The 55198-nt window shown below is 65.0% G+C and carries 58 protein-coding genes, 1 pseudogene and 2 riboswitches (2 of these 61 cut by a window edge); of the genes and pseudogenes, 26 read left to right on the top strand and 33 right to left on the bottom strand.

The window, feature by feature from the left end; genetic code table 11:
- The 8 genes in view from FBY03_RS10845 to FBY03_RS10810 are tightly spaced (at most 41 nt apart) and all read right to left on the bottom strand, a layout consistent with a single transcriptional unit that may run on beyond the window.
- Nucleotides 1–173 carry the beginning of a septal ring lytic transglycosylase RlpA family protein gene (locus FBY03_RS10845; RefSeq protein ID WP_147172291.1) on the bottom strand. The gene continues 832 nt to the left of window position 1, outside the view, so the window shows 173 of its 1005 coding nt (coding positions 1–173); it begins with the start codon at nt 171–173; the stop codon falls past the left edge of the window.
- Entirely contained in the window at nt 173–1183 is a 1011-nt protein-coding gene (mltB, locus tag FBY03_RS10840; protein ID WP_147172289.1) for a lytic murein transglycosylase B, read from the bottom strand. The genes FBY03_RS10845 and mltB overlap by 1 nt, the downstream gene beginning before the upstream one ends.
- 17 nt (nt 1184–1200) lie before the next feature.
- Complete coding sequence (gene rodA / locus FBY03_RS10835) at nt 1201–2304, bottom strand: rod shape-determining protein RodA (RefSeq protein WP_178090630.1); 1104 nt, start codon at nt 2302–2304, stop codon at nt 1201–1203.
- A 41-nt stretch (nt 2305–2345) separates the two neighbouring features.
- Nucleotides 2346–4235: a penicillin-binding protein 2 gene (gene mrdA, locus FBY03_RS10830; protein ID WP_147172285.1), complete on the bottom strand. Its 1890-nt coding sequence runs from the start codon at nt 4233–4235 to the stop codon at nt 2346–2348.
- A gap of 13 nt (nt 4236–4248) precedes the next feature.
- The gene (gene rlmH / locus FBY03_RS10825) at nt 4249–4716 is read right to left on the bottom strand and encodes a 23S rRNA (pseudouridine(1915)-N(3))-methyltransferase RlmH (protein WP_147172283.1); all 468 of its coding nucleotides are present in this window, start codon (nt 4714–4716) and stop codon (nt 4249–4251) included.
- 12 nt (nt 4717–4728) lie between these two features.
- Nucleotides 4729–5100, bottom strand: coding sequence for a ribosome silencing factor (gene rsfS, locus FBY03_RS10820; RefSeq protein WP_147172377.1), 372 nt, complete (start codon nt 5098–5100; stop codon nt 4729–4731).
- A 37-nt stretch (nt 5101–5137) separates the two neighbouring features.
- Complete coding sequence (gene nadD / locus FBY03_RS10815; RefSeq protein ID WP_147172281.1) at nt 5138–5782, bottom strand: nicotinate-nucleotide adenylyltransferase; 645 nt, start codon at nt 5780–5782, stop codon at nt 5138–5140.
- Complete coding sequence (locus FBY03_RS10810; protein WP_147172279.1) at nt 5775–7043, bottom strand: glutamate-5-semialdehyde dehydrogenase; 1269 nt, start codon at nt 7041–7043, stop codon at nt 5775–5777. The genes nadD and FBY03_RS10810 overlap by 8 nt, the downstream gene beginning before the upstream one ends.
- Before the next feature lie 260 nt (nt 7044–7303).
- Between FBY03_RS10810 and FBY03_RS10805 the strand changes: the two genes are divergently transcribed.
- The gene (locus FBY03_RS10805; protein WP_147172277.1) at nt 7304–8020 is read left to right on the top strand and encodes a DNA-3-methyladenine glycosylase; all 717 of its coding nucleotides are present in this window, start codon (nt 7304–7306) and stop codon (nt 8018–8020) included.
- Nucleotides 8017–9333, top strand: coding sequence for a bifunctional DedA family/phosphatase PAP2 family protein (locus tag FBY03_RS10800; RefSeq protein WP_147172275.1), 1317 nt, complete (start codon nt 8017–8019; stop codon nt 9331–9333). Before FBY03_RS10805 ends, FBY03_RS10800 begins: the two co-directional genes overlap by 4 nt.
- A 15-nt stretch (nt 9334–9348) precedes the next feature.
- Here the strand turns inward: FBY03_RS10800 and FBY03_RS10795 are convergent, their stop codons facing one another.
- From FBY03_RS10795 to FBY03_RS10785, 3 genes are read right to left on the bottom strand one after another with little or no spacing between them, the layout of a single operon-like run.
- Nucleotides 9349–9939, bottom strand: coding sequence for an LON peptidase substrate-binding domain-containing protein (locus FBY03_RS10795; RefSeq protein WP_147172273.1), 591 nt, complete (start codon nt 9937–9939; stop codon nt 9349–9351).
- Between the two features lie 10 nt (nt 9940–9949).
- Nucleotides 9950–10666, bottom strand: a complete 717-nt coding sequence (locus tag FBY03_RS10790) for an LrgB family protein (protein WP_147172271.1) — start codon at nt 10664–10666, stop codon at nt 9950–9952.
- Nucleotides 10663–11025, bottom strand: coding sequence for a CidA/LrgA family protein (locus FBY03_RS10785; RefSeq protein ID WP_147172269.1), 363 nt, complete (start codon nt 11023–11025; stop codon nt 10663–10665). Before FBY03_RS10785 ends, FBY03_RS10790 begins: the two co-directional genes overlap by 4 nt.
- A gap of 297 nt (nt 11026–11322) precedes the next feature.
- Between FBY03_RS10785 and FBY03_RS10780 the strand changes: the two genes are divergently transcribed.
- The 7 genes from FBY03_RS10780 (at nt 11323) to FBY03_RS10750 (ending at nt 18774) form a co-directional block, all read left to right on the top strand.
- A complete protein-coding gene (locus tag FBY03_RS10780) occupies nt 11323–11778 on the top strand; it encodes a MaoC family dehydratase (RefSeq protein WP_147172267.1) in 456 nt (151 codons plus the stop codon).
- Nucleotides 11779–11910: 132 nt separating this feature from the next.
- Complete coding sequence (locus FBY03_RS10775) at nt 11911–13638, top strand: C13 family peptidase (RefSeq protein ID WP_147172265.1); 1728 nt, start codon at nt 11911–11913, stop codon at nt 13636–13638.
- 31 nt (nt 13639–13669) lie between these two features.
- Entirely contained in the window at nt 13670–14311 is a 642-nt protein-coding gene (locus tag FBY03_RS10770; RefSeq protein WP_147172263.1) for an oxidoreductase, read from the top strand.
- A 22-nt stretch (nt 14312–14333) separates the two neighbouring features.
- Nucleotides 14334–14687 carry a DUF5629 family protein gene (locus tag FBY03_RS10765; RefSeq protein ID WP_147172262.1) on the top strand — a complete coding sequence of 118 codons (354 nt, stop codon included), beginning with the start codon at nt 14334–14336 and terminating at the stop codon, nt 14685–14687.
- Between the two features lie 20 nt (nt 14688–14707).
- Complete coding sequence (locus tag FBY03_RS10760; protein WP_147172260.1) at nt 14708–15319, top strand: class I SAM-dependent methyltransferase; 612 nt, start codon at nt 14708–14710, stop codon at nt 15317–15319.
- A gap of 348 nt (nt 15320–15667) precedes the next feature.
- Nucleotides 15668–18295 (top strand): EAL domain-containing protein, encoded by a 2628-nt coding sequence (locus FBY03_RS10755; RefSeq protein WP_147172258.1) that lies wholly within the window; start codon nt 15668–15670, stop codon nt 18293–18295.
- 107 nt (nt 18296–18402) lie between these two features.
- Nucleotides 18403–18774 (top strand): DUF393 domain-containing protein, encoded by a 372-nt coding sequence (locus FBY03_RS10750; protein ID WP_147172256.1) that lies wholly within the window; start codon nt 18403–18405, stop codon nt 18772–18774.
- Nucleotides 18775–18791: 17 nt separating this feature from the next.
- Here the strand turns inward: FBY03_RS10750 and FBY03_RS10745 are convergent, their stop codons facing one another.
- From FBY03_RS10745 to mpl, 3 genes and pseudogenes are all read right to left on the bottom strand, one after another.
- Nucleotides 18792–19109, bottom strand: a complete 318-nt coding sequence (locus FBY03_RS10745; RefSeq protein ID WP_147172254.1) for a YceK/YidQ family lipoprotein — start codon at nt 19107–19109, stop codon at nt 18792–18794.
- Nucleotides 19102–19734, bottom strand: a complete 633-nt coding sequence (ubiX, locus tag FBY03_RS10740) for a flavin prenyltransferase UbiX (protein WP_147172252.1) — start codon at nt 19732–19734, stop codon at nt 19102–19104. The genes FBY03_RS10745 and ubiX overlap by 8 nt, the downstream gene beginning before the upstream one ends.
- Nucleotides 19735–19830: 96 nt before the next feature.
- A pseudogene (gene mpl, locus FBY03_RS10735) lies at nt 19831–21174 on the bottom strand (UDP-N-acetylmuramate:L-alanyl-gamma-D-glutamyl-meso-diaminopimelate ligase); the annotation flags it as partial.
- Between the two features lie 357 nt (nt 21175–21531).
- Here mpl and FBY03_RS10730 point away from each other — a divergent pair.
- Nucleotides 21532–21987, top strand: a complete 456-nt coding sequence (locus FBY03_RS10730; protein ID WP_147172248.1) for a GNAT family N-acetyltransferase — start codon at nt 21532–21534, stop codon at nt 21985–21987.
- 67 nt (nt 21988–22054) lie between these two features.
- Here the strand turns inward: FBY03_RS10730 and FBY03_RS10725 are convergent, their stop codons facing one another.
- On the bottom strand, nt 22055–23653 hold the full coding sequence (locus FBY03_RS10725) for a protein kinase (RefSeq protein ID WP_147172246.1): 1599 nt from the start codon (nt 23651–23653) through the stop codon (nt 22055–22057).
- A 132-nt stretch (nt 23654–23785) separates the two neighbouring features.
- Between FBY03_RS10725 and FBY03_RS10720 the strand changes: the two genes are divergently transcribed.
- From FBY03_RS10720 to FBY03_RS10685, 8 genes are all read left to right on the top strand, one after another.
- On the top strand, nt 23786–24625 hold the full coding sequence (locus tag FBY03_RS10720; RefSeq protein WP_147172244.1) for a zinc-dependent peptidase: 840 nt from the start codon (nt 23786–23788) through the stop codon (nt 24623–24625).
- A gap of 77 nt (nt 24626–24702) precedes the next feature.
- A complete protein-coding gene (gene ppa, locus FBY03_RS10715) occupies nt 24703–25230 on the top strand; it encodes an inorganic diphosphatase (RefSeq protein WP_147172242.1) in 528 nt (175 codons plus the stop codon).
- 154 nt (nt 25231–25384) lie between these two features.
- The gene (locus tag FBY03_RS10710) at nt 25385–26155 is read left to right on the top strand and encodes a sulfite exporter TauE/SafE family protein (protein WP_147172240.1); all 771 of its coding nucleotides are present in this window, start codon (nt 25385–25387) and stop codon (nt 26153–26155) included.
- Nucleotides 26156–26285: 130 nt separating this feature from the next.
- Nucleotides 26286–26528 carry an exodeoxyribonuclease VII small subunit gene (locus FBY03_RS10705; RefSeq protein ID WP_147172238.1) on the top strand — a complete coding sequence of 81 codons (243 nt, stop codon included), beginning with the start codon at nt 26286–26288 and terminating at the stop codon, nt 26526–26528.
- Nucleotides 26525–27412, top strand: a complete 888-nt coding sequence (ispA, locus tag FBY03_RS10700) for a (2E,6E)-farnesyl diphosphate synthase (RefSeq protein ID WP_147172236.1) — start codon at nt 26525–26527, stop codon at nt 27410–27412. Before FBY03_RS10705 ends, ispA begins: the two co-directional genes overlap by 4 nt.
- A gap of 168 nt (nt 27413–27580) precedes the next feature.
- Nucleotides 27581–30871, top strand: a complete 3291-nt coding sequence (locus tag FBY03_RS10695) for a carboxyl transferase domain-containing protein (protein WP_147172375.1) — start codon at nt 27581–27583, stop codon at nt 30869–30871.
- Between the two features lie 113 nt (nt 30872–30984).
- On the top strand, nt 30985–32883 hold the full coding sequence (gene dxs, locus FBY03_RS10690; RefSeq protein ID WP_147172234.1) for a 1-deoxy-D-xylulose-5-phosphate synthase: 1899 nt from the start codon (nt 30985–30987) through the stop codon (nt 32881–32883).
- Between the two features lie 62 nt (nt 32884–32945).
- Nucleotides 32946–33180, top strand: a riboswitch (cobalamin riboswitch).
- Between the two features lie 99 nt (nt 33181–33279).
- The gene (locus FBY03_RS10685; protein WP_147172232.1) at nt 33280–35205 is read left to right on the top strand and encodes a TonB-dependent receptor; all 1926 of its coding nucleotides are present in this window, start codon (nt 33280–33282) and stop codon (nt 35203–35205) included.
- A gap of 134 nt (nt 35206–35339) precedes the next feature.
- On the opposite strand, the gene FBY03_RS10680 is transcribed toward FBY03_RS10685, so the two are convergent.
- The 13 genes from FBY03_RS10680 to nrdR all read right to left on the bottom strand — a co-directional run bounded on the left by FBY03_RS10680 (nt 35340) and on the right by nrdR (nt 45175).
- Nucleotides 35340–36137, bottom strand: coding sequence for a cobalamin-binding protein (locus FBY03_RS10680; protein ID WP_147172230.1), 798 nt, complete (start codon nt 36135–36137; stop codon nt 35340–35342).
- Nucleotides 36137–36553 carry an MFS transporter gene (locus tag FBY03_RS10675; RefSeq protein WP_147172228.1) on the bottom strand — a complete coding sequence of 139 codons (417 nt, stop codon included), beginning with the start codon at nt 36551–36553 and terminating at the stop codon, nt 36137–36139. The genes FBY03_RS10680 and FBY03_RS10675 overlap by 1 nt, the downstream gene beginning before the upstream one ends.
- Nucleotides 36550–37170: a GTP cyclohydrolase II gene (gene ribA / locus FBY03_RS10670; RefSeq protein ID WP_147172226.1), complete on the bottom strand. Its 621-nt coding sequence runs from the start codon at nt 37168–37170 to the stop codon at nt 36550–36552. Before ribA ends, FBY03_RS10675 begins: the two co-directional genes overlap by 4 nt.
- 125 nt (nt 37171–37295) lie before the next feature.
- Nucleotides 37296–37943 carry a TIGR02281 family clan AA aspartic protease gene (locus FBY03_RS10665; RefSeq protein WP_147172224.1) on the bottom strand — a complete coding sequence of 216 codons (648 nt, stop codon included), beginning with the start codon at nt 37941–37943 and terminating at the stop codon, nt 37296–37298.
- A gap of 17 nt (nt 37944–37960) precedes the next feature.
- The gene (locus FBY03_RS10660) at nt 37961–38686 is read right to left on the bottom strand and encodes a transporter substrate-binding domain-containing protein (RefSeq protein WP_147172221.1); all 726 of its coding nucleotides are present in this window, start codon (nt 38684–38686) and stop codon (nt 37961–37963) included.
- Between the two features lie 17 nt (nt 38687–38703).
- Nucleotides 38704–39234 carry a phosphatidylglycerophosphatase A gene (locus FBY03_RS10655; protein WP_147172220.1) on the bottom strand — a complete coding sequence of 177 codons (531 nt, stop codon included), beginning with the start codon at nt 39232–39234 and terminating at the stop codon, nt 38704–38706.
- On the bottom strand, nt 39227–40195 hold the full coding sequence (gene thiL / locus FBY03_RS10650) for a thiamine-phosphate kinase (protein ID WP_147172218.1): 969 nt from the start codon (nt 40193–40195) through the stop codon (nt 39227–39229). The genes FBY03_RS10655 and thiL overlap by 8 nt, the downstream gene beginning before the upstream one ends.
- 161 nt (nt 40196–40356) lie before the next feature.
- Entirely contained in the window at nt 40357–40848 is a 492-nt protein-coding gene (gene nusB / locus FBY03_RS10645) for a transcription antitermination factor NusB (RefSeq protein WP_147172216.1), read from the bottom strand.
- Entirely contained in the window at nt 40845–41321 is a 477-nt protein-coding gene (ribE, locus tag FBY03_RS10640) for a 6,7-dimethyl-8-ribityllumazine synthase (protein ID WP_025167671.1), read from the bottom strand. Before ribE ends, nusB begins: the two co-directional genes overlap by 4 nt.
- Nucleotides 41322–41372: 51 nt before the next feature.
- Nucleotides 41373–42467 (bottom strand): bifunctional 3,4-dihydroxy-2-butanone-4-phosphate synthase/GTP cyclohydrolase II, encoded by a 1095-nt coding sequence (gene ribBA, locus FBY03_RS10635; protein ID WP_147172214.1) that lies wholly within the window; start codon nt 42465–42467, stop codon nt 41373–41375.
- A gap of 12 nt (nt 42468–42479) precedes the next feature.
- The gene (locus tag FBY03_RS10630; RefSeq protein WP_147172211.1) at nt 42480–43142 is read right to left on the bottom strand and encodes a riboflavin synthase; all 663 of its coding nucleotides are present in this window, start codon (nt 43140–43142) and stop codon (nt 42480–42482) included.
- Nucleotides 43143–43308: 166 nt separating this feature from the next.
- Nucleotides 43309–43473: riboswitch (FMN riboswitch) on the bottom strand.
- Between the two features lie 128 nt (nt 43474–43601).
- Entirely contained in the window at nt 43602–44711 is a 1110-nt protein-coding gene (ribD, locus tag FBY03_RS10625; RefSeq protein ID WP_147172209.1) for a bifunctional diaminohydroxyphosphoribosylaminopyrimidine deaminase/5-amino-6-(5-phosphoribosylamino)uracil reductase RibD, read from the bottom strand.
- A complete protein-coding gene (gene nrdR, locus FBY03_RS10620; protein WP_147172207.1) occupies nt 44711–45175 on the bottom strand; it encodes a transcriptional regulator NrdR in 465 nt (154 codons plus the stop codon). The genes ribD and nrdR overlap by 1 nt, the downstream gene beginning before the upstream one ends.
- Before the next feature lie 145 nt (nt 45176–45320).
- Here nrdR and FBY03_RS10615 point away from each other — a divergent pair, with 145 nt between their 5' ends.
- The 3 genes from FBY03_RS10615 (at nt 45321) to trxA (ending at nt 47420) form a co-directional block, all read left to right on the top strand.
- Entirely contained in the window at nt 45321–45767 is a 447-nt protein-coding gene (locus FBY03_RS10615) for a YbaY family lipoprotein (protein ID WP_147172205.1), read from the top strand.
- Nucleotides 45764–46423: a methyltransferase gene (locus FBY03_RS10610; RefSeq protein WP_147172203.1), complete on the top strand. Its 660-nt coding sequence runs from the start codon at nt 45764–45766 to the stop codon at nt 46421–46423. Before FBY03_RS10615 ends, FBY03_RS10610 begins: the two co-directional genes overlap by 4 nt.
- Before the next feature lie 127 nt (nt 46424–46550).
- Nucleotides 46551–47420 (top strand): thioredoxin, encoded by an 870-nt coding sequence (gene trxA / locus FBY03_RS10605; protein ID WP_147172201.1) that lies wholly within the window; start codon nt 46551–46553, stop codon nt 47418–47420.
- A 176-nt stretch (nt 47421–47596) separates the two neighbouring features.
- Here the strand turns inward: trxA and FBY03_RS10600 are convergent, their stop codons facing one another.
- Nucleotides 47597–47941 carry a hypothetical protein gene (locus FBY03_RS10600; protein ID WP_147172199.1) on the bottom strand — a complete coding sequence of 115 codons (345 nt, stop codon included), beginning with the start codon at nt 47939–47941 and terminating at the stop codon, nt 47597–47599.
- A gap of 127 nt (nt 47942–48068) precedes the next feature.
- On the opposite strand from FBY03_RS10600, the gene FBY03_RS10595 reads away from it, so the two are divergent.
- The 5 genes from FBY03_RS10595 (at nt 48069) to FBY03_RS10575 (ending at nt 52734) form a co-directional block, all read left to right on the top strand.
- Nucleotides 48069–48629: a DUF2796 domain-containing protein gene (locus FBY03_RS10595; protein ID WP_147172197.1), complete on the top strand. Its 561-nt coding sequence runs from the start codon at nt 48069–48071 to the stop codon at nt 48627–48629.
- 101 nt (nt 48630–48730) lie between these two features.
- The gene (locus tag FBY03_RS10590) at nt 48731–49438 is read left to right on the top strand and encodes an ABC transporter ATP-binding protein (protein WP_147172195.1); all 708 of its coding nucleotides are present in this window, start codon (nt 48731–48733) and stop codon (nt 49436–49438) included.
- Between the two features lies 1 nt (nt 49439).
- Nucleotides 49440–50705, top strand: coding sequence for an ABC transporter permease (locus tag FBY03_RS10585; protein WP_147172193.1), 1266 nt, complete (start codon nt 49440–49442; stop codon nt 50703–50705).
- Nucleotides 50706–50716: 11 nt separating this feature from the next.
- Nucleotides 50717–51241, top strand: coding sequence for a DUF3299 domain-containing protein (locus FBY03_RS10580; RefSeq protein WP_147172191.1), 525 nt, complete (start codon nt 50717–50719; stop codon nt 51239–51241).
- A gap of 161 nt (nt 51242–51402) precedes the next feature.
- Nucleotides 51403–52734, top strand: coding sequence for an IS4 family transposase (locus tag FBY03_RS10575; protein WP_147172189.1), 1332 nt, complete (start codon nt 51403–51405; stop codon nt 52732–52734).
- Nucleotides 52735–52783: 49 nt separating this feature from the next.
- Here FBY03_RS10575 and FBY03_RS10570 read toward each other — a convergent pair whose 3' ends face one another.
- The 4 genes in view from FBY03_RS10570 to FBY03_RS10555 are tightly spaced (at most 11 nt apart) and all read right to left on the bottom strand, a layout consistent with a single transcriptional unit that may run on beyond the window.
- On the bottom strand, nt 52784–53881 hold the full coding sequence (locus FBY03_RS10570) for a tetratricopeptide repeat protein (RefSeq protein ID WP_147172187.1): 1098 nt from the start codon (nt 53879–53881) through the stop codon (nt 52784–52786).
- Nucleotide 53882: 1 nt separating this feature from the next.
- Nucleotides 53883–54575 (bottom strand): energy transducer TonB, encoded by a 693-nt coding sequence (locus FBY03_RS10565; RefSeq protein WP_147172185.1) that lies wholly within the window; start codon nt 54573–54575, stop codon nt 53883–53885.
- Nucleotides 54575–54985: a biopolymer transporter ExbD gene (locus FBY03_RS10560; RefSeq protein WP_147172183.1), complete on the bottom strand. Its 411-nt coding sequence runs from the start codon at nt 54983–54985 to the stop codon at nt 54575–54577. The genes FBY03_RS10565 and FBY03_RS10560 overlap by 1 nt, the downstream gene beginning before the upstream one ends.
- Nucleotides 54986–54996: 11 nt before the next feature.
- Nucleotides 54997–55198, bottom strand: partial view of a MotA/TolQ/ExbB proton channel family protein gene (locus FBY03_RS10555; RefSeq protein ID WP_256677913.1) — the final stretch only. It continues 347 nt past the right edge of the window; the window shows 202 of its 549 coding nt (coding positions 348–549); the start codon falls outside the window, past its right edge; its stop codon occupies nt 54997–54999.

Below are 55198 nucleotides of genomic sequence, written 5' to 3'. Positions count from 1 at the left end.
ACATCCCACCAGGGCGCGCCATCCTTGTGCGGGCGGTTGTAATCGCCCGGACCGGAAATCCCCCCGCCCGCCTGTGTCGGCGCAACAGGCTGCGGCGCCCGGCTGGAGGAGCAGCTGGCCAACAGCAGCGCGAGTGCGCCACAGGCGGCGAGCTTAAGCGGCATGCTGGCCATCAGTGAGCACCTCGCGCGTCGACCAGCAACTCGGCCAATTGATTCACCGCCATGGCGTACATCACGCTACGGTTATAGCGGGTAATCACGAAGAAATTCGGCAGCCCCAACCAGTATTCGTCGCCTTCGGCGCCTTCCAGACGGAAGGCGGTGACGGGCAGTTCGTCGGTCAGAGGAGCAGCGCTGGCCCAGCCTAGCTGGCGCAGTTCGCCGACCGTCTTCACCGGATCGAGTCCCTGAGTCAGGCCTTGTTCGGCCTGCTCGCCCTGGATGCTGGCGGCGCTGACCACCGGCTCACCCGGCTGCCAGCCGTGCCGTTTGAAATAGCTGGCGACGCTGCCGATGGCATCGTCCGGGTTGGTCCAGATGTTGATATGGCCGTCGCCATCGAAGTCCACCGCATAGGCGCGGAAGCTGCTCGGCATGAACTGCGGCAGGCCCATGGCGCCGGCATAGGAACCTTTCAGGCTGAGCGGATCGACCTGTTCCTCGCGGGCCAGCATGAGAAACTCACGCAGCTCCTTGCGAAAGAACGGCGCCCGCGGCGGATAATCGAACGCCAGGGTCGACAACGCATCGACCACCCGGTAGTTGCCGGTATTGCCACCGTAAAAGGTTTCCACGCCGATGATCGCCACGATCACCTGAGCCGGTACGCCGTACTCCTGCTCCGCGCGCGCCAGGACCTGCTCGTGTTCGCGCCAGAAATCCACGCCACGGGCGATACGCGAGTCGGTGATAAAGATCGGCCGGTAATCTTTCCAGGGCTTGACCTTCTCCGCCGGGCGCGAGATGGCATCCAGAATCGACTGCTTGCGCTCGGCTTCGGCAAACAGGCTGAGCAGTTGCTCGCTGGCGAAGCCGTAATCCCGGGTCATCTCGGCGACAAACTCGGCGACCTGCGGTGAGTGCTCGTACTCGGCGGCGGCAGCCTGCTGAGTCAGGCCGAACAGACCCGCCAGGCCAAGCCAAGGTGCATGCCGAGTAGCCCAGCGACGCAGTATTTGCATTGAATTCATAAGCCCAATTAAACCTGAGTAATCCATTTACGGTGGGTGTGGATCGACATCAAAATCCCGAACCCCGAGAGCAGGGTAATCAGTGAGGTTCCGCCGTAACTAATGAACGGCAGCGGCACGCCCACCACCGGCAACAGTCCACTGACCATGCCGATATTGACGAAGACATAGACGAAGAACGTCATGGTCAAGGCTCCGGCAAGGAGCTTACCGAACAGCGTCTGCGCTTGCACGGTAATCACCAATCCGCGAGAGATCAGCAGTACGTACATCAACAGCAACAGACACACGCCGACCAGGCCGAACTCCTCGGCGAGCACGGCAATGATAAAGTCCGTGTGGCTTTCCGGCAAAAAATCCAGGTGCGACTGGGTACCCAGTAACCAGCCCTTGCCCAACACCCCGCCCGAGCCAATCGCCGCCTTCGACTGGATGATGTTCCAGCCACTGCCCAGGGGGTCGCTCTCTGGATTGAGAAAGGTCAGCACCCGCTGCTTCTGGTATTCGCGCAAGACGAAGAACCACATGCCCACCGCGAGCGGCACCACGGCCGTCAGCGCGCCGAGGATCCAGCGCCATTGCAGGCCGGCCATAAACAACACGAAGGCCCCGGAAGCGATCACCAACAGCGAGGTGCCCAGATCCGGCTGCAGCAGAATCAGCACGAAGGGCACGATAATCAGCGCCAGGCTGATACAGATGTGCTTCAAGCGCGGCGGCAGACTGCGACCCGACAAATACCAGGCGATGGTCGCCGGCATGATGATTTTCATGAATTCGGAAGGCTGGAAACGGATCACCCCGGGGATGTTGATCCAGCGGGTGGCACCCATGGCGTTATGCCCCATGACATCCACCGCGACCAGCAGGCCGACCCCCGCCACATAGGCCAGCGGCACCCAGCGCGCCATGAACCGCGGTTCGAACTGGGCGATGATGAACATGCCCACCAGGCCGATGCCAAATGAACTGGCCTGTTTGATCAGCAGCGCGACGCTCTTGCCGCTGGCCGAATAGAGGATAAACAGGCTGCCGGCCGCCAGTATCAATAACAGCAGCAACAAGATGCCATCGATGTGCAGACGCTGCAGCAGGCTGGCGCGCCGGCGCAATACGTCGTCTTCGCTGGACAGGGTGCGATCGAAGTTACTGTTCATCGGTGGCTAATCTCCGCGCTCAAGGGTGGCGCGTACTCGGCCTTCAATTGACCGCTGTCATCCAGCAACCAGGCGTCCATCACCTGCTTGACCACCGGCGCCGCCACGCCCGAGCCCGACTCGCCATTCTCCACCATTACGGCCACAACGATCTGCGGGTTCTCCACCGGCGCGAAGGCGACGAACAGGGCATGGTCGCGATGGCGCTCCTGGACCTTGCTGCGGTCGTATTTCTCACCTTGCTTGATCGCCACCACCTGCGCCGTACCGCTCTTGCCGGCGATGCGGTACACCGCAGTGTCGCCGACCTTACGCGCGGTGCCGCGCGGACCGTGCATGACCTGTTCCATGCCGAAGCGGGCGTAATCCCAGTACTTGGCATCGTGCAGCTGGATGTCCGGCAGCGGCTCAGAATCAACTGGCGGCCGGCCTTCGATGCTCTTGGCCAGGTGCGGACGAATCCACTTGCCGCGACTGGCCATCAGCGTCGCGGCCTGCGCCAACTGCAGCGGCGTGGTTTGCATGTAGCCCTGACCGATGCCGAGAATCAACGTCTCCCCCGGATACCAGGGCTGGCGATAGCGCGCACGCTTCCAGTCGCGTGAAGGCATCAAGCCGGAAGTCTCCTCGAACATGTCCAGGGACACCCGCTGACCGAGACCAAAACGGGTCATGTAGTCGTGCATCCGGTCGATGCCCATCTTATGCGCGAGGTCATAGAAGTAGGTGTCATTGGAGCGCATGATCGCCATTTCCAGATTCACCCAACCGTCACCGCTGCGGTTCCAGTTACGGTACTTATGCTGCACGTTGGGCAACTGATAGAAGCCGGGATCGAACACCCGCGTAGAGGGGGTGATCACCCCGGCATCCAGGCCCGCCACCGCCATCATCGGTTTGATGGTCGAGCCCGGCGGGTACAGCCCACGCAATACCCGGTTGAACAGCGGCCGATCGATCGAGTCGCGCAACTCGGCATAGGCCTTGAAACTGATGCCGGTGACGAAGGGGTTGGGGTCGAAACTCGGTTGACTGACCATGGCCAGCACCTCGCCGGTCGCCGGCTGGATCGCCACGATGGCACCGCGGCGACCGCCCAACGCGGCCTCGGCAGCCTCTTGCAGGTGCACATCGAGGGTCAGCCGGATATCCTTGCCGGGCAGCGGGTCGGTGCGTTTGAGCACCCGCAACACGCGGCCGCGGGCATTGGTCTCGACCTCTTCGTAGCCCACTTCGCCGTGCAGCTCCGCCTCGTAGAAGCGCTCGATCCCGGTTTTACCGATGTGGTGAGTGCCGCTATAGGCCACTGGATCGAGACCTTTCAACTCCGCCTCGTTGATCCGCCCGACATAGCCCACCGAATGGGCGAAGTGCTCGCCCTGCGGGTAATGCCGGACCAGCTGCGCGGACACCTCGACCCCCGGCAAGCGGAACTGATTGACCGCGATACGGGCGATCTGCTCTTCGCTCAACTCGAACAACACCGGCACCGGCTCGAATGGCCGCCGGCCCTGGCGCACGCGCTTCTCGAACAGCGTGCGCTCATCCTCACTGAGTTCCAGCACCTCGACTATGACATCCAGCACCTGCTGCCAATCACCCGCCCGCTCGCGGCTCAGGGTCAGGCTGAAGCTGGGTCGATTGTCGGCGATGATCACCCCATTGCGGTCGAAGATCAGCCCACGGGTCGGCGGAATCGGCTGCACATGCACCCGATTGTTTTCCGACAGGGTCGAGTGATACTCGTACTGCACCACCTGCAGGTAATACAGACGGGCAACCAACAGGCCGATCAGCAAAAAAACCACAGCCGCACCGACCAGCGCGCGCCTGCGGATCAAGCGCGCGTCTTTGTCATGGTCGTTGAGGCGGATCGGTTGAGGCATCGGCGACTGCTGGTTATTTGTGATACGGGTGGCCGGACAACACCGTCCAGGCCCGATAGATTTGTTCGCCGATGAGGATGCGCACCAGCGGGTGTGGCAAGGTCAACGGCGACAGCGACCAACGCTGCTCGCTGCGCGCCTGCACCTCCGCCGCCAAGCCTTCCGGACCACCGACCATGAGGTTGACGGTGCGCGCATCCAGGCGCCACTTGTCCAGCTCGACGGCCAACTGCTCGGTGCTCCACGGCCGCCCTTCGACCTCCAGGGTGACGATACGCTCCCCCGCTTGCACCTTGGCCAGCATGGCTTCGCCTTCCTGGCGGATCATCCGCGCCACATCGGCGTTTTTGCCGCGCGTGGTCAACGGAATTTCCACCAGCTCAAGCGCCAGTTCGGCGGGCATGCGCTTGGCATACTCCTGCCAGCCGTCCTCCACCCAGCGTGGCATCCGCGAGCCGACGGCGATCAGCTTGATACGCACAACGGCCGACCCTTACTCGTGATCCGGGTGCAGGTCCTGGCTGTGCTGTGCACGGCTCTGCTCGGCGCCCTGCCAGAGACGCTCGAGGTCGTAGAATTGACGGGCAGTCGGCAGCATCACGTGGACCACGATGTCGCCCAGGTCGAGCAGCGCCCACTCACCGGTATCCAGGCCTTCGCTGCCAATCGGGCGCACGCCCTTTTCCTTGACCTTCTCCAGCACGTTGTCGACCAGCGACTTGACGTGACGGCTGGAGGTGCCGCTGGCGATCACCATGAAATCGGTGATGCTGGTCTTCTCGCGCACATCGATGGTGGTGATGTCTTGCGCCTTGATGTCTTCCAGGGCAGCGATGGCCAGTTTGACCAGGTCTTCGCTGAGCATTTCTTGCTTCTTCATAAGTAACTCGTTTGTCTCGTGTTCAGTTAACGGCACGGTACAGCCCGTGCGCGTGGATATAAGCCAGTACCGCATCGGGCACCAGAAAACGTATCGACTTTCCGTCCGCCAATAGCCCGCGGATCTGCGTGGCGGACACCGCAAGCGGGGTCTGCCAGACAAAAGAAATCTGCCCGCCAGGCCCACTCAGGCTCAGCGGATCATTGACGCTGCGCGCTGCCAGCAGGTTGCGCAGGGCTTCCGGAGCGTCGCTGTCGGCATCCGGCCGTTGCAGCACCAGAATGTGACAGTGCTCCAATAACTCGGTCCAACGGTGCCAGCTGGGCAGCCCACAAAAGGCATCCCAGCCCAGCAACAGAAACAATTGATCGTCGGCGTCCAGTTCGGCGCGCAACGACTCCAGGGTATCGATGCTGTACGACGGCCTGTCGCGTTTCAGCTCGCGATCATCCACGCACAGCGGCGGCAAACCCGCCACGGCCAGTTCGACCATGGCCAAACGGTCGCTGGCCGACACCTGCGGCGCACTGCGATGCGGCGGACGCGCGCTGGGGATCAGACGCAACTCATCGAGCGCCATGAACTCCGCCACTTCCAGCGCGCTGCGCAGGTGACCTATATGTAGCGGATCGAAAGTACCGCCAAACATGCCAATACGTTTAGGCATTCTGCCCGCGCAGTTGACCGTCGCCGATCACCACATACTTCTCACAGGTCAAACCTTCCAGGCCGACCGGACCGCGGGCATGCAGCTTGTCGGTGGAGATGCCGATCTCCGCACCGAGGCCGTACTCGAAGCCATCGGCAAAGCAGGTCGGGGCGTTGAGCATTACCGAACTGGAATCGACCTCGGCGAGAAAGCGCCGGGCATGGCCCTGATGCTCGGTGACTATGGCATCGGTGTGGTGCGAACCATAGTGATTGATGTGTTCGATGGCCTGTTCCAGGCCGTCGACCACGCGAATCGACAGGATCGGCGCCAGGTACTCGGTGTGCCAATCCTCTTCGCTGGCCGGCAGTACCTGAATCAGCGCCTGGGTACGCGCGCAGCCGCGCAACTCGACGCCCTTCTCGGCGAACAGCTGCGCCATGGCCGGCAGAAACGCGGCCGCTATTGCCTGGTCGACCAACAGGGTTTCCATCGCCCCGCAGATGCCATAGCGGTAGGTCTTGGCGTTGAAGGCGATCTGCTGCGCCTTGGCCAGCTCGGCCAGGGCATCGACATAGACGTGACAGATACCATCCAGGTGCTTGATCACCGGCACCCGCGCGTCACGGCTGATGCGTTCGATCAGGCTCTTGCCGCCACGCGGCACTATCACGTCGACGAACTCGGGCATCGAAATCAGCGCACCGACGGCGGCACGGTCGGTGGTTTCCACCACCTGGACCACGGCAGCCGGCAGATCGGCGGCAGCCAGGCCGCGCTGAATACAGGCGGCGATGGCGCGGTTGGAATGAATGGCCTCGGAACCGCCGCGCAGGATGGTGGCGTTACCGGACTTCAAACACAGGCTGGCGGCGTCGATGGTCACATTGGGCCGCGACTCGTAAATGATCCCGATCACCCCCAGCGGCACGCGCATCTTGCCGACCTGAATACCGGACGGACGGTAGCTCATGTCGCGAATCGCGCCGACCGGATCGGGTAAGCCGGCGACCTGGCGCAGGCCTTCGATCATCCCGTCGATACGCGCCGGGGTCAGCGCCAGGCGGTCGAGCAGCGCCGGTTCCAGGCCATTGGCACGGCCGGCGGCGAGGTCTTTTTCATTGGCCTCGGTCAATTCGGCGCGCGCGGCATCCAGGGCCTCGGCGGCGGCCTGCAGGGCGCGGTTCTTCTGTGCGCTGCTGGCACGGGCGACTATCCGCGAGGCTTCGCGGGCCGCGCGGCCCAGACGGGTCATATAGTCGAGCACGGACTCTGTCATGGTCTCAGGGGCCTGGCAGTAGGGAAAGCGGCTGATTATAGCCGCGCCGCCGCCTCGCGCACAGCGGTGCCCGGCAGATGGTCGGCAGGCCGCCCGCCAGGAGCCCGAACTGACCACGCGCGGCACCAGCCGGTAACGGCCGCAGCACCCCGCTCATGCGCCAGGGCCCGGACGGCGCAAACCGCCACGCTGCAGTTTGCTATGATCGCGCCCAGCTCAGCTCAGCCCAGTCCATGCCTGCCGACACCCCGTGACCGCACATGCCACACGTCCCCTGCCCTAGCCTGCCCTGGCCACAGGCCCGCCCCCTGGCGGACAGCTTCTTCGACCGTGACGCACGCCAGCTCGCTCGCGAGCTGCTCGGCAAGGTGATTCGCCATCGCCAGGGCGAACGCTGGCTGGCCGCACGAATCATCGAAACCGAGGCCTATTATCTGGACGAGAAAGGCAGCCATGCCTCGCTCGGCTACACCGAGAAACGCAAAGCCTTGTTTCTCGACGGCGGGCACATCTATATGTATTACGCACGCGGCAATGACTCGCTGAACTTCAGTGCACAGGGCCCAGGTAACGCGGTGCTGATCAAGTCCGCCCATCCCTGGCTCGACCCGCACTCGGACGCCGCCAGCCTGGCGCAAATGCAGGCCAACAATCCGGATAGCCAAGACCAGCCGCGCGCCCTGGCAAGGCTCTGTGCCGGGCAGACCCTGCTGTGCAAAGCACTCGGTTTGAAAGTCGCAGACTGGGACGCGCAGCGCTTCGATCCGCAACGGCTGTTCGTCGAGGATGTCGGCGAGCGTCCGGCGCAGATCGTGCAAACCACTCGCCTGGGCATTCCCCATGGACGCGACGAGCAGCTGCCCTACCGTTTCGTCGACGCGGCCTTCGCCCGTTGCTGCACGCGCAACCCGCTGCGTCGCGGCCAAGTCGAGGGACGCGACTACCATCTACTCGGCCCACAGGATGCCCACCGATGAGCCAATGGCTCGACAGCTTGACCGCCTGGCTCGGCAGCAATCCGCAATGGCTGGGCCTGGCGATTTTCCTGATCGCCTGCACCGAATGCCTGGCGATCGTCGGGATCATCGTACCGGGCACCTTGTTACTGTTCGCCGTCGCCGTGCTGGCCGGCAACGGCGCGCTGACGCTCGGCGAAACCCTGGCCCTGGCCTACTGCGGTGGCCTGCTCGGCGACGCCCTGTCCTACGCCAGCGGGCGTTACTTTCATCAGGACATTCGTCGCCTGCCCGGCCTGCGCCATCACCCGCAATGGCTGGCCGGTGCCGAAATCTATTTCCAGCGCTACGGCGTCGCCAGCCTGCTGGTCGGGCGTTTCATCGGCCCCTTGCGGCCCATGCTGCCGATGGTCGCCGGCATGCTCAACATGCCAGTCGGGCGCTTCATCGCGGTCAGTCTGCTGGCGGCGGCGGGCTGGGTCATCGCCTACCTGCTGCCGGGCTGGGCCACCGGCGCAGCGTTGCGCCTGCCGTTGCCGACAGGCTTCTGGCAACAGGCCGCACTGCTCGCCGCTGGCCTGGCGCTGGTGCTGATTGTCAGCGTGCACAGCAGCCTGCGCGAACAGCGTCGCGCCAGCCTGCTCGCCGCGGGATTGAGCCTGCTGTTGCTGTTCGGTCTGTTTATTGGCTGGCCAAGACTGACGCCGCTGGACCAAGGCCTGCTGGCGCTGCTCCAGGAGCAGCGTAGCGCCAGCCTCGACCCGCTGATGGTGCTGATCACCCGGCTCGGCGACTTCAACAGTCAACTGGCCGCAGGCAGCCTGCTGTGTCTGATGCTGTTGCTGGCCCGGCAGTGGCGCGCCGCGCTGTTTGCCGGCAGCACCCTGCTCGGCACCGCACTGGCCAACGGCGCATTGAAAGCCTGGTTCGCCCGCAACCGACCCGAGGTACTGCTCGAACCGTTGGGCAGCTTCAGCTTCCCCAGCGGCCACAGCTCCGCGGCGGTGGCGTTCTTTCTGGTACTCGGGGTTCTGGCCGGACGCGGTCAGCCGGCCCGCCTGCGCCTGGCCTGGCTGCTGCTCGCCAGTCTGCCTGCGCTGAGCATCGCCGTGTCACGGGTGTACCTGGGGGTGCATTGGCCGAGCGACATAGTCGCCGGTGCCTTATTGGCTGGCAGCCTGTGCGCCCTGAGCCTGAATCTGACGCAACGGAGCATGCCGCTGGCGCCGCTGCCGGCCAAGGTGTGGTGGCTGGTCCTGCCCGCCTGCCTGGCGTTGCTGGGGATCATCGCCACCTGGCACCTGTCGGCCGGGCAATTGCTCTACCGCTATTGAGTTGCCCGCCAGACCCTAGCCAGTGACTTCGCCCTGCAGCTGATCGAGCACGCTTTGCAGCAGACTCAGGCGCGCCTGCGGCTCGTCAAGCGCCAGCAGTTGCACCTTCTGTTCCGATGCCAAGGGCAACAGGTACGCCAGGTGATTGGCCAAAGCCGCCTGATCGCCGACGGCTCCGCCCATGCCCAGCGCCGCGACCATCGGGTGGGCGGCCAGGGCATGGAGCAACGCCGTCAGATCGGCATGCTCGTCGAGCAAGGGCAGCTCCGGGCCCTCCTCCAGCCAATCGACCTCGGCCATGGTCAATTGATCGGGCAGCACCTGGGCGCGACGCACCTTGAAACGCCGCCCCCCTTCGACACGAATCCCCAGCAGGCCGTTGGGTCGCTGCTGAAAGTCGCGGATCAACGCCTCGCAACCAATCGCCGCGAAGCGCTCGGCCGCCTCGCCAACCTCCTCGCCCTCGACGATACACACCACGCCGAAGCCTTCGCCGCGCTTCATGCAGCGGCCGAGCATGTCCAGGTAACGCGCCTCGAATACCTGTAGGTCGAGCAAGCAGCCGGGAAACAGCACGGTGTTCAAGGTAAAGAGCGGCAAATTCATCGGCCAGTCCTCAGGTCAACAGGACAATCGCCAGCGGCAGCAACACCGCCGTGACCATGCCCATCAGGCTCATCGCCAACGCGGCGAAGGCGCCGCACTCCTCACTTTCCTGCATCGCCCGTGCGGTGCCCACCGCATGGGCGGTCATGCCCAAGGCCATGCCCATCGCGGCATGGTGATGCACCCCGCAACGGCGTAGCAAGGATGGACCGAGAATAGCCCCGACCACCCCGGTGATCATCACGAACACTGCCGCCAGGGCAGCGATGCCGCCTATCTGGCTGGCCACCAGCATGGCTATCGGCGAGGTCACCGACTTGGGCGCCATGCTCATCAGCATGATCCGCTCGGCGCCGAAGCTCCAGGCGAAGGCCACGCCCAGCACAGTGGCCACCACCCCGGCGAGCAACAGCGTCAGTAGGGTCGGCCAGAACAGCTGACGAATCCTGCGCAGATTGAGAAACAGCGGCACCGCCAAGGCCACAGTGGCCGGTCCGAGCAACAGGGTGAGGATTTCGGCACTGACCTTGTAATCGGCAAAGCTCAGGCCACACAGCAGCAGCACGCCAATCACCAGTAACATCGACAGCAGCACCGGCTGCAAGAATACCCAGCGGGTTTTCTCATAGGCGGCAATTCCCAGCTGATAGGCGCCCAGGGTGACCCCGGCGCCAAACAGCGGGTGGTGGGTCACGGCGTGCCAGGCGCCAAACCAGTCGAGGCTCATGCCTCCTCCTGCCGACGCTGTTGCCGCTCGATGAGTTTCTGCATCAGCCAGCCGGCGAAAATCACCGACAGCACCAGCGATAACACCAGCGCCCCGACCACCGCCCAGAAGTCCGCGACGATTGCCTCGGCGTAGACCATCACACCCACGGCCGGCGGCACCAACAGCAACGGCAGATATTTGAGCAGGCTGCTGGCAGCCACATGCAGCGGTTCACCGACCTCGCCACGCAGCAGCAGAAAAGCGAACAACAGCAGCATGCCAATGATGGGACCCGGCAGCATCGGCAGCAGCAACACATTGAGCGCGGTGCCGAGCAATTGGCACAGCACCAGCCAGGACAGCCCACGAAGCAGCATAGAAATCTCCGAATCAGGTAACGACGAGCATTACGGCGACCGCTCAAGCCCGGCCCCAGACGCCTCGGCGAGGCAGCGCCATTATAAGCAGGCCAGCCGCACGCTGACTAAACCGTGGGTAACAGCAGCCGCAACCGACAGCAGCGCATGACCGAGCGCGCGCCCCACAGCAGTGCCCTATAACCCATCATTCAGCCGGGTGCTGCAGGCTTGACCGGACGCGCAGCCCGTGGTGATCTACGGCCAGAGCGGTTTGCCACAACACACAACAAACCCCCGCCTCCTCAAGGAGTAATTATGCCGTCAGTACCCGTCACACAACTCAAAGACTATGTAGGCAAGGAGCTCGGACGCTCCGACTGGTTGACCATCGACCAGCAGCGGATCAACCAATTCGCCGAATGCACCGGCGACCACCAGTTCATCCACGTCGATCCGGAAAAAGCCAAGCAGACTCCATTCGGCAGCACCATCGCCCATGGCTTTCTTTCACTGTCGCTGTTGCCGATGCTGATGGAAGACATCATGGTCACCCCGCAAGGCCTGAAAATGGCGATCAACTACGGCCTCGACAGCGTGCGCTTCATTCAGCCGGTCAAGGTCGACTCCAAGGTTCGCCTGGTCGTCACCCTGACCGACGCCAGCGAGAAGAACCCCGGTCAATGGCTGCTGAAAGCCAAGGCGGTACTGGAGATCGAAGGCCAGGAAAAACCTGCCTATGTCGCCGAGCCGCTGACCCTCTGCTTCGTCTGAGACCTCAGCGCGCAACCGGGCGCCCGATCCACTGATCGGCGCCCGGTTTTTCATCGATGCTGTGCTTCACCGCATCGCGCGCAAGCCACTTTGCGGCATACTCGCAGGCATGTCTCGACTCGGATGTCTGCCATGCGCCGCCTCGTCTATTTGGCTCCACTGAGCCTCGCCCTGCTAGTTGCCGCCTGCGGCGACGGCGAACCGCTGTCGCCTGCCAACGCCACCCTGCCGGATGGCGGCCGCTACCGCGGCGAGGTGGTCGACGGCTTGCTGCAAGGCAACGGTCGTGTGGATTACCGCAACGGCAGCTGGTTCGTCGGCACCTTCAAGGATGGCCAGTTGCAAGGTGCGGGCGAATGGCATGGTGCGAACGGCGAACACTACCTCGGCGAGTTCCAGCAAGGCGCCTTTGATGGCCAGGGCCGCCTGCGCGACGGCAATGGCGGGACCTATGAAGGCGAATTCGAACTCGGTCGATTCAGCGGTGAAGGCCGCTTCAGCCACGACGGCCTGGTCTATCGCGGCACATTCCAGAACAATCTGTTCGAGGGCCTGGGCACACTCGAATGGGCCGATGGCAGTAGCTTCAAGGGCCAGTTCAGCAAGGGCCAGCCCCAGGGACAGGGCGTGCGCAGCGACGAGTACGGCAACCAGTTCAGCGGCCAGTTCGACCAGGGTCAATTGAACGGCCCCGGCAGTTTCAAGAGCCCCGACGGCGATCTCTACAGCGGCGGCTTCCGTGACAACCAGTTTCATGGTCAGGGCCGCTATCAAAGCGCAGACGGCGATGTCTGGAGTGGCGCCTTCGTCGATGGCGCGTTTAGCGGAGACGGCACCTACGACGGCGCTGACGGCAGCCACTACCTCGGTCAATTCAGCGACTGGCGCTACCACGGCCAAGGCCGCCTGACCCAGGCCGATGGCAGCGTCTATCAAGGCCAGTTCGCCGCCGGTGACTACAGCGGCAAAGGCACCCTGAGCCTGGCCGACGGCAGCCAGCAGAGCGGCATTTGGCAACGCGGCCAACGCGTACGCGACGAGCAGGGCCACGCCTTGCCCGACCCCTTGGAGCTCGGCTTGCTGACCCAGGGCCGACTGCTCGATACGGCGCTCGCCGCCCTGCCCGCCTCGACCCCCGCGATCGAGCTCTACAGCCTGAGCCTGGCTGGCGACGGCAAGCAGAGCGTGTTCATGCGCGAAGCCGACTACGTCACCGATTTGCTCGGTGAGCGCTTCGCCGCACGCGGCCAGATCACCCTGATCAATCACCGCGATCACCTCGCCGACCGCCCGCTGGCCACCCGCGAAAACCTGGGGCGCGCGTTCCAGGCGCTGGCCGAGCGTAGCGGCCCGGAGGACCTGATCTTCATCTACCTGACCAGCCACGGCTCGCGCAGCCATGAGCTGAGCCTCGATCAGCCGCGCCTGCAGCTGGCCGATCTGCCGGCCAGCGAATTGGCCACCCTGCTGCGCCCCCTGCACGCGCGCGACAAGGTGCTGGTGATCTCGGCCTGCTACGCCGGCGGCTTCATTCCCAAGCTGAAAGATGACAAGACCCTGGTGATCGCTGCCGCGCGCGCCGACCGGGTGTCCTTCGGCTGCTCGGAAGAAAACGACTTCACCTATTTCGGCCGGGCCCTGTTCGCCGACGCCTTGCAGCAGACTGACGACCTGCAACGCGCCTTCGAACTGGCCAAGGCAGCAGTTGCCAAACGCGAACAGGCCGAAGGCTTCGAGGCCTCGGAACCCCAGATATGGGCGCCCAAGCCGGTCCTCGTGCACTGGCGCAAACTGCGCGAGCAACAGGCCAACGCCGCATTGAGCACCGCCCCCACCGACAAAACCACGGCCAACCACTAAGCTGATCGATATCAGCGGAGAACCCACCACTATGTATTTGACGCCCCAGCACATCCTTCTTGCAGGTGCCACCGGTCTGACCGGCGAACACTTGCTGGATCGCTTGCTCAATGAACCCACGGTCGCGCGCGTGCTGGCGCCGAGCCGCCGGGCGCTGGCGGAACACGCGCACCTGGACAACCCGGTCGGCGAGCTTCTCGAGCTGCTACCGAAGCTGAGTGGCCCGGTCGATACCGCGTTCTGTTGCCTCGGCAGCACCCTCAAGCGGGCCGGCTCGCAGGACGCCTTCCGCGCCGTCGATCATGATCTGGTGCTGGCCTTCGCCCAACGCGCCCGCGAGCTCGGTGCCCGTCACCTGCTGGTGATCAGCGCACTGGGCGCCGACGCCAAATCCGCGGTGTTCTACAACCGCGTCAAAGGCGAGATGGAAGAGGCACTCAAGGCCCAGGGCTGGCCGCAACTGACTCTGGTGCGGCCGTCTCTGCTGCTCGGCCCACGCGCCGAACTGCGCATCGGCGAGCGCCTGGCGGCCCCGGTGATGCGCTGGCTGCCGGGCAAATACCGCGGCATCGACGCGACCGTACTGGCCCGCGCCCTCTGGCGCCTGGCCCTGGAAGAACAGGACGGTGTGCGCATCGTCGAATCCGATCGGCTGCGCCGCCTCGGCCGCTAACCCTCTGCACTGAGTAAGCCCTATGAGCACATCCCATAACGACTTGATCGAAGCCCTGGAAGGCGCCGACATGCTGGAGATAGATGGCCTGCACGCCTGGCAGTTCAGTCTGGATAACGAATTGCTGGCCCAGGTCAGCGCCGGTTCCGCCGGCGCCGACAGCAACGACCAGACCGTGCTCACCATCGAATGCATCGATGGCCGCGAGCAGCGCAAGTGGCAATTCTCCCTCACCACGGTAATGGCGGCGCGCTTCGACTCGCAGAGCGACAGCTGGCATCTGGCGGACGGCGAACAGCAGCACCGCATCCGTTGTTTCGACGCTATCAGCGGCAGCAACGATGAAGCCGAAGCAGACGCCAGTAACGATGCCTGAGCCTGCATCGGGAACCTGCCATGCGCCTGTATGAGCGCTATATCCTGCCGCACCTGATCGACTTCGCCTGCGGCATGGGCGAGGTAATGAAGGCGCGCGCGACAGTGGTCCCGCAGGCGCGCGGCAAAGTGCTGGAGATTGGCATCGGCAGCGGGCTGAATCTGGAGTTTTACGCCCCCGCGCACGTCAGCCTGATAGTCGGCGTCGACCCTTGCACCGAGATGCAACGACTGGGGCACGAACGCGCCACACGGATCGCCATCCCCGTCGAGATGATCGCCCTGGAGCTGAATCAAATTCAGGCCGCCGACGCCAGTTTCGACAGCATCGTCTGTACCTTCACCCTGTGCACCATCCCCGACGCGCTGGCCGCGCTCAAAGACATGCGCCGGGTGCTGAAACCCGGCGGGCGCCTGCTGTTCTGCGAGCACGGTCTGGCCCCGGATGCCTCGATCGTGCGCTGGCAGCACCGCCTGACGCCGTACTGGAAGCCGCTGGCCGGCGGTTGCCACCTCAACCGCGACATTCCGGCACTGATCGAGAGCGGCGGCTTTACCCTGGGCGCGCTCAGCCGCCGTTACCTGAAAGGGCCAAAGCCCATGACCTATGTGTATTCCGGCTGGGCCGATTAGCCGCGCCCCGCGGTAGGGTCTGTTGCCGTTTCATTCGCGGCCGCGCCGTAGCCTGTTTTTGCGCGAGGCAAGGCACGAGGAGCGCGGTTTGGTTGTTCCAAATGAGCGACGAGAAACGCCGCATCGCGCAAAAACAGGCCCGGCCCTTCGGGTTGCGCGGGAAATGGCCCCCGCTGTTGTTGCAGGACTTGGCAAGGGAATGACCATTACCTGTGTCCTGCGCCTAAACGGGGGCCATTTCTCGCGGCAACGCGGCTCGCAATGAAACGGCAACAGACCCTAGGCGCAGGCTCCAGAGCACTATTGCGGCTATCGTTGCTACATCTAGACTCCTATTGAAGCCAGCGCATGCGACCACCCTCACCGCAGCTTCTTGCCCGCCCCAGCCTCCGCCTGATCGGCGCCCTGTTGCTGTGCGTCTGCCTCTGTGCACCGGCCTGGGCACAACCGCGCGAAGTCCGCGTGGGGGTCTACGCCAACGCGCCAAAGATTTTACTGGGCCCGGACGGCCGCATCTCCGGCATCCTCGGCGAGCTGCTGGAAGAAATCGCGCGGCAGGAACAATGGCGCCTGCGCCCGGTCAGCTGCGAGTGGCAACAGTGCATGCAGCTGGTGCAGAGCGGCGAGCTCGACCTGATGCCCGATGTGGCACTGATCGGAACCAGGGCGCAGACCCTGGACTTCCACCGGGTGCCGGCGCTGTTCAGCTGGTCGCAACTCTACAGCCGCGACGCGACGCGCCTCGAATCGGTACTGGATCTGCAAGGCCGGCGCATCGCGGTGCTGGCCGGCTCGATTCAGCAGGACTACCTCAAGACGCTGCTCGACAGCTTCGGCATCAAGGCCGAATTGCTCGCAGTACAGAGTCTGGAACAAGGCTTCGAGCGGGTCGCCAACCAGCAGGCCGAGGCCGTGGTGGCCAACCAGCGTTTCGGCGATTATCACGCACCACGCTACGGCCTGCACTACACACCGATCATGTTCCTGCCCGCCCGGCTGTTCTATGCCACCCGCAAAGGTCGCAACGCCGACCTGCTGAGCGCCATCGACGCCCATCTGCAGGACTGGCAGGGCGAGTCGTCCTCGTTCTACTACCAGACGCTGCAGCGCTGGGGTGGCGAGCGCCCCAAACTGCGGATTCCCGCCGGTGTCTGGTGGGGCCTGGCGAGTCTGCTCATCCTGTTGCTGATGGCGCTCGGCGGCACCCTGCTGCTGCGCCGCCAGGTGGCCGAGAAAACGCGCCACCTCAAGGCCAGCGAGCAGCGTCTGAACACCATTCTCGACAGCGTCGAGGCCTATATCTATATCAAGGACCCCGAGCTGCGTTACCAGTACGCCAACCGCAAGGTCTGCGAACTGTTCGGCCAACCGCTGGAGCGGGTGGTGGGGCAGACCGACGAAAGTTTCTTCGATGCCGCCACCGCGGCCAACCTGCACGACAACGACCGTCGCGTGCTACAGCTCGGTGAACGGGTGGAGAAAGAAGAGACCAACCGCAGCCTGGACGGCCGCAGCGAACACACCTTTCTCTCGGTCAAGCTGCCGCTGCGTAACCCGCAAGGCGGTATCTACGCCTTATGCGGCATCTCCACCGACATCACCGAGAACAAGCGGAACCTCGAACAGATCAATCGCCTGGCGTTCTACGACCCCCTCACCGGCCTGCCCAACCGCCGCCTGCTGTTTGACCGTTTGCAACACGCCCTGGCCCAGAGCTCGCGCCACCAGCAGGAAGGCGCGCTGTTATTTATCGACCTGGATAACTTCAAGGACCTCAACGACACCCTCGGCCACGACATGGGCGACCAGTTGCTGATCCAGGTGGCCCGACGCCTGAGCAGTCATGTGCGCGCCGAGGACACCCTCGCCCGTCTCGGCGGCGACGAGTTCGTGCTGATGCTCGAAGGGCTGCACCCGGAGCATGAGGGTTGCATACAGCAGATCGAAACGGTGGCCAACAAGATCCTCCAGGCCCTCGCCGCGCCCTACCTGCTACCGGAGCACAGCTACGCCAGCACCGCCAGCATCGGTGTCGCGCTATTCTCAGAAGCCCACAGCACGGTCGATGAAGTGCTCAAGCGCGCCGACCTGGCCATGTACCAAGCCAAGTCGGCCGGGCGCAACACCTTGAAATTCTTCGACCCAATGATGCAGGCGGAGGTCAGTGCACGCGCCAGCCTGGAAAGCGACCTGCGACAGAGCATCAGTGCGCGCCACTTCATCCTGCATTACCAGCCACAGGTGAACCACGAGGGCCAACTGCTTGGCGTCGAGGCGCTGATCCGCTGGCAGCACCCAAGTCGCGGCCTGGTGGCGCCGGCCGAGTTCATCCCCTTGGCAGAAAGCACGGGGCTGATCCTGCCGCTGGGCCGCTGGGTCCTGTACAGCGCCTGCCAGCAACTGGCCGCCTGGGCTGAACAACCCACGCTGGCCGGACTGACCCTGGCGATCAACGTCAGTGCCCGGCAGTTCCACCACCGCGACTTCGTCGATGACGTGCTCGCCGCCCTGGAAGAAGCCGGGGCCAACCCGACCCGACTGGAGCTGGAACTGACCGAAAGCCAACTGGTGGAGGATGTCGAGGCGATGATCGTCAAGATGACCCAGCTCAGAAGCCGCGGGGTGCGCTTCTCGCTGGATGACTTCGGCACCGGCTACTCGTCCCTCAGCTACCTCAAGCGCCTACCCCTGGATCACCTGAAGATCGACCGATCCTTCGTCCGCGACCTGCTCAGCGACCCTAACGATGCGGCCATCGTGCGCGCCATCGTGGCCCTGGGCGGCAGCCTGGATCTGGCGGTGATCGCCGAAGGGGTGGAAAGCCCGGAGCAGCACGCGGCCCTGCTGCAGCTGGGTTGCCACAAGTTCCAGGGCTATCTGTTCGGTGCGCCGGGCCCCGTGGCAGCCCTGGAACAGTGGCCGCATGCGGCGAGCTTGGCGGGTGAACTGTTGCCTACCGCGCACAGCGCCGACTGATTTCGCCCCTTCATCGCGGCACGGTTCTGAGCCCAGGATTAAACGCCAAACAGGCGATTCTGTGCCAAGCTCTGAACACCAGCCTGAACGCCTAGCGGCGGAACACCATGAGTCAGCTCAGAGTCTTCTACAACGGCGCCTGCCCGGTGTGTAACGCCGGCATCGAAAGCCAGCGTCGGCGCATGCAGGTGGAGGGCAGTTGCCCGGTCGAGTGGATCGACGTGCAGCAGAACCCCGCGGCGGTCGAAGAGCTGGGGGCGGACCTGGAGCAGGTGCGCGAGCGCCTGTACCTCAAGGATGAGCAGGGCCAGATCAATGTCGGCGTGGACGCCTTTAGCGCGTTGTTCCAGCGCACCCGGGGCCAGCACTGGCTGGGCCGCCTGCTGCGCCTGCCCGGCCTGCATGGGCTGGCGCGCGTGAGCTACAACCTGTTCGCCCACGCGCTGTACCGCTGGAACCGCCGCCAGCGGCATTGGTGACGCCGCGGGCCTGGCCCTTACAAGCCACCGCTGACGCCGAGGTGCAGGCCCAGTTCGGCGGCAATGGAAAACGGCAGCAACAAGGTGTCCAGCAGCGCACTGGCCGGCAGATCGAGCGCCGCATACCTGGGCGGCTCGGCGCCGAAACGATCCAGCGGGCAGCAGCCGCCATTCAGCGCATACCAGTCCAGCCGCGTACCGGAATAGAGGAGCGGCGCACCGGGCTTGGCCGCATCCAGGGTGCGCACGCTGGCGCAGCCGCCAAGCAGACCCAGCGCCAGCAGCAGCGTCAGCCCCTTGCAGACCTGACGCCGCAGCCGGCCCCGATCAATCATCGACGCTCACCTGATGGTGCTCGCCCCAGCGCGGCAGCATGTCCTGCGGCACGTCCAGGCAGTTGAGAATCCGTGCAACGACGAAGTCGATCAGGTCGTCGATGGTCTGCGGCTGGTGGTAGAAGCCCGGGGACGCCGGCAGAATGGTGGCGCCGAGGTTGGACAGCTTGAGCATGTTCTCCAGGTGGATGCTAGAGAACGGCGCCTCGCGCGGCACCAGAATCAGTTGCCGGCGCTCCTTCAGTGCCACGTCCGCGGCGCGCTCGATCAGGTTGTTGCAGGCGCCCGTGGCGATCGCCGACAGGGTGCCGGTCGAACAGGGCACTACCACCATGGCGCTCGGCGCACCGGAGCCGGAGGCCACCGGGGCCATCCAGTCTTCCTTGCCGTACACCCGAATCTGTCCCGGCGCGGCGCCGGTGTACTCGCTGAGAAACGCCTGCATGGCCTGAGGCTTGGCCGGCAGGGTCACATCGGTCTCGGTGGCCAGCACCAGCTGGGCCGCCTTGGAGATCAGGAAGTGCACCTCGCGCTCTTCCTGCACCAGGCAGTCGAGCAGGCGCAGGCCATATTGCGCGCCGGAGGCGCCGGTCATGGCCAGGGTGATGCGTTCGGGACCATTCATTTAATCACCTTTACCCCATGGACCAGGAACCACGTTGCCAGTGTCCAAGCTACGGGGCACCTCTTGGGTCGGAGGCACACCAGTTTCTTGCCCCCCTAGCGCCGCAGCCAGCTTGCCGTGCAGGCCGCCGAAACCGCCGTTGCTCATGATCACCACCTGGGTGCCCGCCGTCGCCTGGGCTTTGACCCCTTCGATGATCGCCTCCAGCGAATCGCAGACCTGGGTCGGCACGCTCGACGAGGCCACCGTGGCGGCCAGGTCCCAGCCGAGGTTGGCCGGCGCGTACCAGTAAACCGCATCGGCCTGCTGCACCGACTCCGGCAAGCCGTCGCGGTGGGCGCCGAGCTTCATCGAGTTGGAGCGCGGCTCAACGATAGCGATCAACTGCGCACTGCCGATACGCTTACGCAGTCCGTCGAGGGTGGTGGCGATGGCAGTCGGGTGGTGAGCGAAGTCGTCGTAAATCGTCACGCCGTTGACCTCGGCCACCTTCTCCATGCGCCGCTTGGCGTTCTTGAACTCGCCCAAGGCGACGATGCCCTGGGCCGGCACCACGCCGACATGCCGCGCCGCCGCGAGTACGCCCAGGGCATTGGCGACGTTGTGCTGGCCGGTCAGTTGCCAGTCGACCACGCCTTCGACCTTGCCGGCGAAACTCACCTCGAAGCGCGAGCCGTCCTCGCTGAGCAGCCGCGCCTGCCACTGACCGCCGGCGCCGGTGGTTTGCACCGGGGTCCAGCAGCCCATCTCGATGACTCGCTGCAATGCGCTTTCGCTGGCCGGATGAATGATCAGGCCGTCGCCGGGAATGGTCCGTACCAGGTGATGGAACTGCCGCTCGATGGCCGCGAGATCCGGGAAGATGTCCGCGTGATCGAACTCCAGATTATTGAGAATGGCCGTGCGCGGGCGGTAATGGACGAACTTCGAACGCTTGTCGAAGAAGGCGCTGTCGTACTCGTCGGCCTCGACCACGAAGAACGGCGTGCCGCCCAGGCGTGCAGAGATGCCGAAGTTCTGCGGCACCCCGCCGATCAGAAAGCCTGGGGCCATGCCGGCGTGCTCCAGCACCCAGGCCAGCATGCTGCTGCTGCTGGTCTTGCCGTGGGTACCGGCCACCGCCAGCACCCAGCGCCCCTGCAGCACATGGTCGGCCAGCCACTGCGGGCCGCTGACATAGGCCAGGCCTGTATTCAGCACATGCTCCACCGCCGGATTGCCGCGCGACAGGGCATTGCCGATCACCACCAGGTCCGGCGCCGGATCGAGTTGCGCAGGATCATAGCCCTGGGTCAGTTCGATGCCCTGGGCCTGCAACTGAGTACTCATGGGCGGGTAGACATTGGCGTCGGAACCGGTCACCCGGTGACCCAATTCCTTGGCGAGTACGGCCAGCGAGCCCATGAAGGTGCCGCAGATACCGAGAATATGGATGTGCATGAATAACCTCTGAAACGGGCAGCCGAGGCCCGAAAAACCTGGCGGCAGATTAGCACAGCGACTCGCGCGCGGGAGCCGCGGAGCCTCACGCGGCGGGGGAAATGATTGCCTCCGGCGCGCCGCCTGTTCAGACCACCCTGGGCGGATAAATTCCCTTTATCAGGCCCCTTCAAGCCAGCGCAGCAACCAACCGGGGCAGGCCCAGAGGGGAAGCAGCGAGCATTCACGGTGCGCTCGACAATTAACTCAATCAAACGCTTGCTTGGATTGCGTATTCAAAAAGCTTTAGGCAGCATCGAGTCTTCGCAGGCATGACCCCTGCGCCGCCAATCCAGCCAATAGAAGCCGAGGCCCGCCATGCGCATAGTCCAAGCCACCCTGGAACACCTGGACCTGCTGACTCCGCTGTTCGTCAAATACCGTGAGTTCTATGACGAGCTGCCCTACCCCGACTCCTCGCGCAAGTTTCTGGAAACCCGCCTGCGCCGCAAAGAGTCGGTGATCTACCTGGCGCTGGCCGATGACGAAGACAAGCTGCTCGGCTTCTGTCAGCTCTACCCGAGCTTCTCTTCGCTGTCGCTCAAGCGCGTGTGGATTCTCAACGACATCTACGTCGCCGAAGACGCGCGCCGGCAACTGGTCGCCGACCGCCTGCTGCAAACCGCCAAGAAGATGGCCAAAGAGACCAACGCCGTGCGCATGCGCGTCGCCACCAGCCGCGATAACGACGTGGCGCAGAAAGTCTACGAGTCCATCGGCTTCGTCGAAGACGAGCAGTTCAAGAACTACGTGCTGCCGATCAACGGCGACTGAGGCGCACCACTGCTGCACATGGCTGCGTCGCCAAGCGCCCAGCCATGTGCAGCAGTGGTCCCGTCGCTTAGCCGCTCAGGCTGAGCCACAAGCCCAGCAACAGCTGCGCCGTCAGCGTGGCCAACAGCGCCAGCTGCCAGCGCCGCCGGCGCCAGCCGTGCGCACGCGCCACCCCCACGGGATGCTGCAGCGGGTGCTGCAGGGCCTGGCGAAACTCCGACAAGGCCTCGAAGCGCGCGCCCGGTTGCGGCGCCAGGGCCCGCGCCAACACGCCATCCCAGCCCGCTGGCAGGTAACCGCTGAACGAGGCCAAAGGCACATAGCGACTCTGCGCGCCGCCCTCCGGACAGGCGACTTCCGGCCAGCGGCCGCAGAGCAGCCAATAGGTCAGCGCCGCCACGGCGAACTGATCGGCGCGGCCATCCACCCGCCCCTCGCCGCGCAACTCCGGCGCCAGCGGAATCGCCTCATCGGGTAAACCTTGCCGGGGCACGCCCGGTAACAGCGCGGCATGCTCTGGCAACAACAGCAGACGGCCGCCGTCGCCAACCAATATATGTTGCGGGCTCAACCACAGCCCTTGCATGCCCCGACGCTGCAACGCCCGCACCGCCGCGATCAGTTGATCGAGCAAGGCCAGCAGGCTTTGTCCATCCAATGGCGCATGCGCCGCCACCCAGTCGTTGAGGCTGCGCATCCCCGGCGCCGGCAACTCGAACAGCAGAAACGCATGCTGACGCGGCTGACGGGACGACACCACCTGCGGCAAGCTGGCCAGCGGACTGCGACGCAAGGCCCATTCGCGCTGCCAGAAGGCCTCATCGGCCGCCTTCTCGGCCAGCCACAACAACGCCTCGCAACCCGCCCCATCACGGGCCTTGAATACGCGCCCGGGCGGACCGAAGGCACAGCTGCTGAGCAAGGTCCAACCATCCAACTGCATACCGGCCACCGCCTCGGACAGCGCCGGCCACTGCTCCCGCGCGGTGACGGGTGGCGGGCTGTCGGCCGCGCCCGGCAAGAGCAATACCGCGGCGCCCGGCGCGCTCAGCAGCGGCTTCAACAATGTCGGCAGGCGGTCCACGCAGAGCGTCTCGCACTGGGTGCGGAAGGCCTGCAAATCGGCGACGCCGAGCAATGGCTGGGGCGCCAGCAACAACGCCTCACCCGGCTGCAACGGCAGCCGCTGTTGCACCAACGCCAGCTCGGCCTGCATCCCCAGCTGCATGCCGTCACGCCCGACCAGACTGTGCAAACCGCTGGCCTGGTAGCGCAGCAGGCCAATCGCGCCGGCCTGGAGAAATTGCACCTCGTCACCCTGCACCAGCAACAGCCCGGCGTTCAACTGTGGAATGCTGCGGCCTGTTTGCTGGCGAAAAAATAGCCGCTGGTTGAGCGCCGCCAGAACCTGACGAGCGGCCTGCACTTCGCTCCAGCCCTGCGGCGTACAGCGATAATCGTCGAACACTTCATCCAGGTAGCGTTCCAGCCGCTGCACCACATCGGGGCAGTCGCGCGCCCACAAAAGCGCCACCAGCAGTACCGGCGCGCGGCCCTGACGGCCAGCCAGCCACCTCGCCCGAGTCCGCGCCGCCTGGGCCGGCAGGTCGATTCCATGGCCCTGTACCAGGCTGACGGCGGGATGATCCATGCGTTCTATCGACATCGCGAGCACTCCCTAGGACGTGACCTCCCAGAGCGTTGCAGCCTTTATGCCGATATACCGACTTGCCGCCGCTTGTCGCCCACACAAACGACGCTTTAAGGTGAGTAACCCTACAACCTGAGTCGAATAGCCATGTGGTCGCTCCGCGCCTGGCGCCGTCAGCGCATCCTTGCCCGCCACCCCATCAGCCCCGCGACCTGGGCCACGGTGCGTCGTAGCTTGCCGATACTCGACGGCCTGAGCGAGGCCGAAGACCAGCGCTTGCGCGAGCGTGCGCAGTTATTCCTGCATCACAAACACCTCACCGCCCTGCCCGGCGTCGAGCTCGATGAGCTGGCGCGCCTGACGCTCGCGGCGCAAGCCGAACTGCCATTGCTGCAGTTGCCTGAGCGGGACTGGTACCGCGGTTTTCATGAAATCGTCCTTTACCCGGACGATTTCGTCAGCCCGCAACGCCACCGCGACGCCAGTGGCGTGGTGCATGAGTGGGACGCCGCACACAGCGGCGAAGCCTGGCAGCAAGGTCCGGTGATCCTGGCCTGGCCTGGCGTGCAGGCCAGCGGTGACTGGGACGCCTACAACCTGGTGATCCACGAACTGGCGCACAAGCTGGATATGCTCGGCGGCGACGCCAACGGCTTGCCGCCGCTGCACCGCGACATGCGCGTCAAAGACTGGGCGAGTGCCATGCAGAGCGCCTATGACCGGCTCAACGCGCAACTGGATGCCAACCCCGCGGCAGTCACCGCCATCGACCCTTACGCCGCCGAAGACCCGGCGGAGTTCTTCGCGGTGACCAGCGAGTACTTCTTCAGCGCTCCGGATCTACTGACCGCTGCCTTCCCGGCGGTGTACGCGCAGCTCAGGCTGTTCTACCGGCAAGACCCACTGGCGCGCCTGCAACTCCTACTGGCCACCCACCCCGACTATCGCACTAGAGCCAAAGAACACCACTGCGCGACCAATGGCTAAGCAGCCCGGCATAGCAACGACCGGGGAATGTGCCTATAATCGCGCCACTTTTTTGGCCCATCCCTGGGAGTCACCCTATGAGCTACAGCAAGATTCCAGCTGGTAAAGACGTGCCGAACGACATCTACGTCGCCATCGAAATTCCGGCCAACCACGCGCCGATCAAATATGAAATCGACAAGGACAGCGACTGCCTGTTCGTCGACCGTTTCATGGCCACCCCGATGTTCTACCCGGCCAACTACGGCTACATCCCCAACACCCTGGCCGACGACGGCGACGCCCTCGACGTGCTGGTCGTAACCCCCTACCCGGTTGCGCCGGGCGCGGTGATCCGTGCGCGTCCGGTTGGCGTGCTGCACATGACCGACGAAGCCGGCGGCGACGCCAAGCTAATCGCCGTACCGCACGACAAGCTCAGCCAGCTGTACGTGGACGTCAAGGAATACACCGACCTGCCGGCCCTGCTGCTTGAGCAGATCAAGCACTTCTTCGAGAACTACAAGGATCTCGAGAAAGGCAAGTGGGTCAAGGTCGAAGGCTGGGGTAACGCCGACGCGGCCCGCGCCGAAATTATCAAGGCGGTTGCGGCTTACCAAAAATAAGCCCTGACCTCCCCCTTAAGCCGGCCACAAGCCGGCTTTTTAATGCCCGCAGATCATGCACAATGGCGAAACCGATGCTCAGCCCGCCACCTTGGTCGACTTGGCCGTTTTCGGTGCGCCGCGTAAGCTGCCCTCTTTTTGCACGGATCGCAGCATGAGCCTGTTCGATATGTTGTTGCTGGTGCTTGCCGGCTTCGCCGCTGGCGGCATGAACGCCCTGGCGGGCGGCGGCACCTTCTTTTCCTTCCCGGCGTTGCTCGCCGCCGGTCTGCCGCCGGTCACGGCCAATGCCACCAATGCCGTGGCATTGTGGCCCGCCAGCCTGGCCGGAGCCTGGGCCGCACGCGCCTCGCTGCGTCCGCTCGGCCGCTATCTGATACCGCTGCTGCTCGCCGGCCTCTGTGGTGGCCTGCTCGGCGGCCTGTTGCTGTTGGCCGGCGGCGATGAGCTCTTTCGCGGGCTGATCCCCTGGCTGCTACTGGCGGCCACCGCCTTGTTCGCCGCCAGCCCCTGGCTCAGTCGCGCGCTGGCGGCACGCCGCGCACCCGCGGCGCAACCGCCGCACAGCCGCTGGTCGCTCGGCGCCCACATCGGGGTCTCGATCTACGGCGGTTATTTCGGTGCCGGCATGGGCATCCTGCAGCTGGCGGCCTTCGCCATCGAAGGTCATCCACTGGCCCGCGCCAACGCCCTGAAGAACCTGATCTCGGCAGTGATCTACAGCGTCGCCACCCTGACCTTCGTGGTCGCCGGGCGAGTCAGCTGGTACGAGCTGGCGATCCTGCTGGGCGGCGCCACCCTCGGCGGCTATGCCGGCGGTGCCCTCGGCCAACGTCTGCCGCCCAAGCTGTTGCGCGCCCTGGTGATTGCGGTAGGCAGCGGTATGACCGGCTATTATTTCTGGGCGACTTATTTCGCCGCCTGAGCCCAGCACCAAGGCGCTGACAGCCTCACGCCAGCCGCTGTATACAGTGGCTTGATTTGCCCGAGCTGCGCGGCTCTGCTAGTGTCGCGCCGGTTGCAAGCCCGCCGATACCCCGCTGAGAACGCCCGCCATGGCCCGTAAAAAAGCTGCGCTCGATTTCGAGCAGTCCCTCACCGATCTGCAGAACCTGGTCGAACGCCTGGAAACCGGCGAGCTGACCCTGGAAGATTCGCTGGCGGCCTTCGAACAAGGTATTCGCCTGACCCGCGACTGCCAGGCGGCTCTGGCCCAGGCCGAGCAAAAGGTGCAGATCCTCCTGGAGCGCGATGGCGAGCTGGAGGAAGCCCCCTTCGACGCGGACCGACAGGCATGATCGCGGCCTATCAGGCGCGTAGCCAAAGCCGCGTCGATGCGGCCTTGGACCGGTTGTTTGCGGCCCCGCCCACGGAACTGGCCCGGCTTTACCAGGCCATGCGCTACAGCGTGATCAACGGTGGCAAGCGGGTACGCCCGCTACTGGTTTACGCCGCCTGCGAAGCCCTCGGCGGCGAGCCGGAGCAGGCCGATGGTGCGGCCTGTGCGGTCGAACTGATCCACGCCTACTCCCTGGTGCACGATGACTTGCCGGCCATGGACGACGACGACCTGCGTCGCGGCCAGCCCACTACCCATAAAGCCTTCGATGAGGCCTTGGCGATTCTCGCCGGCGATGGCCTGCAGAGCCTGGCCTTCGAGGTGCTCGCCGACGCCCACTGCAACCCGCACTCCGCCGAGCTGCGTCTGAGCATGATCAGCTGCCTGGCGCATGCCGCCGGCCCCGCCGGAATGGTCGGCGGCCAGGCCATCGACCTCGGCTCGGTCGGCCAAACACTCGACCAGTCGGCGCTGGAAACCATGCACCGACACAAGACCGGGGCGCTGATCGAAGCCAGTGTGCGTCTCGGTGCGCTGTGCAGTGGCCGCGTCGACGAGCGCAGCGTGCGGGCCCTGCACACCTATGCCCAGGCCATTGGCCTGGCGTTCCAGGTGCAGGATGACATCCTCGATGTGGAGAGCGACACCGCCACCCTGGGCAAGACCCAAGGCAAGGATCAGGCCCATGACAAGCCGACCTACCCGGCGCTGCTCGGCCTCGATGCCGCCAAGGCCTACGCCCTGGAACTGCGCGATCAGGCGCTGCATGCCCTGCGCCTGTTCGACAGCGCCGCCGAGCCGTTGCGCGAACTGGCCCGCTACATAGTTGAACGCCGCAGCTAGCCTCGGGTAATCCAGGTCACGCCCGGATGGCGGTGGTAATACATCCGGGCTGCCCAACCAATGACCTCCACCATCACCCAGACTAATAGCCCAACCGCTGGCCGCTGAGGCTTCATTTACCCTGTCCGTAGAGCGCCTAAGATGGCTCGCAGACTAAACGCCTGTGGAGTGGCCATGCCTTTTTCTGCCCTGCTGATCGCCAACCGTGGCGAGATCGCCATCCGTATCGCCCGCGCCGCCGCCGAGCTGGGCATCCGCTCAGTCGCCGTTTTCGCCGAGGACGACGCCGCTTCGCTGCACGTGCGCAAGGCCGACCGCGCCGTCGCGCTCAAGGGGCGTGGCGTAGCGGCCTACCTGGATATGGACCAACTGATCGCCATCGCCCAGGCCGAAGGCTGCGAGGCGATTCATCCGGGCTACGGCTTTCTCGCGGAACATGCCGAGTTCGCTCGCCGTTGTCAGGCCGCCGGCATCCGCTTCGTCGGCCCCAGCGCCGAGGTGCTCGAACTGTTTGGCGACAAGGCCCAGGCCAGAGCCCTGGCCGAGCGCTGTAACGTGCCCTTGGTCAGCGGCATCAGTCGCGCGGTCAGCCTGGACGAGGCTCGCGAGTATTTGCGCAGCCTCGGCAGCGGCGGCGCGGTGATGCTCAAGGCGCTGGCCGGCGGTGGCGGCCGCGGCATGCGCGCGGTGTTCGACGAGGCGGCGCTGGATCAGGCCTATGCCCGCTGCCAATCGGAAGCCCGCGCGGCCTTTGGCCTCGACGCGCTCTACGTCGAGCAACTGCTGAGCAACGCCCGGCATATCGAGATCCAGGTCCTGGGCGACGGCACGGGCGCGGCCAGCCATCTGTGGGAGCGCGATTGCAGCCTGCAGCGCTGCCAGCAAAAGCTGGTGGAAATCGCCCCCAGCCCGCACCTGCCGCACGCCACCCGCGAGCGGATGATCGCCGCCGCGCTGACCCTGGCCGCCGAGGTCAAGTACCAGGGGCTCGGCACCTTCGAGTTCTTGCTCGATGGCGATCGGCCCGAACTGTTCTACTTCATGGAAGCCAACCCGCGCATTCAGGTGGAACACACCGTCACCGAGCAGGTCACCGGCGTCGACCTGCTGCACAGTCAATTGCGCCTGGCCGCCGGTGCCAGCCTGGCCGAGCTCGGCCTGGAGCAGGCACCCGCGCTGCAAGGCTGTGCCCTGCAGCTGCGGATCAATCTGGAAACCCTGCACGCCGACGGCAGTACTCGCCCGGCCGTGGGCACCCTGAGTGCCTATGAGCCGCCCAGCGGACTGGGCCTGCGGGTCGACGGCTATGGTTACGCCGGCTACCCGGTCAACCCCAGCTACGACTCGCTGCTGGCCAAGCTGATCGCTCACGCGGCGGATTACCCCAGCGCCCTGCGCCGCGCCTACCGCGCGCTGTGCGAGTTCCGCCTGGAGGGCGTGGCCAGCAATCTGCACCTGCTGCAGAACCTGCTGCGCCTGCCGCAGATCGCCGCCTACCAGGTCAACACCCGCTTCGTGGAAGGCCAGCTGGAGTCGTTGCTGACGCCGCAGCAGCAGGCCCATGCGCACCTGTATTTCGCCCAATCGCCGGCTAGCGCCAGCGTTCCGCCGAGCAGTGTCGATGCCCCGCCTGGCACGCTGCCGCTGACCAGCCCCAGTACCGGCGTACTGGTCAACCTGGAGGTGGCCGAGGGCGATGCCATTGCCGTCGGCCAAAGCATCGCGGTGCTCGAGGCGATGAAGATGGAGTTCGTGGTCAAGGCCAGCCACAGCGGCATCGTCCGCGCCCTGGCCGTGCAGCCGGGCAGTCCGGTCGGCGAAGGCCAGGCCTTGTTGTTCATCGAGCCGGCCGAGGTCAGCGGCGCCCAGCTGCACAGCGAGGAGAGCCTGGATCTGGAGCATATCCGCGCCGACCTCGCCGAAGTACTGGAGCGGCATGCCATTACCCGCGACGAGCGCCGCCCACTGGCCGTGGCCAAACGGCGCAAGACCGGCCAGCGCACCACCCGGGAGAACCTCGCGGAACTGCTCGATGACGGCAGCTTCATCGAATACGGCGCCCTGGCCCTGGCCGCCCAGCGCCGCCGGCGCACGCCAGAGGAGCTGCTCGAACTGAGCCCGGCCGATGGTCTGGTGACGGGTATCGGCACGGTCAACGCCGCCGCGTTTGGCGATCAGGCCGCGCGCTGCATGGCCATCGCCTACGACTACACGGTGTTCGCCGGCACCCAGGGAATCATGAATCACAAGAAGACCGACCGCATGCTCAACCTGGCCGCACAGTGGCGCCTGCCGCTGGTGCTGTTCGCCGAGGGTGGCGGCGGTCGCCCCGGCGACACCGATTTCGTCGGCGTGGCCGGGCTCGACTGCCACACCTTCGTCGGCATGGCCAAACTGTCCGGGCTGGTGCCGCTGGTCGGCGTGGTCTCCGGGCGTTGTTTCGCCGGCAATGCCGCCCTGCTGGGCTGTTGCGATGTGATTATCGCCACCGAAAACGCGAGCATCGGCATGGCCGGCCCGGCGATGATCGAAGGCGGTGGCCTCGGCCGCTTCACCCCGGAGCAGGTCGGCCCGGTCAGCGTGCAGGCACCGAACGGAGTCATCGACGTAGTGGTGCGCGATGAAGCCGACGCCGTGCGCGTAGCCCAGCAGTACCTGAGCTATTTTCAGGGGCCTCTGAATGACTGGCAGTGCGCCGACCAACGCCAATTGCGCCAGCTGATTCCGCAGAACCGCCTGCGCGTCTACGACATCCGCCAGCTGATCGACACTCTGGCCGACAGCGACAGCGTGCTGGAGCTGCGCCGCCAGTTCGCGCCCGGGCTGATCACCGCCTTCATTCGCATCGAGGGCCGGCCCTTCGGCCTGCTGGCGAATAACCCCGCGCACCTCGGCGGCGCCATCGACGCCCAGGCCGGCGACAAGGCCGCGCGCTTTATGCAGCTGTGCGACGCCTTCGCTGTCCCCATGCTGTCGCTGTGCGATACCCCCGGATTCATGGTCGGCCCGCAGGCCGAGCAACAGGCCACGGTGCGCCACGTGTCACGCATGTTCGTCGCCGCCGCCAGCCTCAGCGTGCCGTTTTTCACCGTAGTGCTGCGCAAGGGCTACGGCCTGGGTGCGCAGGCGATGGCCGCCGGCAGCTTCCATTCGCCGCTGTTTACCATCGCCTGGCCCAGCGGTGAGTTTGGCGCCATGGGCCTGGAGGGCGCGGTGCGTCTGGGCTTCGCCAAGGAACTGGCGGCCCAGCAAGACCCCGATGCGCAAAAGGCGCTGTTCGACAAACTGCTGGCCAAGGCCTACCAGAGCGGCAAGGCCATCAACATGGCCAGCTACCTGGAGATCGATGCGGTGATCGACCCGCAGGAGACCCGCAGCTGGCTGTTGCGCGGTTTGAGCGCGACGCCTGCCCCGGCGGTGCGCGAGGGTAGGAAGCGCAGTTTCGTCGACACCTGGTAAGGCCCTCACCGTAGCCCGGATACAATCCGGGCTACGCGCAGCACAGCTTGTTTGGGCAGTTCCCGGCGCTTCGGGTAAACTGCGCCTCTTTTGCGCCGATAACGATCCGCCCGATGCCGACGACCTTCCACGAGATTCCCCGCGAGCGCCCACTGACGCCCCTGCTCGACCGCGCGAACACGCCGGATGAGCTGCGCCGCCTGGGCGAAGCCGAACTGGAGACCCTGGCCGACGAACTGCGCCAGTACCTGCTCTACACGGTCGGCCAGACCGGCGGGCATTTCGGCGCGGGCCTCGGGGTGATCGAACTGACCGTCGCCCTGCATTACGTCTTCGACACCCCGGACGACCGCCTGGTGTGGGACGTCGGCCATCAGGCCTACCCGCACAAGATCCTCACCGGCCGCCGCGAACAGATGGCCAGCCTGCGTCAGAAGGACGGCATCGCCGCCTTCCCGCGACGCAGCGAGAGCGAGTACGACACCTTCGGTGTCGGCCACTCCAGTACCTCGATCAGCGCCGCCCTGGGCATGGCCATCGCCGCGCGCCTGCAGAACAGCAACCGCAAAAGCGTGGCGGTAATAGGCGACGGCGCATTGACCGCCGGCATGGCCTTCGAGGCGCTGAATCACGCCTCGGACGTCGCCGCCAACATGCTGGTGATCCTCAACGACAACGACATGTCGATCTCGCGCAACGTCGGTGGCCTGTCCAACTACCTGGCCAAACTGCTCTCCAGCCGCACCTACGCAAGCATGCGCGAAGGCAGCAAGAAGGTGCTGTCGCGCCTGCCCGGCGCCTGGGAAATCGCCCGCAAGACCGAGGAACACGCCAAGGGCATGCTGGTGCCCGGCACGCTGTTCGAGGAACTCGGCTGGAACTACATCGGCCCCATCGATGGCCACGACCTGCCGACCCTGCTGGCCACCCTGCGCAACATGCGCGACCTGGAAGGCCCGCAGTTCCTCCACGTGATCACCAAGAAAGGCAAAGGCTTCGCCCCCGCCGAAGTCGACCCGATCGGCTACCACGCGATCACCAAGCTGGAGCCGATCAACGCCCCCGCGGCGGCACCGAAGAAGCCAGCCGGGCCCAAGTATTCCAGCGTGTTCGGCCAATGGCTGTGCGACATGGCTGCCCAGGACCCGCGACTGGTCGGTATCACCCCGGCGATGAAGGAAGGCTCCGACCTGGTGGCCTTCAGCGAACGCTTCCCCGACCGCTATTTCGACGTAGCGATTGCCGAACAGCACGCCGTGACCCTGGCCGCCGGCATGGCCTGCGACGGCGCCAAGCCGGTGGTGGCGATCTACTCGACCTTCCTCCAGCGCGCCTACGACCAGCTGATCCACGACGTCGCGGTGCAGCACCTCGACGTGCTGTTCGCCATCGACCGTGCAGGTCTGGTCGGCGAAGACGGCCCGACCCATGCCGGCAGCTTCGACCTGTCCTACCTGCGCTGCATCCCCGGCATGCTGGTGATGACCCCGAGCGACGAGAACGAACTGCGCCGCATGCTGACCACCGGCCACCTGTTCGACGGCCCGGCAGCGGTGCGTTACCCGCGTGGCAGCGGACCTAATGCAGCGATAGAGGCTGGCCTGGAACCCCTGGAAATCGGCAAGGGGCTGATCCGCCGCCAGGGCCAAAAAGTCGCGCTGCTGGTATTCGGCGTGCAACTGGCCGAGGCACTGAAGGTCGGCGAAAGCCTGGACGCCACGGTGGTCGACATGCGCTTCGTCAAGCCGCTGGACGAGGCCCTGGTGCGCCAGTTGGCGGCCAGCCACGAGCTGCTGGTGAGCATCGAGGAAAACAGCATCATGGGCGGCGCCGGCAGCGCCGTGAGCGAATTCCTGGCCCGCGAAAACCTGCTCAAGCCAGTGTTGCACCTGGGCCTGCCGGACTACTACGTCGAGCACGCCAAGCCGGCGCAGATGCTCGCCGAATGCGGCTTGAACGAAGCCGGGATCGAAGCCGCGGTGCGCCAGCGCCTGAGTCTGCTCAACAACTGACTGTTGCCGGGCTGACATGGCCCGCCGAATTGCTTTACCCGCCGTGTGCCCTTATGGTGCGCGGCGTTTTGTTTGTCCGAGGTCGCGGCCACACCAGCCGCGTGAAAAGGGAAGCAGGTGCGCCGCTGTCACTACAGGCAACGGCAAGGCCCGCGCTGCCCCCGCAACGGTAACCGACGGCGTTTGTGCACCAACCGCACAGATGCAGAATTTCCCGACACACCACTGGGCTCGCCTGGGAAGGTGGGAAATCCACAGTCGGCAGCCCGGAGACCTGCCTCGGCGCAATGTGACTGGTGTTGCGGAGGGCATCACCGTCAAGCGCTGGCTGCCCGCCGCTTGCCCGTGCTTGTCCCTGCCCTCCTCAAAAGACGTTTACCTTTTGAGGATTGATCAATGAAGCTGCCCCCTATTGCCCTGGCTGTTGCCATGGCGCCCAGCCTGACCCTAGCCGCCCAAACCAGCGAACCCTACCAGGCCCCGCCATTGGTGGTGACCCGCGGCACGCCGCTGCAACAGCCCGCGCCGGCCAGTGTCGCAGTGATAACCCGCGAGCAGATCGAAACCAGCGCCGCCAGCAATCTGGTCGAGGTATTGCGCACCCAGGCCGGCCTGCAGATCAGAGACACTCTCGGCGATGGTAACCGGGTCGCCATCAGTCTGCGCGGCTTCGGCGAGAACGCGGCAAACAACACCCTGGTGTTGGTGGACGGGCGCCGCCTGAACAATCCCAGCCAACAAGCGGCAGACCTCAACAGCGTGCCGCTGGGCAATATCCAGCGCATCGAGGTCATCCGTGGCGCCGGCACAGTGCTGTATGGCGATCAAGCGGTGGGCGGTGTCATCAATATCATCACCCGCACCCCGCGGGAGAACGAGGCCTACGTGGAAACCAGCCGCGGCAGCCATGACCTGGAAGCCTATCGCGGCCATGCCTATCGCCAGTTAGGCGCCGGCTTCTCGCTCTACGCCAATGGCGAGGCACGACACGCCGATGGCTACCGCGACAACAATAACGCCAGCTATAGCAACGCTTTCGCCCGTCTGCGACACGATCACGACGGCGGCTGGCTGCTCGCCGAATACCAGACTATCGATGACGAGCTGCGTCTACCCGGCGCCCTGACCGAGGCGCAGCAGCGCACTGATCGCAAGGCCAGCTTCAAGCCGCGCGACTTCAGCGATAGCAAGACCCAGGTCAACCGTTTCGCCGCCCGCCAGACCCTGGCAGAAAACTGGGCGGCCGACTTCGACTACAGCTATCGCGACAGCGATGCCAAAGGCTTCCTCTCGGGCGCCTTCACCCAGGGCACTCGCGTAGAAACCTTCAGCCCACGCCTGACCGCACACTGGGATAGCGCACTTGGGCGCAGCGAATGGCTGCTCGGCCACGACCACATCAGCAGCGACTACGAGCTCGCCTCGGCCTTCGGCACGACCCGCTTCCGTCAGACTATGCGCGACTGGTACAGCCAGCTGAGCCAGCCACTGAGCCAAGACCTGACCCTGACCCTGGGCTATCGCGCCAGCGAAGTAGAGGACCGCAACCAGGGCCTGGGCCTGCGCCACACCGATCACGAGGACAGCAGCAGCCTGGGTCTCAGCTGGCAAGCCAGCACCCAGACGCGCCTGTTCCTCAAGCGCGAAGATGTACTGCGCTTCGCCAACGTTGACGACAATGGTTTTACCGCGCCTGGCACCACCTTCCTCAAACCGCAGACCGGGGTATCGTGGGAAGGCGGAATCGAATGGCAGGATGCCATCCAGCGCTACCAGCTGAGCCTCTATCGCCTCGACCTGCATGACGAGATCGCCTTCGACAGTGCAGCCCCTGGCCCCTTCGGCCCCGGCGCCAACGTCAATCTGGATGACACTCGTCGCGACGGCCTGCTGCTGGAAGGCCGGCGTCAGCTCAGCGAGCGTCTATCCCTGAACGGGCAGTACAGCTTCACCGATGCGAGCTATCGCGGCGGCAACTTCAAGGGTAACGACGTGCCCTGGGTCGCGCGACATACCGCCAGTCTCAGCCTGAGCTACCTGCTGCTGCCAGGGCTTAGCAGTTATCTCGAAGCCAACTACACCGGCCCCCGCTATCTCTCCAGCGACGATGCCCACACCCTGCCACGCACAGGCGGTTACAGCCTGTTTAACGCAGGCCTGAGCTACGACTACCGACAGTTCAGCAGCCGGCTGCGACTCAACAACCTGACCGGCAAACGCTACAACAGCTTTGCCGGGCAAAGTGACTTCGTTGCAGGCAACAAGGCGCTCTATTCAGCACCCGAAGAGGAAATACAGCTGAGCGTCGGCTACCGCTTCTAAACTGAGCCCCTGTAGCCCGGAGAGAATCCCGGGATTCATACACTGGATCGACCGCTGTTCCCGGATTTCATCCGGGCCGCGGTGGGACATCCGGCGTTGGGCGCCAACGCAAGCCCCGCATCGTGCGGGGCTTCTTAGTGGGCTTTAGCCAGCTGTTCGCAGAGCTTCTCGGTCGCCGCCAGCATCTGGAAGCTCGGCCGTTCCAGGCCCTTGTCAGGCACCTGCCAGAGTTGCTTGCGCGCCACCGCGCTGAGCTGCGGCCAGATGCGCCAGCGTTCCAGTTGCGCACCGCTGCCGGCGAGTATCACCTCGGGGTCGCGCTGCAGCACCGCCTCCACGCTGACCTGTGGCGCCGGCAGGCTGAGGTCGGCGAACACGTTCTCGGCGCCGCACAGGCGCAAGGCATCGCTGATGATCTGCCGGCCGCCGATGGTGTACAGCGGCACGTCCCAGATCTGGTAGAACACCCGCAGCGGACGTTCGCGCCGGTAGCGAACGCGCAATTGCCTGAGCCGCTCGCTGAAGCGACTGCGCAAACGCTGCCCCTGCTCGGCGCGGCCAATGCCCGCGCCGATCTCGGCGAACTGCTCGGCCAGATTGTCCAGGCTGTGCGGTTCGGCGATCAACAGGGGGATGCCGAAGCTCTGCAGCTGCTCGAGCTGTGCACGGCCGATGCTGTCCGGCCAGAGCAGCAGCAGATCGGGCTGCAACTTGAGCAGACTTTCCATTTCCAGCTGGCCGTAGCGCCCCACCGAGGGCAGATGCGCCAGGCCGGGCGGGCGCTCGCCACCATCCAGCACGCCGACCAGCAGGTCGGCGGCGCCCAATTCCAGGACGATTTCACTCAAGGAAGGCGCCAGGCTGACCACCCGCTCGACCGCCAGCGCCGGCCAGGCCAGTAACGCGAGCAGGCAGAGACCGAGGCGGTTCATCAGCCGAGTTGGCGAGGGATACGGTAGAGGTAGAGCAGAACCAGGCTGGACAGCCCCAGGAGCAGCAGCGGAATCGCTTCCAGCCCGACGAATACCGCGACAGCGGCAATCCAGGCGGGCAACCCGGCGCCGAGAAAGGCCAGGCGACGCTGCTTGGCCAACGCCTGCCAGGTCTCTGCCTCTTGCGGCGTATCCAGGGCCTGCTCGGTGGCCACCAGCGCCCGCTTGTAGGCACTGAACAGCGGCAGGCTGACGAACATCGATGCCAGCCCCACGACGAACAGCGGCATGACCAGCATGCCGGGCTGCCGATCGGCGCCAAACAGCAGATTGAGCAGTACCAGCGGCGCCAGGGTCAGCACCAGCTGCCCCCACCAGGCCAGCGCCAGACGACGCCGTACCTGGTTGCGGGTCACAGGCTTTCCTCGGTCTCACCCTGGTGCAGGCTGCCGAGCAGGTGGCCCAGCTTGCCCGCCTTGGTGGCCAGGTACTTCTTGTTGTGCGGGTTATGGTCGATCTGCAGCGGCACGCGGCTCGCCACGGCAATGCCCATATCGCCCAGGGCTTTGACCTTGCGCGGATTGTTGGTCATCAGCTTGAGCGAGCTGATGCCCAGGTGCTCGAGCATCGGCAGGCAGATCGCATAATCGCGCTGATCGGCGCCAAAGCCCAGGCGCTCGTTGGCTTCGACGGTATCGGCGCCGCCATCTTGCAATTCGTAGGCGCGGATCTTGTTCAGCAAGCCAATGCCACGGCCTTCCTGGCGCAGGTAGAGCAGCACGCCGCGACCCTCGGCGGCAATCGCGCGCAGCGCGGCCTCGAGCTGGAAGCCGCAGTCACAGCGCAGGCTGAACAGGGCATCGCCGGTCAGGCACTCGGAGTGCATACGGCCCAGCACCGGCTGACCATCGGCAACATCGCCGAAGGTCAGCGCGACGTGTTCCTTGCCAGTGGCCTGCTCTAGAAAGCCATGCATGGTGAACACGCCAAAGGGTGTAGGCAGCTGGGAGGCGGCGACGAATACGACAGGCACCGGATGCTCCTAAATAGATAAGGACAGGGGAAAAACACAAGGGCGGCATTGTAACAGCAGCCCCCATCGGCAGGTCAGCCTGAATTACCGATGATAAGGATCGAAACCGTCGGCTGCGCGGCCCGTCAGTGCTTGGACTCCAGCATCAGCACATCCTGCTCGACGCGCCAGCCGATGCGGCTGAGGAAGCTCATGCCCAGTAGCGCCTCGGTCGGCGAGCCGCCTTCCAGCACCACGGCCTCGACGCCCAACACTTCCAGGGTGCCGACCTTGACGCTATTGAGATCGACCTTCCAGCCGCGCACCGTGCCACTGGCCGTGCTGACCTGCATGGGTCGACCCACCACGCGATAGTCGATACCCAGGCGTCTGGCATGGCCGTCGTTGAGCGCAATCGAGGTCGCGCCGGTATCGACCAGGAACTGCATCGGCTGACTGTTCACCGAGCCGGCGACCCAGTAGTGCCCGCCGACGCCTTTGGCCACGCTCAATTGTTGCTTGTTCGGCTCGGCATAGCCGCCACTGTATTCACGACTGAGACCATAGGCGCGCTCCACCCCGTCGACGCGAAGCACCGCACCGCGGCTGTCGGCGCTGACCACCAGCACGCCACCCGGACCGGTCTGACCGACCTTCACCAGCTTGCGCTGACCACCGACATTGAGCACCGCCGCACCGGGGAACAGGCCGACTACCCGCACCTGAGGCGCTGCCCAGGCCTGTGCCATGGCCACCAGCAACAGGCTGGCGCAGAGTAATTTCAGTCCATGCATAGGGCTTCTCGTCGTCCTTAATCGAAGGGATAGGGTTGCTGCCAATGGGCGAACAGCGGTCGCAGGCTGCCGTTTTTGACCAGTACGTCCATGCGCTGGTCGTAGAGCAGCGCCAGTGCGCGACCACGCGGGTTATCGGCAAACCCCAGGTACATAGGCAAGTTGGTCAGTTTGGTCATGCGGTAACGCGTCGGATCCGCGGCAGCGTGGTACACCGCCTCCAGCTCGGGGAGCGCATCGATATAAAAATCCGCGCGTCCCTGCCTGAGCATGTCGAGAATCCCACTGCGTCGTTGAATTTCTCGATAGCGCCGAGCGCTGGGCAGGTAACGCTGGTATTTGTAGCCGTGCATCCACACCAGACGATAATCACCGAGTGTTTTCAGGCTCGGCAGCGGTTGCTCAGCCATGCCCAAGGCATACACCTCATCGAGCGCATAATGCCAGCGTGGGTAAACCACCCCGTGCTCGACCTCATCGAGATAGGACCCCACCCAGGCATCGGCATCGCCGCGCTGAACCAAGCCTATCGAGCGCGTATAGGGCACGCTCAGGCTCACCAACTGAATGCCTTCGGGGTCGAACACCTGATGCAAAAGATCCCAGGCCAGGCCTGTACCGTCCGCCTGGCTGTGCCCTTCCCAATCCTCGGCCGCCACTCGAATCTCTTGCGCGGTACCGGGTTCAGCCTGCACGCAAAGGCCGAATGCACACAACAGTACGAGCAAGCCCCAGCGGACCATCGCCCACCTCCGCAATACTAGAAGCCCGACACCGTTGCCAAGCCGTTGGCCCAGCCCCATACCAACAGCTGCATGGCCAACCAGGCGAACACCCCGGCCAGCACGTCATCGAGCATGATGCCGACCCCGCCATGCACATGGCGGTCGATCCAGCGGATCGGCCAGGGCTTGAGTATGTCGAAGAAACGGAACATCAAAAAGCCTAGCAGTAGCCAAATCCAACCTTCCGGCACCAGCCAGAGGGTGATCCACATGCCAACCATTTCGTCCCAGACGATACCCTCGTGGTCATGCACGCGCAGGTCATCGGCGACCTTGCCGCACAACCAGAAGCCAAACAGCATGGTGATGCCGAGCATCAGCCAGTAACCCCAGTCCGGCAGCATCTGCCACAGCGGAATGAACGGCAGCGCCACCAGCGAGCCCCAGGTACCCGGCGCTTTCGGCAGGGTGCCCGAGCCGAAACCAAAAGCCAGGAAGTGCCAGGGGTTGCGCCATACCGACGGCGGCACGAACTCGGCGGGAACTTGCTCGGGGTGATCAGTCACTGGAGTTTCCAAAATGTTGATAGCCCCGCGCCGGCGGCGTGATGCATTGACCGAACTGATCCAGCAACTGCACGCCCTGACCGGCCTCGACCCGACCGATCACCTGCACCGGCCAACCGGCTGCCTGCAACTCGGCGAGGTGCTCGGCGGGCAAGGTAAAGGCCAAGCGGTAATCGTCGCCACCGCTCAGCGCACAGTGGCGCGCGGCGTCTTCCCCGAGCAGCGCCAGCAGGGCTGCCGACAGCGGCAAGCGCGCCTGCTCGACCACCAGCGCCACGCCCGAGGCCGCCGCTATATGCCCGCAGTCGGCCAGCAATCCATCGGAGATATCCAGCGCCGCCGTGGCCTTGCCACGCAATGCCTGACCCAGCGCCAGCTGCGGCTGCGGCGACCAGTAGCGCGCGAGCAGGGGCTCGGCGATCTCGGCCGCCGCCTGGCGCTGCCCCAGCACCAGCGGCAACGCGCCCGCGGCAGCGCCTAGATCGCCGCCGACACACAGCAGATCGCCGACCTGCGCGCCGGCCCGGGTCAGCGCCAGGCCACGCGGCACCCGACCGAACACGCTAAGGGTCAGACTTAGCGGCCCGCGCGTGGTATCGCCGCCGATCAGGCGCAGCGCACACTGGCGCGCCATCCGATCGAGGCCCGCGGCAAAGGCTTGCAGCCAGGCAGGTTCGGCAGCGGGCAGGGTCAGGGCCAGGGTGAAACCTATGGGCGTCGCGCCCATGGCGGCCAGATCGCTGACCGACACGCCCAGCGCACGCTGGCCCAGCAAAAAAGGATCGGCGGAGTCGGGGAAGTGCACCCCGTTGACCAGGGTATCGGTGGACACGGCCAGCTGCTCGCCAGCGGGCAGGTCGAGCAGGGCACAGTCATCGCCAATGCCCAGCGCCACGCCTTCGCCAGCCTGCGCACAAGACGCAGCGGCGAAGTAATGACGGATCAGCTCGAACTCACCCAAGGGAGGCACCGCAAAAGTTAACAGTCCGTTGAAAAGCGTCGCGAGCGACTGCTAGGTAAGGCGAAGTCAGGCGAGGACGCGGAGTGTACGAGTTGTACATGAGCAGTCCGAGCCTGATTTCAACGCCACATAGCCGAGCGCAGTAGCTTCTCAAGGAGCTGTCAACGCTTGTTGGCGCGGACTTCATCCGCTCGCAAGCGCGGCGCCAGTTTGTCCAGCACGCCGTTGACGAACTTGTGTCCGTCGGTAGCGCCGAACACCTTGGCCAGTTCGATGCCTTCGTTGATCACCACACGATAGGGAATATCGATGCGGTTTTTCAGCTCGTAGGTGGACAGGCGCAGGATCGACAACTCGACCGGGTCGATCTCCGCAAGCGGGCGATCCAACAACGACTCGAAGGCACCGTCGATCTCGGTTTTCTGCCGCGGCACGCCGTGCAGAATCTCGTGAAAGTAGGCACCGTCGACCGCGGCAAAATCGTTGTCGACACGAAACTGCGCTTCGATCTCGTTCAACGACTGACCGGCCATGTGCCAGGAGTACAGCGCCTGCATGGCCAGGGTACGCGCCTGACGGCGCGCCAGGGTTTTACCACTGGGGGCTTTCTTACCCGGTTGCGGCTTTTGCCCGGTGCCGTCGTTCTGGCTCACTTGGCCTCCAACTGCGCCAGCAGGCTGACCATTTCCAGGGCGGACAGTGCGGCTTCCGCGCCTTTGTTGCCGGCCTTGGTGCCGGAACGCTCGATGGCCTGTTCGATGGAGTCGACGGTCAAGACGCCGAAGGCCACCGGTACGCCGAATTCCATGGAGACCTGAGCCAGGCCCTTGGTGCATTCGCCGGCCACATATTCGAAGTGCGGGGTACCGCCACGGATCACTGCGCCGAGGGCGATGATCGCGTCGAAGTCGTCACGCTGAGCGACTTTCTGTGCCACCAGCGGAATCTCGAAGGCACCCGGGGCGCGGATGATGGTGATGTCGTTCTCGCTCACACCGTGGCGAACCAGGGCATCAACGGCGCCACTTACCAGGCTTTCGACAACGAAGCTGTTGAAGCGGCCGACCACCAGGGCAAAGCGGCCCTTGGGGGCAATAAAAGTACCTTCGATGGTCTTCAGGGTCATAGCGAATCTCGTCAATTAAAGAGCCGGGGCGCAGTGTGGCGCCCCAAGGGGTTATTCAGAGGGCAGGTATTCTACAACTTCCAGGTCGAAACCGGATATCGCATTGAACTTCATCGGCGAACTCATCAGGCGCATCTTGCGCACACCGAGGTCACGCAGAATCTGCGAGCCGGCACCGACGGTGCTGTAGGTGGTCGGGTTGACGACCTTGCTCTCGTCGCCCAGCTGCCGATCCAGGTGCGCCAGCAGGTCCTGACCGGTCAGCGGATTGCCCAGCAACAGCACCACGCCGCTGCCGGCCTCGGCCACCTTGGCCATGGCCGCACGCAGGCTCCAACGGCCGGCCTGGTTGACCATGAACAGATCACGCAGCGGGTCCATGTTATGCACCCGCACCAGCGTCGGCTGGTCCGCGCTGATGCTGCCCAGGGTCAGGGCCATGTGCACGTCGCCTTCCACCGAATCGCGGTAGGTCACCAGGTGAAACTGACCCAGTTCGCTGTCGACCACTTGCTCGCCAATCCGCTCGACGGTGCGCTCGTGAATCAGCCGGTAGTGGATCAGGTCGGCGATGGTACCGATCTTGATCCCGTGTTGCGCGGCGAACTCCTCCAGCTCGGGACGGCGGGCCATGGTGCCGTCGTCGTTCATGATCTCGCAGATCACCCCGCTCGCCTCGAAGCCGCCCATGCGCGCCAGGTCGCAGGCCGCCTCGGTGTGACCGGCACGCGCCAGCACGCCGCCCGGCTGGGCCATCAACGGGAAGATGTGCCCAGGGCTGACGATGTCGTCGGCCTTGGCGCCCTTGGCTGCGGCCGCCTGCACGGTACGCGCCCGATCGGCCGCGGAGATGCCGGTGGTGACCCCTTCGGCGGCCTCGATGGAGACGGTGAACTTGGTGCCGAAGCCGGAGCCATTGCGCGGCGCCATCAACGGCAGCTTGAGCAGTTCGCAGCGCTCGCGGGTCATCGGCATGCAGATCAGGCCGCGGGCGAAGCGCGCCATGAAGTTGATGTGTTCGGCCGTGACCGCCTCGGAGGCGATGATCAGGTCGCCTTCGTTCTCGCGATCCTCGTCATCCATGAGGATGACCATCTTGCCCTGGCGGATGTCTTCGATCAGTTCGTCAATGCTGTTAAGTGCCATGCGGGTGTTTCCTTAATTCTTCAGGTAGCCGTTTTCGGCCAGAAAACTTTCTGTCAGGCCCGAGGCCTTCGGCTCGGCGGCCTTATCACCGAGCAGTAAACGCTCCAGGTAACGCGCCAGCAGATCGACCTCCAGATTGACCAGCCGCCCCGGGCGGTAGTCGATCATGATGGTCTCGGCCAGGGTGTGCGGCACTATGGTCAGCTCGAATTCGGCGCCATTCACCGCGTTGACCGTCAGGCTGGTGCCGTCGACGGTGATCGAGCCCTTGTGCGCGATGTACTTGGCCAGCTCGCGTGGCGCGCGAATCTTGAATTGCACGGCGCGGGCGTTGTCGGCGCGCTCGATGACTTCGCCGACCCCGTCGATATGCCCGCTGACCAGGTGTCCGCCAAGCCGGCTGGTCGGGGTCAGGGCCTTCTCCAGGTTGACCTTGCTGCCGGCCTTGAGGTCGACGAACGCGGTGCAGGCCAGGGTCTCGCGGCTGACATCGGCCCAGAAGCCGTCGCCGGGCAATTCCACCGCGGTCAGGCAGACGCCATTCACCGCGATGCTGTCGCCCAGTTTGACGTCAGACAGGTCGAGCTTGGCGGTCTCGACATAGACCCGCACATCGCCGCCTTTCGGGCTCAGCGCACGGATACTGCCAATGGCTTCGATTATGCCGGTAAACATAGCGTCTCCCTGGACTCGGGCACAGCGCTGCGCCAACTGCCGGGGCAGCACGCAGGGGCCGGGTGATAAACCTGTGACATTTAACTGAACTCCTGTTTTAGACAAAACAGGGCATGACTGATCGAAAGGGATCTACCGGCGCGCTACCGCGCACCCATGCAGACTATCCCGCTCTCTCTTTATCCGGACTCTAACCGTCGGCCCCGGAATCACACCGGGTCTGCTGACCTTGCTGCCGACCCGATCGAGGACAGTAGCAAGCGCTCGCGGGCTAGACGCCTTGCGCGCCATTACCGCCGGTGGGGAATTACACCCCGCCCTGAGAACGTTGCGGCCACCACGGTGGCCACGCGTGGCTTTTTACCATATTTGCCGCCGCGACGCATGACCGGCGCTAGGCGTCTATCGGACTTGGCCGTCCGCAGCAGGGCAGCATTAAGTCCGGCAGGCGCCAGAGCCTTAGGCCGGCACCGCGATGATCCGCCAGTCATCGCCGACGGCACGCATCTCGACGATCTTCAGCTGCGGCGCTTCAGCCATCTGTGCCAGCGGCCAGTCGAGCAAGGGCCGTGCGCTGGAGCCAAGCAGCTTGGGCGCAACGAACAGCTGATACTCATCGACCAGGCCCTGCTGGGCGAAGGCACCGGCCAGGCGCGGTCCGGCCTCGACCAGCACTTCATTGGCGCCACGCGCCGCCAGTTCGACCAGCAGCTTGCGCAAGTCGACGTGCCCGTCGGCGCCCGGCACCTCGAGCAACTCGTGCCCCTCATGCCGATAACGCGCAGCCTCGCTGGCCGCCACAGAGGTCGCCACCAGAGCTGGCCCGGCCTGGAAGAACGGCACGTCGAGCGGCACGCGCAGGCGGCCATCGATCAGTACCCGCAGCGGCGGGCGGTTGGCCGCCAGGGCGGTGAGCTCGGCGCCCAGGCCCAGCTCATCCGGACGTACGGTCAGACGCGCGCCATCGGCCAGCACCGTATCGGCACCGCTCAACACCACACTGGAACGCGCGCGCAGGCGCTGCACCGCGGCCCGCGCCGCCGGCCCGGTGATCCACTGGCTTTCACCGCTGGCCATGGCGGTGCGGCCGTCCAGGCTCATCGCCAACTTGACCCGCACGAAAGGCAGGCCCTGTTCCATGCGCTTGATAAAGCCGAGGTTGAGCGCCCGCGCCTCGGCTTCCAGCACGCCGCACTGCACCTGAATGCCGGCCTGCTCGAGACGCCGCAAGCCGTTGCCGGCGACCTGGGGGTTGGGGTCCTGCATGGCCGCGACCACCCGCGCCACGCCGGCATTGACCAAAGCATCGGCACAGGGCGGGGTACGCCCGTGGTGGCTGCAGGGTTCCAGGGTGACATAGGCGGTAGCGCCACGGGCCCGCTCGCCGGCCTGGCGCAACGCATGCACTTCGGCGTGCGGCTCGCCGGCGCGGGCGTGCCAGCCTTCGCCGACGACCTGCCCAGCGCGGACGATGACGCAGCCAACGCGCGGATTCGGATGGGTGGAGTACAGGCCCTTACGGGCCAGTTCCAGGGCACGCGCCATAAAGGCCTGATCGCAGTTGCCCATCAGTCTTTCGAGGGCTCGCGGGACAGCCGGTCGATCTCTTCGCGAAACTCGTTGAGGTCCTGGAAGCGCCGGTACACCGAGGCGAAACGGATATAGGCGACCTCATCGAGTTTTTGCAGTTCGCCCATCACCAGTTCGCCGAGCACCAGCGACTTGATTTCGCGCTCGCCGGTGGCGCGCAGTTTGTGCTTGATATGGGCTATCGCCGCCTCCAGCCGCTCGATGCCCACCGGACGCTTTTCCAGCGCGCGCTGCATGCCGGCACGCAGCTTGTCTTCATCGAAGGGTTGGCGGCTGCCGTCCTGCTTGATCAGCCGTGGCATCACCAGCTCGGCAGTCTCGAAGGTGGTGAAACGCTCTTCGCAGGCCAGGCATTCGCGGCGACGACGCACCTGCCCACCCTCGGCGACCAGACGCGAGTCGATGACTTTGGTGTCGTTGGCACCGCAGAAGGGACAGTGCATAGGAGGGCAACAGCCTTAATCGGAAAGGCGCCATGGTAGCGCATCCCGCAGGCAAGACAAGTCGAGACGGTTACGGTATATAGGCGCGCGCAGCCAGCTACTCTTCTGCTCATACCTTTTCGTCACTCCGCCCCGATGGACACCCATGCCGCTGCGACTGTTTGCTCTTCTTAGCCTCCTTGGCTTGCTCGCCGCCTGCGCCGCCAAGCCGCCGCTTGCGCCTCAGTTGCCAGCCGAGCCCCCACCGGCAGCTACCGACGAGACCGCCGCACCCCTGCCCGCCTATTTGCGCGAGCTCAGCGGCAGCCTGCTCGGCGTGCCGCCGGGCGCCGAGGCCGAGTTGGCCTTGCTGGTGCTCGATCAGCGCGGCCTGCCACAGGGTCTGCTGGGCAACATCCAGGTGCGCGGCGATGGTGCGCCACTGCTTTTTCGCCTGCCATTCAATCCACAGGCATTTGCCCCCGGGGCGCGGATCGAACTGCGCGGCCGTGTGCATTTCTCCGGCCGGCTGATCCTGCGCCTGCTGCCGCTGCCGATTCGCCACGCCCAGAGCCAGTCCCTCGGCGAGTTGCGCCTGGTGCCAGCGCCATGAAGCCACCTGCCGCGCTACAGGCGGCGCTGAGCGAGTTGCTCGGCGATGCTCAATTGGTTGCCGCCACCCTGCCCGGCACCGCGCTGAAGCTCTGGCTGATCGATGCGGCGAATATGGATCGTGCCTTCAGCCCGGAGGAAACCCGGCGGATACTCGAAGACCCGCCTTACTGGTGCTTCTGCTGGGCCAGCGGCCTGGTGCTGGCGCGCTGGCTGGCGGAACGGCCCGAGTGGGTGCGCGGCAAGCGCGTGCTGGACTTCGGTGCCGGTTCGGGCGTGGCGGCGATTGCCGCGGCGAGCGCCGGCGCCCTCGAGGTGGTGGCCTGCGACCTCGACCCGCTGGCCCTCGAAGCCTGCAGAGCGAATGCCGCGCTGAACGACGTGGCACTGAGCTACTCGACGGACTTCTTCCAGGAGACCGACCGTTTCGACCTGATCATCGTCGCCGACGTGCTCTACGACCGCGCCAACCTGCCGCTGCTCGACCAGTTCCTCAGTCGCGGTCGGCAGGCGCTGGTCGCCGACTCACGCATGCGCGACTTCCAGCACCCGCTGTATCGCCGCCTCGGCCAGATGCAAGCCTGCACCTGGCCTGATTTGGCCGAGCCGGCGGAGTTTCGCCGGGTCAGCCTGTACCACGCGCAACGCGAACACTGAGCGGCCGCCACGACGCATAGCCGCTCAATACTGCGCCGGCTTGCATCGCCCTTGCTTTCCGCGCCCGGCGTCGCCATTTACTATGCATGCCACTTTTCATCCGCCGCCCGCCTTTGCGAGAATCCCGATGAGCGAAACTCCCTACATTTTCGACGCCAGCACCAGCAACTTCGACCAACTGGTGATCGAGAACTCCTTCCACAAGCCCGTGCTGGTGGACTTCTGGGCAGAGTGGTGTGCCCCCTGCAAGGCCCTGATGCCTGTGCTGGCGCAGATCGCCGAGAGCTACCAGGGCGAGCTGCTGCTGGCCAAGGTCGACTGCGATGCCGAGCCCGACGTGGTGGCCCGTTTCGGCATTCGCAGCCTGCCGACCGTGGTGCTGTTCAAGGACGGCCAACCGGTCGACGGTTTCACCGGCGCCCAGCCGGAGTCGGCGATTCGCACCCTGCTCCAGCCGCATGTCGCCGAGCCCGCCGCACCAACCGCCAAGCCACTGGAAACGGCCCAGGCGCTGTTCACCGAAGGGCGCTTCGCCGAGGCGGAAAACCTGCTCAAGCAATTGCTCGGCGAGGACAGTGAAAAACCCGCCGCGCTGATTCTCTACGCCCGCTGCCTGCTCGAGCGCGGCGAGCTGAGCGAGGCCGAAACCGTGCTCAATGCGGTCAGCGGCGATGAGCACAAGCAGGCGCTGGCGGGCGCGCGGGCGCAACTGACCTTCCTGCGCCAGGCCGCCGACCTACCGGATGTGGCCAGCCTGAAAAGCCGCCTGGCGCAGAATGCCGAGGACGACGAGGCGGCCTACCAGCTGACCATCCAGCAACTGGCGCGGCAGCAGTACGAGCCGGCGCTGGACGGTTTGCTCAAGCTGTTCGTGCGTAATCGCGGCTACGCCGACGGCCTGCCACACAGCACCCTGCTGCAGATGTTCGACCTGCTCGGCAGCGACCATCCGCTGGTCACGGCCTACCGCCGCAAGCTGTACCAGGCGATTTATTGACTAGTTTGTAAGACCGGCGTAGCCAGCGAGCTTTGCTGGGTTTCGCTACGCTCTACGCCAGCCTACTGTCACCGTCCGCAGGCTGGCGTAGAGCGCAGCGAAACCCAGCGTGCAGGCCAGCGTCGGCGCAAGGGCTGATTCAACAGGGGCGCAACCGCGCCCCGATGCCCGGCGCGCTAGCCGGCGTCCACCCAACAATAAATCGGCGCATCTTCCCCGCTTTCCATGCGCACCTGCGCGCAATGGCGCAGCCGCACCAGCAGGCGCTTGCCGGCTGCCTCACCGCCCGCCAGCGCGGCTAACTGCTCGAGCAACTGCGGCCCCTCGATCCGCCCGGCCTTGCGCAACAGCTCCAGGGTGGTCTGCCACAGCGCATCGGTTGGCATCGGCGCGCTCACCGGCGCCGCCGCTGCCTCTGCCACCGCCGGCAATTGCCCGGCCAATTGCGCCCAGTCCTGCGGGTCCAACTCCAGGGTCAGGTCCACCGGCCAATCGCCGATCCGCCCACGAATACGCACCATCTTGTCGCCCTCGGGTTAACTGCGGCCATGCTCCCACGCCGGCAGGCCTCAGCCAAGCGAGGCTAGCCAGATCAAATAGATATTGTTATAACGTATCAATAACTATCAGGCTTACCCGGAGATCATCATGCGTCGCTTGCTGTTTACCCTGCCCTTCGCCCTGCTGCCGCTGAGCATCAGCCACGCCCAGCAACATGAGCACAGCGAACATACCAGCCTCGCTGCCCACGCTCATGGCATGGCACAACTGAACGTGGCGCTGGACGGCTCGGTTCTGGAACTGGAGCTGGAAAGCCCGGCCATCAACCTGCTGGGCTTCGAACATGCCGCCAACAGCCCGGCCGATCGGGCCAAGATCGCCAGCGCGCGTCGCCAACTGGAACAACCGCAGGCGCTGTTCGGCCTGGCCACTGGCGGCTGCAGCCTGAGTACACAAGAACTGCAAAGCCCCCTGTTCGGCCCTGAAGATCATGAGAAGCATGAGGAGCACGAAGATGCCGGCGAACACAGCGAGATCCACGCCCACTACCGCTTCGCCTGCGCTCAAGCAGACGCCGTGCAGCAGCTGGACCTGAGCGAGCTGTTCAAACGCTTCCCCGCCACCCTGAAAATCCAGGTGCAACTGCTCGGCCCGAATGGCCAGCAGGGCGCAGAGCTGACGCCGGACAACCCGCGCCTGACCTTTTGAGGGTCTGCCTATCCTGTTCGACTTGAAACTCCCTCGGAGCCTGGCATCCTCAGCCTCCCCAAGATTGCCGTTCGCCTGAGCCTTTGCATGATCAAGCCGCTATGACCACTCCCCTGCTCGCACTCAGCAACCTCGGCTTCGCCTGGCCCGGCCAGGCGCCGCTGCTGGACATCGCCAGTTTCACCTTGCAGCGCGGCGAGAGCCTGTTCCTCAAGGGCCCCAGCGGCAGCGGCAAGACCACCCTGCTCGGCCTGCTCGGCGGCGTGCAGCAGGCCGATCGCGGCAGCGTGCGGCTGCTCGATCAGGAGCTGAGCGCTCTCGGCTCCGCTGCCCGTGACCGCTTCCGCGTCGACCACAGCGGCTACATCTTCCAACAGTTCAACCTGCTGCCGTTTCTCTCGGTGCGCGAGAACGTCGAGCTGCCCTGCCACTTCTCCCGCCTGCGCGCTCAGCGCGCGCGGCAGCGCCACGGCAGTATCGATCAGGCCGCCGCCAGCCTGCTGGCCCATCTCGGCCTCAAGGCCGAGCTGTTGCAGCGCCGCGCCGACAGCCTGTCGATCGGCCAGCAACAACGGGTCGCCGCCGCCCGCGCGCTGATCGGCCAGCCGGAGCTGGTGATCGCCGACGAGCCGACCTCGGCACTGGATGCCGATGCCCGCGAGGCGTTCCTGCAGCTGTTGTTCAGCGAATGCCGCGACGCCGGCGCCAGCCTGCTGTTCGTCAGCCACGACCAGAGCCTGGCGCACCTGTTCGATCGCAGCCTGTCACTGGCCGAACTCAACCGCGCCGCCGCGCCCCAGGAGGTCTGAGGTGTACCTACTCCGTCTAGCCCTGGCCAGCCTGGGCAACCGCCGCTTCACCGCCCTGCTCACGGCATTCGCCATCGCCCTGTCGGTGTGCCTGTTGCTGGCCGTCGAACGGGTGCGCAGCGAGGCGCGCGCCAGCTTCGCCAATACCATCAGCGGCACCGACCTGATCGTCGGCGCCCGCTCCGGCTCGGTCAACCTGCTGTTGTATTCGGTGTTCCGCATCGGCAACGCCACCAACAACATCCGCTGGGACAGCTTCGAGCACTTCGCCAGGCATCGCCAGGTGAAGTGGGCGATCCCCATCTCCCTCGGCGACTCGCATCGCGGCTACCGGGTGATGGGCACCAACCCGGACTATTTCAGCCACTATCGCTATGGCCGCAGCCAGCCCTTGAGCCTGAGCCAGGGCCGCGCCTTCGCCGACGACCCGTTCGAGGTGGTGCTCGGCGCCGAAGTGGCCGAGGCGCTGCACTATCGGCTCGGCGACCAGCTGGTACTGGCCCACGGCGTGGCGACCATCAGCCTGCTCAAGCACGACGACAAACCCTTTCGCGTGGTCGGCATCCTGGCGCGCAGCGGCACCCCGGTGGACCGCACCCTGCACATCTCCCTGGCCGGCATGCAGGCGCTGCACATCGACTGGCAGAACGGCATGCCCACGCGCGGCGCCGGCAAGGTCTCGGCCGAACAGGCGCGCACCTTGCAGCTGCAACCCGAGGCAATCACCGCAGTACTGCTGGGGCTCAACAGCAAGATCGCCACCTTCAGCCTGCAGCGCGAGATCAACGAGTTTCGCGGCGAACCGCTGCTGGCGATCCTCCCAGGCGTTGCCCTGCAGGAACTGTGGAGCCTGATGAGCACGGCGGAGCAGGCGCTGTTCGTAGTCTCGCTGTTCGTCGTGTTGACTGGGCTGATCGGCATGCTCACCGCCATTCTCACCAGCCTCAACGAACGCCGCCGCGAGATGGCGATTCTGCGTTCGGTCGGCGCCCGCCCCTGGCATATCGCCAGCCTGCTGATACTCGAAGCCTTCAGCCTGGCGCTGGCCGGTGTGTTGCTCGGGATACTGCTGCTGTATCTCGGCATCGCCGGCGCGCAGGGCTATGTGCAGGCCCACTACGGCCTGTATCTGCCGCTGAATACACCCTCGCCCTATGAGTGGTCGCTGCTCGGCGCTATTCTCGCTGCCGCCCTGTTGATGGGCTGCATCCCGGCCTGGCGCGCCTATCGGCAATCGCTGAGCGACGGCCTGTCGATTCGTTTATGAGGCAACCGCACATGCCCCGCCCGCTACTCGCTATCCTGTTGCTCGCCCTCGCCACCTCGGTGAGCGCCGGCGAGGTACGTGAACTGACCTGGTCCGAACTGATCCCCGCCGATGCGCCCGTGCAAGTAATGCAAAGCGCCCCCCTACACGACCTGTCGCAACTGGCCGACGCGCTGGCGGCCGAAGCCGCGCCCGCGGCCACGCAAGAGTCACCCCGCGCACCGGTGGTCGAGGCCCTGGATGGCCAGACGATCAAACTGCCGGGCTACATCGTGCCGCTGGATGTCACCGACGAAGGCCGCGTGACCGAGTTCTTGCTGGTGCCCTACTTCGGCGCCTGCATCCATGTACCGCCGCCGCCGTCGAACCAGATCGTCCACGTCACAGCCGAGCTGGGTGTGTTGCTCGATGCGTTGTACCAGCCGTTCTGGGTCGAGGGCCCGCTGCGGGTCGAGCAGAGCAGCAGCGAACTGGCCGAGGCCGGTTACCAGATGCAGGCGGACAAGATCTACGCCTACGAGTTGCCGGACAGCTAGCAGACAACGCCTCGGCCGCCGATCGCCGGCAAGCTGGCGCCTACAACGGCGGGGTACGAAAAAGCCAGACCCTTGAGTCTTAATGCTGTTCACTTAAGCATTTGAGGCTCTGCCGGGCTTCCCCGAGAATCCGATGCCAGACTTCTGGCATCGGATTTTTTATGTCTCTCCAACAGCAACTGCTCGACTTAGGCGAACTGTTTAACTTCTCCGATCTGAGCACCTTCACCCAAAACATCCCGATCGAGTGGGTGTCATCCGCGCTGGACCTTTGCGCCCAGGCCACCATACGGCGGCGGCGCCTGCCCAGCGATCAGGTGCTTTGGCTGGTGCTTGGCATGGCCTTGTTCCGCGACGAGCCGGTCCATGAGGTAGCCCGGCGCCTGAACATCTGTGCCCAAGGCTTGGCATCTCACGATCTGCTGGCCAGAAGCGGTGTCACCGAGGCGCGCAAACGGCTGGGTGCCGATCCGGTTGAATGGCTGTTCCGCCAGACGGGTAACCAGTGGGGCTGCGAGCGCTATGAGGGCGATACCTGGCAGGGCCTGCAGGTATTGGCCGTGGATGGTGCACTCCTGCGCACCCCAGACACCCCTGAACTCCGAGAACATTTCGGCTCCGGCAATACCTCCACCGACCGCCAGACGCCGTTTCCCATGCTACGACTGGTAGCCCTGATGAACGTGCGCTCGCATCTGATTCTGGATGCCCAGCTGAGCCCCTACCGACGCAGTGAAATGCGCTTGGCCGATGAGTTTTTGCAGCAGATTCCCAGCCATTCGGTGACGCTGTTCGATAAGGGCTTCTGGAGTGCCGATTTACTGCTGAGCCTGGCCGCAGCAGGGGAAAACCGGCACTGGTTGATTCCAACCCGCAAAGGCTTGGTCAGCGAGGAAGTCGCTCGCTACGGCAAGGGGGATCGCTTGCTGCGCATGAAGGTGTCGCCTCAGGCCAGAAAGCGCAACCCCAGCCTGCCAACGCACTGGGACGTGCGCGAAGTCAGCTACGACGTAAAGGGCAAGATCAAAACAGTACTCACCTCGCTGCCAGTGGATACTTACAGCGCCAAAACCATCGCCAAGCTGTATCAGGAACGCTGGGAGATCGAACTGGGCTTCCGGGATATCAAGAGCTCTCTGCAACAGAATGCAATGACCCTGCGTAGCAAGGTAAAGGAACTGGTCTACCAAGAAGTCTGGGGATTGTTGCTGGCCTACAACATCATCCGCCGTGAAGCCAGCCAGGCAGCCGTCGCCTTTGGCCGCTCTCCGTGCGATATCCGCTTCAAGCCAGTGGCCCAATACATCGCCGTGCAATTGATCGTAATGGCGGCGGCCAACCCAATTTCAGCAACAGGAAGACGATTGTCGGAGTTGAGGGCAGGAATCGGCGGGCTGTTTCTGGATCACCGTCCAAGGCCATCAAGACCAAGGACGGTGAAGATTTCGAAGACCCGCTACCCAGTGAATCGGAAGGCCGCTCCGCTTAAGTGAACAGCATTAAGACCCTTGAGTCTGGCTTTTTCGTATGAGTCACTTGTTGTCAGCCGGCACTGGCCACGCGCTTTTCCCGCTCGAAACTCAGCTCGCTGCGCGCCCAGTCGCGCCAGGCCCGCACGGTGCGGCGCGCGGCGCCGGCGCGTTCGGCTTTGACCAGTGCATCCAGCCCCGCCTGCCAGCGGGCTTGCTCCAGCTCCAGCTGGGCCAGGTTCAGCCAGTGCGTGGCGCTACCGGAACGCGCGGCCAGCTGGCGAAACAGACGCGCTGCCGCAGCGCGCTCGCGCGCCTGCCACCAGAGCAGGCCGAGGCGTTCCTCGCGGGCCACGCTGCGCGCCAGCAAGCCCTGCTCGAGCATGCCCGCCAGCAGCTTGGCACCCTGCCAGGGTTGCTCCGCCGCACCGGCCAGCAACACCAGGTTGTCCAGCTCGCCTTCGCTGAAACGCAGGCCCTTGCTGTGCGCGGCGCGCAGAGTGGCCAGGGCCCTGTCGTGGTGCCCGCTCAGTTGCTGCAAGGCTGCCAGCTGCCGCCAGTGCTGGGCACTATTGGGCTGACGCGCGAGCAATTGGCGCTGCCAACGCTCGGCTGCCGGGTAGCGCTTGAGATCGGCATTCACCGCCACGAGAAACTGCAACCAGCTGTCGGCGGCCTGCGGATTGGCCTGCACATAACGCTCGGCCAAGGGCAGCGCCTTGGCTGGCTGGCCCAGACCCTGATAAGCCTGCACCAGCATTTGCAGCTGCTCTTCATCCGCCTGGGCCTGATACGGCGTCAGCAAGGCGACAACCTGGGCATAGCGGCGTTCGAGCAGGTTGAGCCTGACCAGGTTCAGCCGTTCATTGGCCAACAACTCGGCGTCCAGCTTGCCGCTGCTGAGCGCCTTGTCGAGCAGTTCGATGGCCTTGGCGTTCTGCCCTTCGGCCCAGGCCAGGTAACCCCGGCTGCGCCACAGCAGGGCCTGTTCCAGACTGCCCGGTTTGGCCTTGGCGGCATCCAGGGCGCGCCTGGCAGCGGCGTAGTCGCCCTGCTGCTGGGCACTCTGCGCGCTATTCAGGGCGCGGAACACGCCGGGTTCGACGCTTTGCCCGGCGGCCTGGACCGCGCCAGCCGTGCAGAGCATCCATAACAGCAACAGACGCTGCATCTCAGCGACCTCCCTCAAGACGGAAGTACAGGGTTTTCACCGCTTCGCGGGCCACCGCCAGACCGCTCTCGGTGCGCGGGGCGAAGCGCCAGCGCACCGCGGCACGCCGCGCCTCACGCTCGAAGACGTTGTGCGGACTGGCCTCGAGCACGCGAATATTCTCCACCGCGCCGGCGCGGTTGATGGTGAAGGCCAGTTTGACGTGGCCCTCGATGCCGCGCTGCAGGGCGTGGCGTGGATATTCCGGGCTGACATCATTGAGCGGCATCACTTCACTCTCCGGGCCACCACTTTGCCCGCCGGACTCAGCCGGGCTCGGCGCACTCGATGGCGCAGCGCCAGCAGTCAAACCACTCAGGCTGGGTGTCGGCGCGCTGCTGACGCTGATGCCACTGCTCAGGCTCGGCAGTTGCAGATCCAGTGCCGGCAGCGTGGCACTCGGCGCGACCGCCTGCGGGGTGGGCGGCGTCGGCGCTTGCGCCGTTTGCGGCTGCGGAGGCTGCGGAGGCTGCGGCGCCTGCTGGCGGGTACGGGTCGCGGTGTTGCTCGACTCGCCATTCAGGCGCACAAAGTTGGCCACCGTCACTGGCTCATCCGCCGGCTGGCTGCGCGGTGGTGCGACCATGTAGAGCATCAGCGCGAACAGCGCCACGGCCATCAGGCAGGCAGCGGTAAAAGCCAACGACAGGCGCATCAAAGCGCTCCCGAGGTGGCCGCCAGGGCAACGTCCTGCGCCCCGGCCAGACGCGCCTGATCCATCACCTGCACCACCAGGCCGGTGCGCGCATCCTGATCGGCCTGCACCACCACGGCGCCTTCCGGCTGATCGACACGCATGCGTTCGACATGGGCGCGCACGCTGCGTACGTCGACGACTTTCTTGTCCATCCACACCTGGCCGTCGGCGGTGATGGCGATGAGGATGTTGCCCTCGTCTTGCGGGCTGGCGGTTTGCGCCTGGGGGCGCTGCACTTCGACCCCGGACTCCTTGATAAAGGAGCTGGTGACGATAAAGAAGATCAGCATGATAAAGACCACGTCGAGCATCGGCGTCAGATCGATACCGGTGTCTTCGTCTTGCTGGTGGTGACGGCGCATTCTCATGTTTTGCAGTCTCAGTCGTGACGCAGCTGGTCGGCCAGCCGCTCGAGGGCCTGACGGGCGTCGCGCTCGAGGCGCGCCAGGCTGAATAATCCGCTGATCGCCAGAACCATGCCGGCCATGGTCGGCAGGGTCGCCTGCCAGACGCCAGCGGCCATACCGCGCGGGTTGCCGGTGCCATTGAGCGCCAGCACATCGAACACCGCGACCATGCCG

The organism is Pseudomonas sp. SJZ079, assembly GCF_007993865.1.
GTDB lineage: Bacteria > Pseudomonadota > Gammaproteobacteria > Pseudomonadales > Pseudomonadaceae > Aquipseudomonas.
Note: the sequence above shows the minus strand (reverse complement) of the source record. Positions and strands in the feature narration are given on the sequence as shown.

Excerpts from the sequence above, each read along its gene's own strand:
- ubiX (WP_147172252.1), bottom strand. The coding sequence starts at position 19,734 with ATGAATGGTCCCGAACGCATCACCCTGGCCATGACCGGCGCCTCCGGC.
- FBY03_RS10810 (WP_147172279.1), bottom strand. The coding sequence starts at position 7,043 with ATGACAGAGTCCGTGCTCGACTATATGACCCGTCTGGGCCGCGCGGCC.
- FBY03_RS10765 (WP_147172262.1), top strand. The coding sequence starts at position 14,334 with ATGAGCACATCCCATAACGACTTGATCGAAGCCCTGGAAGGCGCCGAC.
- FBY03_RS10600 (WP_147172199.1), bottom strand. The coding sequence starts at position 47,941 with ATGGTGCGTATTCGTGGGCGGATCGGCGATTGGCCGGTGGACCTGACC.
- ribD (WP_147172209.1), bottom strand. The coding sequence starts at position 44,711 with ATGGGCAACTGCGATCAGGCCTTTATGGCGCGTGCCCTGGAACTGGCC.
- FBY03_RS10795 (WP_147172273.1), bottom strand. The coding sequence starts at position 9,939 with ATGAATTTGCCGCTCTTTACCTTGAACACCGTGCTGTTTCCCGGCTGC.
- FBY03_RS10570 (WP_147172187.1), bottom strand. The coding sequence starts at position 53,881 with ATGCAGCGTCTGTTGCTGTTATGGATGCTCTGCACGGCTGGCGCGGTC.
- FBY03_RS10710 (WP_147172240.1), top strand. The coding sequence starts at position 25,385 with ATGAGCCTGTTCGATATGTTGTTGCTGGTGCTTGCCGGCTTCGCCGCT.
- FBY03_RS10560 (WP_147172183.1), bottom strand. The coding sequence starts at position 54,985 with ATGAGAATGCGCCGTCACCACCAGCAAGACGAAGACACCGGTATCGAT.
- FBY03_RS10665 (WP_147172224.1), bottom strand. The coding sequence starts at position 37,943 with ATGCATGGACTGAAATTACTCTGCGCCAGCCTGTTGCTGGTGGCCATG.
- FBY03_RS10705 (WP_147172238.1), top strand. The coding sequence starts at position 26,286 with ATGGCCCGTAAAAAAGCTGCGCTCGATTTCGAGCAGTCCCTCACCGAT.
- dxs (WP_147172234.1), top strand. The coding sequence starts at position 30,985 with ATGCCGACGACCTTCCACGAGATTCCCCGCGAGCGCCCACTGACGCCC.
- rsfS (WP_147172377.1), bottom strand. The coding sequence starts at position 5,100 with ATGCTCAGCGAAGACCTGGTCAAACTGGCCATCGCTGCCCTGGAAGAC.
- FBY03_RS10770 (WP_147172263.1), top strand. The coding sequence starts at position 13,670 with ATGTATTTGACGCCCCAGCACATCCTTCTTGCAGGTGCCACCGGTCTG.
- FBY03_RS10805 (WP_147172277.1), top strand. The coding sequence starts at position 7,304 with ATGCCACACGTCCCCTGCCCTAGCCTGCCCTGGCCACAGGCCCGCCCC.
- FBY03_RS10680 (WP_147172230.1), bottom strand. The coding sequence starts at position 36,137 with ATGAACCGCCTCGGTCTCTGCCTGCTCGCGTTACTGGCCTGGCCGGCG.
- FBY03_RS10720 (WP_147172244.1), top strand. The coding sequence starts at position 23,786 with ATGTGGTCGCTCCGCGCCTGGCGCCGTCAGCGCATCCTTGCCCGCCAC.
- FBY03_RS10730 (WP_147172248.1), top strand. The coding sequence starts at position 21,532 with ATGCGCATAGTCCAAGCCACCCTGGAACACCTGGACCTGCTGACTCCG.
- mltB (WP_147172289.1), bottom strand. The coding sequence starts at position 1,183 with ATGCAAATACTGCGTCGCTGGGCTACTCGGCATGCACCTTGGCTTGGC.
- ppa (WP_147172242.1), top strand. The coding sequence starts at position 24,703 with ATGAGCTACAGCAAGATTCCAGCTGGTAAAGACGTGCCGAACGACATC.
- ribE (WP_025167671.1), bottom strand. The coding sequence starts at position 41,321 with ATGACCCTGAAGACCATCGAAGGTACTTTTATTGCCCCCAAGGGCCGC.
- FBY03_RS10760 (WP_147172260.1), top strand. The coding sequence starts at position 14,708 with ATGCGCCTGTATGAGCGCTATATCCTGCCGCACCTGATCGACTTCGCC.
- ribBA (WP_147172214.1), bottom strand. The coding sequence starts at position 42,467 with ATGGCACTTAACAGCATTGACGAACTGATCGAAGACATCCGCCAGGGC.
- mrdA (WP_147172285.1), bottom strand. The coding sequence starts at position 4,235 with ATGCCTCAACCGATCCGCCTCAACGACCATGACAAAGACGCGCGCTTG.
- nadD (WP_147172281.1), bottom strand. The coding sequence starts at position 5,782 with ATGCCTAAACGTATTGGCATGTTTGGCGGTACTTTCGATCCGCTACAT.
- FBY03_RS10575 (WP_147172189.1), top strand. The coding sequence starts at position 51,403 with ATGTCTCTCCAACAGCAACTGCTCGACTTAGGCGAACTGTTTAACTTC.
- FBY03_RS10660 (WP_147172221.1), bottom strand. The coding sequence starts at position 38,686 with ATGGTCCGCTGGGGCTTGCTCGTACTGTTGTGTGCATTCGGCCTTTGC.
- FBY03_RS10590 (WP_147172195.1), top strand. The coding sequence starts at position 48,731 with ATGACCACTCCCCTGCTCGCACTCAGCAACCTCGGCTTCGCCTGGCCC.
- FBY03_RS10780 (WP_147172267.1), top strand. The coding sequence starts at position 11,323 with ATGCCGTCAGTACCCGTCACACAACTCAAAGACTATGTAGGCAAGGAG.
- FBY03_RS10755 (WP_147172258.1), top strand. The coding sequence starts at position 15,668 with ATGCGACCACCCTCACCGCAGCTTCTTGCCCGCCCCAGCCTCCGCCTG.
- FBY03_RS10750 (WP_147172256.1), top strand. The coding sequence starts at position 18,403 with ATGAGTCAGCTCAGAGTCTTCTACAACGGCGCCTGCCCGGTGTGTAAC.
- FBY03_RS10595 (WP_147172197.1), top strand. The coding sequence starts at position 48,069 with ATGCGTCGCTTGCTGTTTACCCTGCCCTTCGCCCTGCTGCCGCTGAGC.
- FBY03_RS10745 (WP_147172254.1), bottom strand. The coding sequence starts at position 19,109 with ATGATTGATCGGGGCCGGCTGCGGCGTCAGGTCTGCAAGGGGCTGACG.
- trxA (WP_147172201.1), top strand. The coding sequence starts at position 46,551 with ATGAGCGAAACTCCCTACATTTTCGACGCCAGCACCAGCAACTTCGAC.
- FBY03_RS10800 (WP_147172275.1), top strand. The coding sequence starts at position 8,017 with ATGAGCCAATGGCTCGACAGCTTGACCGCCTGGCTCGGCAGCAATCCG.
- ispA (WP_147172236.1), top strand. The coding sequence starts at position 26,525 with ATGATCGCGGCCTATCAGGCGCGTAGCCAAAGCCGCGTCGATGCGGCC.
- FBY03_RS10790 (WP_147172271.1), bottom strand. The coding sequence starts at position 10,666 with ATGAGCCTCGACTGGTTTGGCGCCTGGCACGCCGTGACCCACCACCCG.
- FBY03_RS10610 (WP_147172203.1), top strand. The coding sequence starts at position 45,764 with ATGAAGCCACCTGCCGCGCTACAGGCGGCGCTGAGCGAGTTGCTCGGC.
- FBY03_RS10685 (WP_147172232.1), top strand. The coding sequence starts at position 33,280 with ATGAAGCTGCCCCCTATTGCCCTGGCTGTTGCCATGGCGCCCAGCCTG.
- nrdR (WP_147172207.1), bottom strand. The coding sequence starts at position 45,175 with ATGCACTGTCCCTTCTGCGGTGCCAACGACACCAAAGTCATCGACTCG.
- FBY03_RS10725 (WP_147172246.1), bottom strand. The coding sequence starts at position 23,653 with ATGTCGATAGAACGCATGGATCATCCCGCCGTCAGCCTGGTACAGGGC.
- FBY03_RS10615 (WP_147172205.1), top strand. The coding sequence starts at position 45,321 with ATGCCGCTGCGACTGTTTGCTCTTCTTAGCCTCCTTGGCTTGCTCGCC.
- FBY03_RS10630 (WP_147172211.1), bottom strand. The coding sequence starts at position 43,142 with ATGTTTACCGGCATAATCGAAGCCATTGGCAGTATCCGTGCGCTGAGC.
- FBY03_RS10565 (WP_147172185.1), bottom strand. The coding sequence starts at position 54,575 with ATGCGCCTGTCGTTGGCTTTTACCGCTGCCTGCCTGATGGCCGTGGCG.
- FBY03_RS10785 (WP_147172269.1), bottom strand. The coding sequence starts at position 11,025 with ATGCTGCTTCGTGGGCTGTCCTGGCTGGTGCTGTGCCAATTGCTCGGC.
- FBY03_RS10775 (WP_147172265.1), top strand. The coding sequence starts at position 11,911 with ATGCGCCGCCTCGTCTATTTGGCTCCACTGAGCCTCGCCCTGCTAGTT.
- FBY03_RS10580 (WP_147172191.1), top strand. The coding sequence starts at position 50,717 with ATGCCCCGCCCGCTACTCGCTATCCTGTTGCTCGCCCTCGCCACCTCG.